The 41,878-nt window shown below is 64.5% G+C and carries 46 protein-coding genes; 25 read left to right on the top strand and 21 right to left on the bottom strand.

All coding sequences use genetic code 11. The features are described from left to right. Window positions 1–202: 202 nt before the first annotated feature. Entirely contained in the window at window positions 203–1,339 is a 1,137-nt protein-coding gene (locus AC56LR_RS19715) for a PilT/PilU family type 4a pilus ATPase (protein ID WP_497132889.1), read from the bottom strand. A gap of 9 nt (window positions 1,340–1,348) precedes the next feature. After that, window positions 1,349–2,392: a type IV pilus twitching motility protein PilT gene (locus AC56LR_RS19710; RefSeq protein WP_497132887.1), complete on the bottom strand. Its 1,044-nt coding sequence runs from the start codon at window positions 2,390–2,392 to the stop codon at window positions 1,349–1,351. A gap of 78 nt (window positions 2,393–2,470) precedes the next feature. On the opposite strand from AC56LR_RS19710, the gene AC56LR_RS19705 reads away from it, so the two are divergent. Together AC56LR_RS19705 and proC are read left to right on the top strand one after the other, a co-directional pair. After that, window positions 2,471–3,172, top strand: a complete 702-nt coding sequence (locus AC56LR_RS19705; protein ID WP_497132885.1) for a YggS family pyridoxal phosphate-dependent enzyme — start codon at window positions 2,471–2,473, stop codon at window positions 3,170–3,172. Between the two features lie 18 nt (window positions 3,173–3,190). Continuing rightward, window positions 3,191–4,006: a pyrroline-5-carboxylate reductase gene (proC, locus tag AC56LR_RS19700; protein ID WP_497132883.1), complete on the top strand. Its 816-nt coding sequence runs from the start codon at window positions 3,191–3,193 to the stop codon at window positions 4,004–4,006. 48 nt (window positions 4,007–4,054) lie between these two features. Here proC and AC56LR_RS19695 read toward each other — a convergent pair whose 3' ends face one another. From AC56LR_RS19695 to ubiA, 5 genes are all read right to left on the bottom strand, one after another. Continuing rightward, a complete protein-coding gene (locus tag AC56LR_RS19695; RefSeq protein ID WP_497132882.1) occupies window positions 4,055–6,262 on the bottom strand; it encodes a S8 family serine peptidase in 2,208 nt (735 codons plus the stop codon). Window positions 6,263–6,518: 256 nt separating this feature from the next. Beyond that, window positions 6,519–6,821 carry a hypothetical protein gene (locus AC56LR_RS19690; RefSeq protein ID WP_497132880.1) on the bottom strand — a complete coding sequence of 101 codons (303 nt, stop codon included), beginning with the start codon at window positions 6,819–6,821 and terminating at the stop codon, window positions 6,519–6,521. After that, window positions 6,811–7,188, bottom strand: coding sequence for a phage holin family protein (locus AC56LR_RS19685; RefSeq protein ID WP_497132878.1), 378 nt, complete (start codon window positions 7,186–7,188; stop codon window positions 6,811–6,813). The genes AC56LR_RS19690 and AC56LR_RS19685 overlap by 11 nt, the downstream gene beginning before the upstream one ends. 16 nt (window positions 7,189–7,204) lie before the next feature. Continuing rightward, entirely contained in the window at window positions 7,205–7,525 is a 321-nt protein-coding gene (locus tag AC56LR_RS19680) for an ElaB/YgaM/YqjD family protein (RefSeq protein WP_171088408.1), read from the bottom strand. Between the two features lie 57 nt (window positions 7,526–7,582). Beyond that, window positions 7,583–8,437, bottom strand: coding sequence for a 4-hydroxybenzoate octaprenyltransferase (ubiA, locus tag AC56LR_RS19675; RefSeq protein WP_497132893.1), 855 nt, complete (start codon window positions 8,435–8,437; stop codon window positions 7,583–7,585). Window positions 8,438–8,575: 138 nt separating this feature from the next. On the opposite strand from ubiA, the gene AC56LR_RS19670 reads away from it, so the two are divergent. Beyond that, the gene (locus AC56LR_RS19670) at window positions 8,576–9,034 is read left to right on the top strand and encodes a YaiI/YqxD family protein (protein ID WP_497132876.1); all 459 of its coding nucleotides are present in this window, start codon (window positions 8,576–8,578) and stop codon (window positions 9,032–9,034) included. A 126-nt stretch (window positions 9,035–9,160) separates the two neighbouring features. Here the strand turns inward: AC56LR_RS19670 and AC56LR_RS19665 are convergent, their stop codons facing one another. After that, on the bottom strand, window positions 9,161–10,132 hold the full coding sequence (locus tag AC56LR_RS19665) for a PEP-CTERM sorting domain-containing protein (RefSeq protein ID WP_497132874.1): 972 nt from the start codon (window positions 10,130–10,132) through the stop codon (window positions 9,161–9,163). A 225-nt stretch (window positions 10,133–10,357) separates the two neighbouring features. Then, window positions 10,358–11,299 (bottom strand): hydrogen peroxide-inducible genes activator, encoded by a 942-nt coding sequence (locus AC56LR_RS19660; RefSeq protein WP_497132872.1) that lies wholly within the window; start codon window positions 11,297–11,299, stop codon window positions 10,358–10,360. 156 nt (window positions 11,300–11,455) lie between these two features. Here AC56LR_RS19660 and AC56LR_RS19655 point away from each other — a divergent pair, with 156 nt between their 5' ends. Together AC56LR_RS19655 and AC56LR_RS19650 are read left to right on the top strand one after the other, a co-directional pair. Further along, complete coding sequence (locus tag AC56LR_RS19655; RefSeq protein ID WP_497132870.1) at window positions 11,456–12,640, top strand: PilT/PilU family type 4a pilus ATPase; 1,185 nt, start codon at window positions 11,456–11,458, stop codon at window positions 12,638–12,640. 6 nt (window positions 12,641–12,646) lie between these two features. Next, on the top strand, window positions 12,647–13,120 hold the full coding sequence (locus tag AC56LR_RS19650; protein WP_497132868.1) for an adenylyltransferase/cytidyltransferase family protein: 474 nt from the start codon (window positions 12,647–12,649) through the stop codon (window positions 13,118–13,120). Between the two features lie 36 nt (window positions 13,121–13,156). Here AC56LR_RS19650 and AC56LR_RS19645 read toward each other — a convergent pair whose 3' ends face one another. From AC56LR_RS19645 to AC56LR_RS19625, 5 genes are all read right to left on the bottom strand, one after another. Beyond that, window positions 13,157–13,357: a hypothetical protein gene (locus AC56LR_RS19645; protein ID WP_497132866.1), complete on the bottom strand. Its 201-nt coding sequence runs from the start codon at window positions 13,355–13,357 to the stop codon at window positions 13,157–13,159. 34 nt (window positions 13,358–13,391) lie between these two features. Next, on the bottom strand, window positions 13,392–14,027 hold the full coding sequence (locus tag AC56LR_RS19640) for a class I SAM-dependent rRNA methyltransferase (RefSeq protein ID WP_497132864.1): 636 nt from the start codon (window positions 14,025–14,027) through the stop codon (window positions 13,392–13,394). Between the two features lie 238 nt (window positions 14,028–14,265). Next, entirely contained in the window at window positions 14,266–14,823 is a 558-nt protein-coding gene (locus tag AC56LR_RS19635; protein WP_497132863.1) for a PEP-CTERM sorting domain-containing protein, read from the bottom strand. 167 nt (window positions 14,824–14,990) lie between these two features. Next, the gene (gene trmL / locus AC56LR_RS19630) at window positions 14,991–15,461 is read right to left on the bottom strand and encodes a tRNA (uridine(34)/cytosine(34)/5-carboxymethylaminomethyluridine(34)-2'-O)-methyltransferase TrmL (RefSeq protein ID WP_497132861.1); all 471 of its coding nucleotides are present in this window, start codon (window positions 15,459–15,461) and stop codon (window positions 14,991–14,993) included. Between the two features lie 22 nt (window positions 15,462–15,483). Next, the gene (locus tag AC56LR_RS19625) at window positions 15,484–16,239 is read right to left on the bottom strand and encodes a double zinc ribbon domain-containing protein (RefSeq protein WP_497132859.1); all 756 of its coding nucleotides are present in this window, start codon (window positions 16,237–16,239) and stop codon (window positions 15,484–15,486) included. A 62-nt stretch (window positions 16,240–16,301) separates the two neighbouring features. Between AC56LR_RS19625 and AC56LR_RS19620 the strand changes: the two genes are divergently transcribed. The 8 genes from AC56LR_RS19620 to AC56LR_RS19585 all read left to right on the top strand — a co-directional run bounded on the left by AC56LR_RS19620 (window position 16,302) and on the right by AC56LR_RS19585 (window position 22,262). Continuing rightward, window positions 16,302–17,231, top strand: a complete 930-nt coding sequence (locus AC56LR_RS19620) for a methyltransferase domain-containing protein (protein ID WP_497132857.1) — start codon at window positions 16,302–16,304, stop codon at window positions 17,229–17,231. Window positions 17,232–17,292: 61 nt separating this feature from the next. After that, window positions 17,293–17,529: a hypothetical protein gene (locus AC56LR_RS19615; protein ID WP_497132855.1), complete on the top strand. Its 237-nt coding sequence runs from the start codon at window positions 17,293–17,295 to the stop codon at window positions 17,527–17,529. 31 nt (window positions 17,530–17,560) lie between these two features. Beyond that, complete coding sequence (coxB, locus tag AC56LR_RS19610) at window positions 17,561–18,748, top strand: cytochrome c oxidase subunit II (protein WP_497132853.1); 1,188 nt, start codon at window positions 17,561–17,563, stop codon at window positions 18,746–18,748. A gap of 29 nt (window positions 18,749–18,777) precedes the next feature. Then, window positions 18,778–20,379 (top strand): cytochrome c oxidase subunit I, encoded by a 1,602-nt coding sequence (gene ctaD / locus AC56LR_RS19605; RefSeq protein WP_497132852.1) that lies wholly within the window; start codon window positions 18,778–18,780, stop codon window positions 20,377–20,379. Between the two features lie 2 nt (window positions 20,380–20,381). Next, entirely contained in the window at window positions 20,382–20,492 is a 111-nt protein-coding gene (locus AC56LR_RS19600) for a cytochrome oxidase small assembly protein (protein ID WP_497132850.1), read from the top strand. Window position 20,493: 1 nt separating this feature from the next. After that, window positions 20,494–21,075 (top strand): cytochrome c oxidase assembly protein, encoded by a 582-nt coding sequence (locus AC56LR_RS19595; RefSeq protein ID WP_497132848.1) that lies wholly within the window; start codon window positions 20,494–20,496, stop codon window positions 21,073–21,075. Then, entirely contained in the window at window positions 21,075–21,284 is a 210-nt protein-coding gene (locus AC56LR_RS19590) for a DUF2970 domain-containing protein (RefSeq protein WP_497132846.1), read from the top strand. Before AC56LR_RS19595 ends, AC56LR_RS19590 begins: the two co-directional genes overlap by 1 nt. Before the next feature lie 120 nt (window positions 21,285–21,404). Further along, window positions 21,405–22,262, top strand: a complete 858-nt coding sequence (locus tag AC56LR_RS19585; RefSeq protein ID WP_497132844.1) for a cytochrome c oxidase subunit 3 — start codon at window positions 21,405–21,407, stop codon at window positions 22,260–22,262. A 163-nt stretch (window positions 22,263–22,425) separates the two neighbouring features. Here the strand turns inward: AC56LR_RS19585 and AC56LR_RS19580 are convergent, their stop codons facing one another. Continuing rightward, window positions 22,426–22,626 (bottom strand): twin transmembrane helix small protein, encoded by a 201-nt coding sequence (locus AC56LR_RS19580; protein WP_027867006.1) that lies wholly within the window; start codon window positions 22,624–22,626, stop codon window positions 22,426–22,428. Between the two features lie 33 nt (window positions 22,627–22,659). Here AC56LR_RS19580 and AC56LR_RS19575 point away from each other — a divergent pair, with 33 nt between their 5' ends. The 6 genes from AC56LR_RS19575 to AC56LR_RS19550 all read left to right on the top strand — a co-directional run bounded on the left by AC56LR_RS19575 (window position 22,660) and on the right by AC56LR_RS19550 (window position 27,854). Continuing rightward, window positions 22,660–23,412, top strand: coding sequence for an SURF1 family protein (locus AC56LR_RS19575; RefSeq protein WP_497132842.1), 753 nt, complete (start codon window positions 22,660–22,662; stop codon window positions 23,410–23,412). Then, entirely contained in the window at window positions 23,375–24,004 is a 630-nt protein-coding gene (locus tag AC56LR_RS19570) for an SCO family protein (protein WP_497132840.1), read from the top strand. The genes AC56LR_RS19575 and AC56LR_RS19570 overlap by 38 nt, the downstream gene beginning before the upstream one ends. Window positions 24,005–24,022: 18 nt before the next feature. Beyond that, entirely contained in the window at window positions 24,023–25,147 is a 1,125-nt protein-coding gene (locus AC56LR_RS19565; RefSeq protein ID WP_497132838.1) for a COX15/CtaA family protein, read from the top strand. A 56-nt stretch (window positions 25,148–25,203) separates the two neighbouring features. Further along, window positions 25,204–26,097 carry a heme o synthase gene (gene cyoE / locus AC56LR_RS19560; RefSeq protein ID WP_497132836.1) on the top strand — a complete coding sequence of 298 codons (894 nt, stop codon included), beginning with the start codon at window positions 25,204–25,206 and terminating at the stop codon, window positions 26,095–26,097. Between the two features lie 44 nt (window positions 26,098–26,141). After that, window positions 26,142–26,729, top strand: coding sequence for an SCO family protein (locus AC56LR_RS19555; protein WP_497132834.1), 588 nt, complete (start codon window positions 26,142–26,144; stop codon window positions 26,727–26,729). Window positions 26,730–26,795: 66 nt separating this feature from the next. Beyond that, on the top strand, window positions 26,796–27,854 hold the full coding sequence (locus tag AC56LR_RS19550) for an AI-2E family transporter (RefSeq protein WP_497132832.1): 1,059 nt from the start codon (window positions 26,796–26,798) through the stop codon (window positions 27,852–27,854). Window positions 27,855–27,906: 52 nt separating this feature from the next. Here AC56LR_RS19550 and AC56LR_RS19545 read toward each other — a convergent pair whose 3' ends face one another. Next, window positions 27,907–29,415, bottom strand: a complete 1,509-nt coding sequence (locus tag AC56LR_RS19545) for a CYTH and CHAD domain-containing protein (RefSeq protein ID WP_497132830.1) — start codon at window positions 29,413–29,415, stop codon at window positions 27,907–27,909. Window positions 29,416–29,564: 149 nt separating this feature from the next. On the opposite strand from AC56LR_RS19545, the gene AC56LR_RS19540 reads away from it, so the two are divergent. Beyond that, window positions 29,565–31,019: a Ppx/GppA phosphatase family protein gene (locus AC56LR_RS19540; protein WP_497132828.1), complete on the top strand. Its 1,455-nt coding sequence runs from the start codon at window positions 29,565–29,567 to the stop codon at window positions 31,017–31,019. A gap of 68 nt (window positions 31,020–31,087) precedes the next feature. Here AC56LR_RS19540 and AC56LR_RS19535 read toward each other — a convergent pair whose 3' ends face one another. Then, a complete protein-coding gene (locus tag AC56LR_RS19535) occupies window positions 31,088–31,549 on the bottom strand; it encodes a SixA phosphatase family protein (protein ID WP_497132826.1) in 462 nt (153 codons plus the stop codon). Next, entirely contained in the window at window positions 31,500–33,680 is a 2,181-nt protein-coding gene (gene ppk1, locus AC56LR_RS19530) for a polyphosphate kinase 1 (protein WP_497132891.1), read from the bottom strand. The genes AC56LR_RS19535 and ppk1 overlap by 50 nt, the downstream gene beginning before the upstream one ends. Before the next feature lie 245 nt (window positions 33,681–33,925). Here ppk1 and AC56LR_RS19525 point away from each other — a divergent pair, with 245 nt between their 5' ends. Beyond that, window positions 33,926–35,080, top strand: coding sequence for a DUF3616 domain-containing protein (locus AC56LR_RS19525; RefSeq protein WP_497132825.1), 1,155 nt, complete (start codon window positions 33,926–33,928; stop codon window positions 35,078–35,080). A 71-nt stretch (window positions 35,081–35,151) separates the two neighbouring features. Here AC56LR_RS19525 and AC56LR_RS19520 read toward each other — a convergent pair whose 3' ends face one another. From AC56LR_RS19520 to nhaR, 3 genes are all read right to left on the bottom strand, one after another. Further along, a complete protein-coding gene (locus AC56LR_RS19520) occupies window positions 35,152–36,036 on the bottom strand; it encodes an RMD1 family protein (RefSeq protein WP_497132823.1) in 885 nt (294 codons plus the stop codon). Between the two features lie 106 nt (window positions 36,037–36,142). Further along, window positions 36,143–37,483 (bottom strand): hemolysin family protein, encoded by a 1,341-nt coding sequence (locus AC56LR_RS19515; protein ID WP_497132821.1) that lies wholly within the window; start codon window positions 37,481–37,483, stop codon window positions 36,143–36,145. A 50-nt stretch (window positions 37,484–37,533) separates the two neighbouring features. Continuing rightward, window positions 37,534–38,442: a transcriptional activator NhaR gene (gene nhaR, locus AC56LR_RS19510; RefSeq protein ID WP_497132819.1), complete on the bottom strand. Its 909-nt coding sequence runs from the start codon at window positions 38,440–38,442 to the stop codon at window positions 37,534–37,536. Window positions 38,443–38,579: 137 nt separating this feature from the next. Here nhaR and AC56LR_RS19505 point away from each other — a divergent pair, with 137 nt between their 5' ends. The 4 genes from AC56LR_RS19505 (at window position 38,580) to AC56LR_RS19490 (ending at window position 41,678) form a co-directional block, all read left to right on the top strand. Next, a complete protein-coding gene (locus AC56LR_RS19505; RefSeq protein ID WP_497132817.1) occupies window positions 38,580–39,635 on the top strand; it encodes a DUF475 domain-containing protein in 1,056 nt (351 codons plus the stop codon). Between the two features lie 119 nt (window positions 39,636–39,754). Then, on the top strand, window positions 39,755–40,330 hold the full coding sequence (locus AC56LR_RS19500; RefSeq protein ID WP_497132815.1) for a TerD family protein: 576 nt from the start codon (window positions 39,755–39,757) through the stop codon (window positions 40,328–40,330). A gap of 54 nt (window positions 40,331–40,384) precedes the next feature. Further along, window positions 40,385–41,080, top strand: coding sequence for a TIGR00266 family protein (locus tag AC56LR_RS19495; RefSeq protein ID WP_497132814.1), 696 nt, complete (start codon window positions 40,385–40,387; stop codon window positions 41,078–41,080). A gap of 13 nt (window positions 41,081–41,093) precedes the next feature. Further along, window positions 41,094–41,678: a TerD family protein gene (locus AC56LR_RS19490; protein WP_497132812.1), complete on the top strand. Its 585-nt coding sequence runs from the start codon at window positions 41,094–41,096 to the stop codon at window positions 41,676–41,678. Window positions 41,679–41,878 lie beyond the last annotated feature (200 nt).

Here is a 41,878-nt window from a genome sequence, read left to right as displayed (position 1 = left end):
AATGATCTCCCGCTTGGATGGGAGCTGCTTCTTTTTCGGGTTCATGTTTATCCTTCCGGGGCATATTGTCCCCTATTTGGATGTCCATGAATCACGGACTGCCTCAACCTGACCCCGGGTTTGATGTGACCCCGGGTTTGATGGAGCTGGAAAAGGAAATGGGCGCCGCAGCGCCCATTCGAACAGGTATCGGGCAAGCGCCTCAGACGATCCCGAGGTGCTCCATCCCCGCCGAGAAATCGCGGTTCTTCGCGTGCTTGCTATTGAGCTTGATGTTCAGGCGCAAGTCGTTGACCGAGTCGGCATTGCGCAGCGCATCCTCGTACGAGATCTTGTCCGCCTCGTACAGGTCGAACAGGGCCTGGTCGAAGGTCTGCATGCCCAGCTCGCGCGACTTCTTCATGATCTCCTTGATCTCGTGGACGTCGCCCTTGAAGATCAGGTCGGAAATGAGCGGGGAGTTCAGCAGGATCTCCATCGCCACCACGCGGCCCTTGGCTTCCTTCTTCGGGATCAGGCGCTGCGAGATCAGGCCCTTCATGTTCAGCGACAGGTCCATCAGGAGTTGCTGGCGGCGCTCTTCGGGGAAGAAGTTGATGATGCGGTCCAGCGCCTGGTTCGAGCTGTTGGCGTGCAGGGTGGCCAGGCACAGATGGCCGGTCTCGGCGAACGCGATCGCATGCTCCATGGTCTCGCGGTCGCGGATCTCGCCGATCTGGATCACGTCCGGGGCCTGGCGCAGGGAGTTCTTCAGGGCCGCCTCGAAGCTGTCGGTGTCCACGCCCACTTCGCGCTGGGTGATCACGCAGTTGCGGTGCGGGTGCACGAATTCGACCGGGTCTTCGATCGTGATGATGTGGCCGTAGCTGTTCTCGTTGCGGTAGCCGACCATCGCGGCCAGGGTCGTCGACTTGCCGGAACCGGTGGCGCCGACCATGATCACCAGGCCGCGCTTGGTCATGATCACGTCCTTCAGGGTTTCCGGCAGCTCGAGATCCTCGAACCGCGGGATGGTGGTGGTGATCACGCGCAGCACCATGCCCACGCAGCCCATCTGCATGAAGGCCGAGACGCGGAAGCGTCCCAGGTCGCCCGGGCTGATCGCGAAATTCGATTCCTTCGAGAGCTCGAAGCCGGCCGCCTGCTTGTCGTTCATGATGGCGCGCGCCAGGTCGTTCGTGTGCGTGGCGTTGAGCGGCTGGTTCGAGACCGGCGTCATCTTGCCGTCGATCTTGATCGCCGGCGGGAAGCCGGCCGTGATGAACAGGTCCGAGCCGCCTTTGCTGGTCATCAGGCGCAGCAGGTCGAACATGAATTTGGATGCCTGGTCGCGTTCCATCGCTGCTCCTTAACCGGGGAAGTTTTCGGGGATCTTGGCGGCGGTGCGGGCCGCGGCGCTGGAGATAACGTTGCGGCGCACCAGGTCGGTCAGGTTCTGGTCGAGCGTCTGCATGCCGACGTTGCTGCCGGTCTGGATGGCCGAATACATCTGGGCGATCTTGGCTTCGCGGATCAGGTTGCGGATCGCCGGGGTGCCGATCATGATCTCGTGCGCCGCCACGCGGCCCGAGCCATCCTTGGTCTTGAGCAGGGTCTGCGAAATCACGGCCTGCAGCGACTCCGACAGCATCGCACGCACCATCTCTTTTTCCTCGCCCGGGAAGACGTCGACGATACGGTCGATGGTCTTGGCGGCCGACGAGGTGTGCAGGGTGCCGAACACCAGGTGGCCGGTTTCGGCCGCCGACAGCGCCAGGCGGATGGTTTCCAGGTCGCGCAGTTCGCCCACCAGGATCGCGTCCGGGTCTTCGCGCAGCGCCGAACGCAGCGCGTTGCTGAACGAGAGCGTGTGCGGGCCGACTTCGCGCTGGTTGATCAGGCATTTCTTCGAATCGTGGACGAATTCGATCGGGTCCTCGATGGTGAGGATGTGGCCGTACTCGTTTTCGTTCAGGTGGTTGACCATCGCCGCCAGCGTGGTCGACTTGCCCGAGCCGGTCGGTCCGGTGACCAGCACCAGGCCGCGCGGGCGCATGGCCAGGTCGCCGAAGATCTTCGGCGCGTTCAGTTCTTCCAGCGACAGGATCTTGGAAGGAATCGTGCGCAGCACGGCCGAGGCGCCGCGTTCCTGGTTGAAGGCGTTGACGCGGAAGCGCGCCAGACCGGGAATCGCGAACGAGAAGTCGCACTCCAGGATCTCTTCGTACTGCTTGCGCTGGCCGTCGTTCATGATGTCATAGATCATGCCGTGCACGTCCTTGTGCTCGAGCGGCGGCAGGTTAATGCGGCGCACGTCGCCATGCACGCGGATCATCGGCGGCAGGCCGGCCGACAGGTGCAGGTCCGAGGCCTTGTTCTTCACGGAGAACGCCAATAGTTCCGAAATGTCCATTTATAATCCTTGTGCTATGAGTGGCGCTCGGGCGACCTGCCTTGCTGCGGTTCAAAATATTTCCTATAGAAAATCATTATGTCCATAATCGCCGCGAACTTGCAAGCTGTCGAAGCGACAATCAAGGCGGCCTGCGCCCTGGCCGGCAGGGGGCAAAACGAGGTGCAATTGCTGGCCGTGTCGAAGACCTTTCCCCCTGAGGCGGTGGTAGAAGCCATGGCTGCAGGGCAGCGCGCCTTCGGCGAAAATTACCTGCAGGAGGCGCTCGACAAGATGCAGGCAGTGGCGCGCCTGCAACCATCCGTTCCGGTGACATGGCATTTCATCGGCCCGATCCAGAGCAACAAGACGCGGCCGATCGCCACCAGCTTCCAGTGGGTGCATACGGTGGAGCGCCTGAAGATCGCGCAGCGCCTGTCCGAGCAGCGCCCTTTGGCGCTGGGCCCCCTCGACATCTGCCTGCAGGTGAACATCAGCGGCGAGACCACCAAGAGCGGCGTGCGCGAGGCCGAGCTGCCCGAGCTGGCACGCGAGGTAATGAAGCTGCCCAACCTGCGCCTGCGCGGGCTGATGGCGATCCCCGAAGCGAGCACCGAGCCTGTCCAGCAGCGCGCCGCGTTCGCGCGCCTGCGCAAGCTGTTCGAATCGCTGCGCGCGGGCGGCCTTCCGCTCGACACGCTGTCGATGGGGATGTCGGGCGACCTGGACGCAGCGGTGCTCGAGGGCGCGACCATCGTACGGGTCGGCAGCGCCATCTTCGGCGCACGCCACTATGAATAAGTCCAGTCAAGGAATCGAATGAAAATTGCGTTTATCGGCGGCGGCAACATGGCCACGGCCCTGGTCGCGGGCCTGGCCGGCCAGCTCACCGGCGCCGGCAGCCTGCACGTGGTGGACCCGAATGCCGAGGCGCTCGAGCGCCTGGCCAGCCAGTATGGCGTGAGTACGGCCGACACCATCGACGTGCAGGTGGCCGGCTGCGACATCGTCGTGCTGGCGGTCAAGCCGCAGCAGATGCGCGAAGTCGCCGCGGCGCTCAAGCCGCAGCTGGGCGGCCAGCCGCTGGTGCTGTCGATCGCGGCCGGCATCCGGATCGCCGATTTGTCGCGCTGGCTGGGCGGCTACACGCGCATCGTGCGCTCGATGCCGAATACGCCGGCGCTGATCGGCATGGGCATCACCGGCATGGTGGCCCAAGTCGGGGTGGATGCGGCGCAGCGCCAGGACGCCGACAAGGTGATGGCCGCGGTTGGCCAGACCGTCTGGCTCGACGACGAGAGCCTGATCGATCCGGTGACGGCGGTGTCGGGCAGCGGCCCGGCCTATGTCTTCTACTTCCTCGAAGCGATGCAGCAGGCCGCCGTCGAGATGGGGCTGGATGCGGAGCAGGGGAGAAAGCTGGCGCTGGCCACCTTCACCGGAGCGGCGCAGCTGGCGGCGCAGTCGAGCGATCCGGTGGAGATCCTGCGCCAGCGCGTCACCTCGAAAGGCGGCACCACGCATGCGGCGGTGAGCAGTATGGAAGCGGCAGGGGTGAAGGAAGCGATCATCAAGGCCATGAAGGCGGCCAGTGCGCGCGGGCGCGAACTGGGCGAGGAACTCGGGAAGGATTGACCAACCGGGCGATGCGGCCGGAACCGCATCGCCCGGTCGCACACCGGCTTACTTGCGGCCGATGGTCGCCTGCTTCACGGCCGCCTGGGCGCCGTCGTCCACGGCGCGCACTTCCACTGTCCACGGCGCCTTGCCCGACAGGGTCACGGCTTTCGAGAACACCAGCGCGTCGCCCTGCTGCACGAAGGCGTCCTTGCCGAAGGACTGCAGGACCTTGCCGTCGCTGGTGACGACCCGCAGCTGCGCCTCGGCCACGCTGGCCACGCCATTGGCATCCATGACCTTCGCGCCGATCGTGACCGGCTGGCCGCTGGCGACCCTGGTGCTGCCCAGCGTGAGCTCGGCGGTGGGCGGCACGTTGTCCGGCACCGTTACTTCGTATTTGCCGGTGTAGTCGGTCGACACCAGGTTCACGCGGCCATCCACGCGTACATGCCACTCGCCGGCCTGCGGGAACTTGACCTCGACCGAGCGGTATTTCTGCACCGTTGTCAGCCCGGCTGCCTGGGCGGCGAAACCGGTGCCGGTGGCAGGATCGACGCCCGGCGCGTACAGGGTCACGTACAGGTTGTTCGCCTCGAGCGCCCACGTTGCGTCGGCAAACAGCTTCACGGCGCCGGGTTCGACCGTAATCTTGTGCAGGCCATATCCCGTATTGGTCTGGAACGAGTTGAGCATGGCGGCGCCTGCATACGTCCCTCCCGTGACGCGCATCGGGCCCGGATTGAATTTCACCAGGTCGTTCGCCGTGACGGCAGCCGGAATGTTGCCGGCATTGACGGCATCGACTGCCTTGCGGGTATCGACGAAGCCTGCGCCCGCATCATGGGTGTCGTAGCCAGCCATGACTTCCTTGTTGGCCGTGACTTCGAGCAGGCGGATGATGTCCAGCGGCGCCAGGCGCGGCCCGCCCTTCACGTCCCGGGCCTGGTGCACCAGCGCCGCGATGCCGCTCACGTGCGGGGTCGCCATCGAGGTGCCGGACGCGGCGCCGTAGTTGGTGCCGGAGGCCGTCATCGGGTGCACCGGGTTCTGGCTGGAGACGATGTTCTCGCCCGGCGCCACGATAGATGGACGGTCGATGCCGAGCGGGCGCGCGGCATGGTCCCATGCGGCCTGCTCCTCGGCGCTGGCTGCCAGGAAGACGTTCAGGTTGGCGAGCGCCAGTTCGCGGTCGTGATTGCCCTCGGGCCGCCCGCGCGACGAGAAGCCGGCCATGCCATAGGCCTTGTTGGTGGCGCCGATGCCCAGGCCGTAAGGTGCATTCGAATAGGGGTTCATCGTGTTCGGACCCGCGCCATCGTTACCGGCGGCGAAGATCGACAGGATGCCCTGCTCGAAGGCCAGGCGCGAGGCGACATTGGTGGAGCGGTTGGGGTTGAAGGGCTCGTAGGTCGAGCTGCCCCAGGAATTGCTCAGCACCCGGATGTCGGCTACGCCGTCGCGCTTGCTGGCAATGACGTGATCGTAGGCTTCCAGCGTGAACGGCAGGTTGATGCCGGCGCTGGCGCCGTAGCTGATGATGTTCGCCTTGGGCGCCATGCCGCGCAGGTTGCCGTCCGAATCGACGCCGGTGCCGGCAATGGTGCCGATGCAGTGGGTGCCGTGGCCATACTCGTCGGTGTTCCAGTGGGTGCCGAGGCCGTCGATGTGGCGCTCGACGATCGCGGTCTCGACGTCGATGCCGTTCGGTGTCAGCGACACGTAGACCTGGGTTGGATCGTTGCCGAGCGCGCCGGCCACCTCGTAGTTCTTGCTGACGTTGCCGAGGTCCGGGTGCAGGCCGTCGGCGCCGGTGTCGATGATGGCCACCGTCACGCCGCTACCGTCCAGGCCCAGGACGCGCTGCACTTCCTCGGCACGGGTCATGACCCGGCCTTCGGCATTGAACAGGCGCTGTGTGCGGCTCGGTTCGATGAAGCGGGTTTCGCCCCAGCCTGCCACCTTGCTGATCTCGTCCTTCGTCAGCAGCATCCGCGCCATCGGCAGCACCTTGTAGGTCTTGAACTTGCGCCCGAGGACGGACAGGCGCTGGGCGCTCTCCTTCTTGTCGAAGACGACGATGACGTCATAGTAGACATTCGTGAGCTGCTTGTTCAGCTCCTTGGTGAAGAGACTATCGATCTTGGCTGCGGCCAGGGTGCCGCTCACTACCGGCACGAGGCCGGTGACGGCTGCATTGGCAGCAGGGCCTTGGGCGCCCAGGGCCAGGACGAGTGCTGCAACGAGGGAAAAACGACGACGGGTTGGTCTCACTATGATGCTCCTCTTGGTGTGTTGTTGTCTCCGGGATGCTTCAGGTGGAACACGGCATTTCCGTGGTGCCGCCTGCTGAGTATTCCTTTTGGGAGATCAAGAGGTCAAACGTGCATACATACATCTCGAATTTATTTTTACGAATGGTAAAAATTGTCGTATTTGCACCAATGCTCAATCGTGCGAGCGAGCTGGTGTGTTAAATGGGGGGCAATGCGAGGAGAGGAGACGCCCTGTGAAGGACAGGGCGGGTGCGTCAGTGGATCTCGAAGCCCTTCCAGCGCAGCACCGGCAGCAGGCGCCGCGCGAGCTGGTAGGCCGACACGGCGCCGGTGGCGATCCCGACCGCCCATTTCGGCCTCACGATGAACAGGCTAGCAGCCACGCCGGCGGCGACCAGCGCCGTCTTGCGGTGCCGACTCAAGAGGGCAGGGACCACGCCCAGCGTCGCCGGCGAGGCGAGCGAGGCGTATTCGTACGCCACCTGCGCGCGCTGGTCCGCGCAGCGTTCCACCAGCGCCGCGCGGCGCGCGGCGAGCGTATCGGTCTTAGCCTTCATGGACGGCTTCTCCCTTGAGGGAACCGGCATCCTTGCGCAGCTCGGCCAGGGTCGCCGCCATCAGGGGAGGGCGCGCCTTGAGGCCGGCGCGCAGCCGGGAGACGGCAAACATGCTGCCGAGCGCGAACAGGATGAACATGCCGCCAACCGCCAGCAGGCGGTGGCTGTCCCAGAACAGCACCAGCACGAACAGCACGGCGAGCAGCAGGCCAACAAAAGCCAGCAGCGCCGCCGCCAGGGCCCAGGCCAGGTAGCCGAACAGGCGCCCGGTCTCTTCCTGCAGCTCGATGGCCGCCAGTTCGAGCCGCGTGCGCAGCAAATCCAGCGTGCTGGCGCCGAGCGCCTTGACGTTCGCGATGATGCTCATGCGCGCCGTCCCGGGATCAGCGGCGTGCGATCAGCAGGCCGATGACGACGCCGACTGCGGCGCCCAAGCCCACCGATTTCCATGGGTTTTCGTGCACGTATTCGTCGGTGACCTTGGCTGCTTCCTTGGTCTTTTCGACGACGGTCTGCTGGTACTCGCCCAGGCTTTCCTTGGCGCCGGCCAGGGTCTGCTCGAACTTGGCCTTGGCCGCCTTGAGTTCATCGCCGGTCAGGTGGCCGCCATTGCGCAGCCAGGCTTCGGCGTCCTGGATCACGGTCTTCAGGTCCGACAGCAGCTGGTCACGGGTGCCGGTTTGGGTAGGGATCTTTTCCATCATGATGAAGAGCCTCGCTAAGGTAAGTAGATGCGTTGAATGAATGCCTTTTGTGCAATATTACCTGAATGTATAGTCGAGTGCGACACCTGCGAACAGTGCGGCCCCCAGCCAGTTGTTGTGGCGGAAGGCCTTGAAGCAATCCATGCGCTCGCGCCGGCGGATCAGGGTGTAGTGATAGAGCGCCAGGGCGGCCGCCACCACGACCCCGGCCACGAACCACCAGCGCAGCCCGAGGTACCAGCCGCAGGCCAGGTCGATGGCCAGCGCGGCGCCGTAGCACAGCATGACGGCGGCCACGTCGAAGCGCCCGAAGGTGATGGCCGAGGTGCGGATGCCGATCTTCAGATCGTCGTCGCGGTCCACCATCGCGTATTCGGTGTCGTAGGCCACCGCCCAGAACACGTTCGCGCCCAGGAGCCACCAGGCCACGGCCGGCACGGTATTCTGCACGGCGGCGAAGGCCATCGGGATGCCGAAGCCGAAGGCGATGCCCAGGTAAGCCTGCGGGATCGCAAAGAAGCGCTTGAACCAGGGATAGGTGCCGGCCACGACCAGCGCCGCCACCGACAGCTGCCTGGTCAGCGCGTTCAGCGGCAGGATCAGGAGGAAGGACAGCAGCGACAGCACCGCCGCCACCATCACCGCTTCCCAGCCGCGGATCTTGCCGCTGGTGAGCGGGCGGTCGACCGTGCGCTTGACGTGCCTGTCGAACTCGCGGTCGGCGTAGTCGTTGATGGCGCAGCCGGCGGAGCGCATCAGGGCGGTGCCGAGCACGAAGATGAGCAGCACTTGCAGGTCGGGCACGCCGCTCGACGCCATCCACAACGCCCACAGGGTGGGCCAGAGCAGCAGCAGGATGCCGATCGGCTTGTCGGCCCGCACCAGGCGGAAATAGAGCGCCAGCTTGTTCATCGAATGGGTTGTCTTGTCGGGCAAGAACTGTTGAGCAGAAGACAGCGATTCTAAAGCTTTTGCCCCCGGCGCGGGTTTCAGCCTCGCGGAGGAGCTTGCCGGTACAATCGACCCCCGCCAACCTTTTCCACTTTCATCATGCACATCTGGGTCGATGCCGACGCCTGTCCCGGCGTCATCAAGGACATCCTGTTCCGCGTTGCCGAGCGCACGCACATCAGCGTGACGCTGGTGGCCAACCAGCTGATCCGGGTGCCGGGCTCGCGCTTCATCCGCGCGCTGCAGGTACCAAGCGGCGCCGACGTGGCCGATGCCGAAATCGTCGAGCGCCTGAGCAGCGGCGACATCGTCGTGACCGGCGACATCCCGCTGGCGGCGCTGGTGCTGGACAAGGGCGGGCTGCCGCTCAACCCGCGCGGCGAGTGGTACACCAAGGACACCATCGCCCAGCAGCTCACCATGCGCGCTTTCATGGAAGAGCTGCGTGGCAGCGGCGTCGATACCGGTGGGCCGGCGGCCTTCAGCCAGGCGGACAGCCGGAATTTCGCGAATGCGCTGGACCGCCAGCTGGCGCGGGTGCGCGCCGGCGGTGGCTGAGCCGGCGCGGCTGGCGTATTGTCGAGGTCGGAGAACTTTACAGTGGCTGCCAGGGCTGGTTTGCCCGGGCCTTGAAACAACAAAGGAGCCGCGAGGCTCCTTTGTTTCGAGTACGCGCTGGACGAATCAGCTGCGCGTCTTGCGGGCGAACAGGCCGGCTGCGACGAAGCCCATCAGCATGAGCGGCAGGGTCGCCGGCTCGGGAATCTGATTTGGGCCGGATACGTCGCAATCGCTGCAGATCCAGAGCTGCTCGGCGCCTGCATTATTGCCGGTGTAGCGAACATCGAGCGACAGGAAGTAGTTCCCGTTGACGAGGTTATAGACGGCATCGTTCAGCGTCTGGTTGAATGCAGCAAATTCCGCGACGTTCGTGCCCAGGTTGTTTTCTACATAATAGCCAGCAGTGCCGCAGGAGTTGGCGTTTGTCGCCGTACCGATGTTGTACGAGGCGCCAGTGACCTTGTTCACGCAGAAATTCGCAGCCACGGGCAAGAAATCAGTGATTACCGGTGCATTGCAGCCACTACCCGTGCTGAGCTCGAAACACAGGTTGTTGACGGTGTTGCCGAAGGCGTCGACGATGCGTGCCTGGCCCCAGATATTGATCCACTGGCTTGCACCCGAACCGCTCTGGTTGTTATCGAACAGGAAGACGAGTTCGTTCCCATCCAGGTAATTGCGCAGCGCATTGAGGGAAATGTCCCAGCGGTTAGCCAAGTCGCCAGTAAAGGCGCCGCCAGCATCGACCATGGTATAGCTTGAGCCCTGATTCCCGGAAGGTGTCAGGAAAGGGTTGTTGACCGGAGTGTTGGCTGCGAATGGCGGAAAGTTCGTGGCGCCGTTGGACCCGGCGAGGACGATCGCCTGATCGGCAATCTGTCCAGGCGACGATTGCGCGGGCAAGCCGGAAGTTGGCAGGCAGCGCGAATCGCCTGCGGCGGCACACTGCCGAAGCAGATCCAGGGAATACACATTAAAACCGTTGTACGTCCCGACGGACATTTCATTCGCGGCAGGCAAGGTCAATTGCGTGGCCTGTGCCGAACCAGCCAGCAGGCACACACCGATCAACAGACGACGGACAAACTGTTTCATGGAATTCCCCTTAATTATTGGATGACCTTCACAGATGCACATAAGCACAAAGCGGGCCACCTTGAAAATAAGAAGTCGATTCAATCAGTTAGTAAATACTCGCGATGTTTACCAAGAGTATGTGTAAAGCATACCGACAGTAGGTGTTTGCTATGTATTTTGTAATTGCGATTAGTAAACGCAAAGAGATCGACCATCATGCGCCGGCCTCAGTCCGATAACGCGTCAGGCAGCCGCGTCAAGCTTCACCATGTCCACGCCCGGCAGTCTGCATTCGCCGACGGCGCGCGCCACCGCATCGATGGCGGCGCGCCGCGTGAAGCTCTTACGCCAGACCAGCACGACCCGGCGCGATGGCGTGGGGTGGGCGAAGGGGATATAGGTCAGCAGGCCGTGGGGATCGTGCATGTCGGCCACCGAGGCGCGCGGCAGCACGGTCAGGCCGATACCGCTGGCCACCATGTGGCGGATGGTCTCGAGCGAGGAGCCTTCGAAGGTACGCTGCATGCCGTTGCCCGGCGATGAATAGCGCGCCATTTCCGGGCACACTTCCAGCACCTGGTCGCGGAAGCAATGGCCCGCGCCCAGCAGCAGCATGGTTTCCAGCTTCAGGTCGTCGGCCGGGATGTCCTTGCGGCCGGCCCAGGGATGGGTGCGGGGCATGGCCACCACGAAGGGTTCGTCGTACAGGGTTTGCATCGACATGCCGTGTTCCGGCAGCGGCAGCGCCACGATGGCGGCGTCGAGCTCGCCCTGGCGCAGCAGTTCCAGCAGCTTGTGGGTGAAGTTTTCTTGCAGCACCAGCGGCATCTGCGGCACGGTGTCGATCAGCTTGCGCACCAGCGGCGGCAGCAGGTAGGGGCCGATCGTGTAGATCACGCCCAGGCGCAGCGGGCCGGCGAGCGGGTCCTTGTTTTGCTTGGCCAGTTCCTTGATGGCGGCGGTCTGCTCCAGCACGCGTTCGGCCTGGGCCACGATCTGGGCGCCGAGCGGCGTCACCGAGACTTCGGAGCCGCCGCGCTCGAACAGCGTCACGCCCAGCTCGTCTTCGAGCTTCTTGATGGCGACGGACAGGGTAGGCTGGGCCACGAAGCAGGCTTCGGCCGCATGGCCGAAGTGGCGGGCGCGCGCAACGGCGACGATGTATTTCAGCTCGGTCAATGTCATAGGTATCGGTCCCAGGATTTGCGGCTGTATCGACATGCATCCTGACACAATGTTGGCTTTTAGTCAGCCGAGATTTCTTGTTCATTCGGTCTATTTGAAATCATAGTCGATATAATTGCCCCGCAGGATCTTCGCCTGCGTTCTTGAGAGGCACCCATGTCTTCGACCTTCGGCCCGGCGGAAGCCCAGGCCTATATTCACAAGCTGCTCACCGTCATGCACCAGCAGGGCGGTTCCGACCTGTTCATCTCCAGCGATTTCCCGCCCAGCATGAAGCACCAGGGCGCCATGAAGCCGCTGAGCCAGCAGCGCCTGTCCGGAGAGGTCACGCGCGCGCTCGCCCTGTCGCTGATGAACGAACGCCAGCGCGCGGAATTCGAAGCCGAGATGGAATGCAATTTCGCGATCTCGCTGCCCGGCGTCTGCCGCTTCCGCGTCAACGTCTTCGTGCAGCAGCAAAGCTTGGGCATGGTGGTGCGCACCATCGCCTCCGAGATCCCAAATTTCGAGAAGCTCGACCTGCCCGAGGTGCTCAAGGACGTCGTGATGACCAAACGCGGCCTGGTGCTGGTCGTCGGCGGCACGGGATCCGGCAAGTCGACCACGCTGGCGGCCATGATCGACTACCGCAACAGCAATTCGGCAGGCCACATCATCACCGTGGAAGACCCGGTGGAGTACGTCCACAAGAACAAGAACTGCCTGGTGACGCACCGCGAAGTCGGGGTCGACACGCATTCCTGGCACAACGCCCTGAAGAACACGCTGCGCCAGGCGCCGGACGTGATCCTGATCGGCGAGATCCGCGACACCGAAACCATGGAGCACGCAATCGCCTTCGCCGAGACGGGCCACCTGTGCCTGGGCACCCTGCACGCGAACAATGCGAACCAGACCCTGGACCGGATCATCAACTTCTTCCCGGAAGAGCGCCGCAACCAGCTGCTGATGGACCTGTCGTCGAACCTGCGCGCCGTGGTCTCGCAGCGCCTGGTGCGCACCGAGGACGGAAAAGGCCGCAAGGCCGCCATCGAGATCCTGCTCAACACCCCGACGATCGGCGAGATGATCCTGAAAGGGAACTTCCAGAACATCAAGGAGATCATGCACAAATCGCGCGAGCTGGGCATGGTCACCTTCGACGGCGCGCTCTACGAGCTGTATAACAAGGGGCTGATCGGCTACGACGAGGCGATCCGCAATGCCGATTCGGCCAACGGCCTGCGCCTGCAGATCAAGCTCTCGGGCGAGCGCAAGGGGCCGGATGGTGGCGGCGGCAAGGCCACCGAGCTGTCGATGGCCGTCGAAGAAGAACCTGATCCAGATGCACCACCCACCTAAATGCCTATGCCTTCATTTGAAAACAAGATCTGCACGCGCGCCGAACTGGCCCAGCGTATCGCCCAACTGCCCAAGCCCGTCGTGCTGACCAACGGGGTATTCGACATCCTGCACCGCGGGCACGTGACCTACCTGGCGCAGGCGCGCGAGCTGGGCGCCTCGCTGGTGGTGGCCGCCAATACCGATGCCTCGGTCAAGCGCCTGGGCAAGGGCGACGACCGCCCGCACAATACCCTGGCCGACCGCATGGCGGTGCTGGCCGCGCTGGAGTCGGTGAGCCTGGTGGTGGAGTTCGACGAGGACACCGCGCTGGAGGTGGTCTTGGCGGCGCGGCCCGAGATCTATGCCAAGGGCGGCGACTACGACATGGCGGCGATTCCGGAAGGGCAGGCGGTGCTGGCCTATGGGGGGCGGGCCGTGGCGATCGATTTTGAGCACGACCGCTCGACCACCAGGCTGGTGGCGAAGATCCGCGGGTAAAACGAGTCGGCCCGCCAGGGCGGGCCGATCGGCGCTTCAGGCCAGTGCTTCCTTGGCCGCTTCTTCCGGGCTCAAGCCGTCGTAGAACTGGTCGGTAAACCATTCGACCTGCTCTTCGATGTGGTCTTGCGCCTGCTTGACGGTGGCGCCGCCGGCGACGAGGAATCCCTCCACCTCGATACACCAGTGGATGAACGCCAGCGTTTCTTCGTCGAGTGCTTCTTCTTTCTTGGCCATGTCGTTTCCTTTTCTGTTCTGGTGAACCGGCGCGTCAGCGCGGGTAGGTGAAGCCGGTGCGGATATCCATCGGCGCCAGGCGATTTCCGTCGCGGACCATCAGCTTGTTGGGCGGCTCGTCGCCTGCCAGCGCGCCCGGCGTGACCGGCAGGCCTTCGCTTTTCCGCACCAGCGGATCGCAGCGTTCGTACACATTGGCGCAGCCCGTGGCTTTCAGCAGGGCCTGCACCACCGGCACCTTCCACTGGTCGACGCCGCCGGCATTGAACTGGCATACCAGGTAGCCTGCAGCGCCGCCATAGCTGTGCACCAGCAGGCCTGGCAAGCCGTCCTTTTCGCCATCGACCAGTTGCACCAGCGCCTGCGGATCGGCGATGTCGCGCGCCACCGCGCGGCGCTCGACGGCGGCCTGCACGCGGCGCTTGATCATCGCGTGGTCGACCGGCTCGTCCTCGCGCAGGGTCCAGACGCGCGCGGCGATCTGCGATTTCGCGTTGTAGGCGGCCCGGGCCAGGAACTGGCGCGAGGACGACTGCACGATCGCCGTGGCGCCCGGCTTGTTGCGCTCGGAGGGCTTGCCGTCGACCTTGTCGATGGCGGAGATATAGATCCAGGGGTCGCCAGCCAGCAGGCCTTTTTCCTTACCCTGTTTGATGGTGATGATGAGCATGCGCGGCTTTCGTTTTCAAGGTCGGGATGATACAGCAAGCCGCCGCCATCCCAGGCACTCGCTGGCCGGCACGCCCGCCCAAACCACGAAGCAACCGCAACACCGGGGTCAGGTCTGACATTGAGACACGGGCTCGACTGGAATAAGGCTGGGCTCGTGTCCGAATGTCAGACCTGACCCTGAAGTTGCTGCAACTAACTGCCAATGAGGCCGAACGGGTGTGCTACCGCAATCAGCCTCAGACCGTAGCGCGCCTTGCCCGCCAAGCCAGCCCCAGCAGCCCCAGCCCGAACATGGTCCAGGTCTGCGGCTCCGGCACCGCCGCCGCCATCGAGCTCATCGACAGCTGGGTGTCGCTGGTCCAGTACAGGTGGCGCTCGACCGTCATGGATGGGTTGAAGTCGTAGGCATAGTGCTGGTCGCCGGTGGTGATCAGGCGGCCGCCGCCGACCCAGCCTTCGGGGTCGCTGCCGTAGCTGCCCACGCTGAAGTTCAGGCCCTGGGCCTGCGAGAACGAAAAGCTGGTGGCGCCGCACTGGTACCAGGCGTTGCTGGAGGAGGCGCAGGCGATGTAGTCGAGTTCGCCGACCACCAGCGACACCAGTTCGTCCCGGGCCAGCAGGCCGTCGCCGTTGCGGTCGTCGCCCTTGAACGAGCCCTGGATGACTTCTTCGTGCAGGAAGCTGTTGGTGACGCTGTCGTAGAAACCGTTGAAGGAAAAACCCCAGGAGATGGGACCGGCGTGGGCCGCGGTGCAGCACAGCGCCAGGACGGCGCTGGGGAGAAACTTCTTCATGTGTTACCTCGAACAATTACAGGGTGCGCCGATCAAAACCATGCACCCAGCGTACTCCTGCGCGCCGCATACTGTCGCGTTGCCTTGCAAATAATTGCAGAATGTGTCGCCCATCAGCCACAGCAATGTAACATTGCTGAAAGGCAGGTTCGAGGTATGAAACGCGCTCAGGCGCCGCCGAGGTAGCCGTTCTGGCGCCAGGCTTCGTAGACGACCACGGCCACCGTGTTCGAGAGGTTCAGGCTGCGGTTCTCGGGCATCATCGGCAGGCGGATGCGCTGGCTTGGTGCGAAGCTGTTGCGAAGTAGCGGGTCCAGGCCGCGCGACTCGGGGCCGAACACGAACACGTCGCCCGGCCTGAATTGCGCGTCGGCGAAGGGGGAGGAGCCGTGGGTGGTCAGCGCGAACATGCGCGCGGGGTCCGGCTGCGCGTCGGCCAGGTAGGCCTCCCAGTCCTTGTGCACCTTCATGGTGGCGTAGTCGTGGTAATCGAGCCCGGCGCGGCGCATCTTGGCGTCGTCCAGCGGAAAGCCGAGCGGCTCGATCAGGTGCAGCTGCACGCCGGTATTGGCGCACAGGCGGATGACATTGCCGGTATTCGGCGGAATCTCTGGTTCGACCAGTACGACGTGGAACAACGCGTTCTCCTTGGTTTTAATATCAGTGCGGTGGCGTGCGCGCGAACACGAGATTCGTCACGCGCGCCGCGCCGGCCGCTTTCAGCACGCCGGCCAGTTCATCGAGCGTATGGCCGCTGGTCATGACGTCGTCGACCACGCCGACGTGCAATCCGCCCAGGCTGGCTTGCCCGGCGCGCAGGGCAAAGGCGCCGCGCACGTTGCGGCGCCGCTCCCCCGGCGCCACGCCCGACTGCGCAGGCGTGTCGACCACCCGGTCCACCAGCCGCGGCGCCAGGGCAATGCCCAGAGCGTCGCTCAGGGGGCGCGCCACTTCGAGCGCCTGGTTGTAGCCACGCTCGATGAGCCGGCGCGGCCCCAGTGGCACCGGGCACAGCAGCTCGGGCAGGGCCAGGCCTTCGCTGGCCTGGACCGCATCCCTCAGCCGCCGCGCCATCCACGGCGCCAGCGCCAGCCGGGCGCCGAATTTCAGTTGCAGCACCAGGCGGTCGCTCGGGGCCGTGTAGTCGCAGGCGGCCACCGTGGCGTCGAAGGCCGGCGGGTCGGCCAGGCAGGCGCCGCAATGGCGGCCGGCATCCTGCGCGCCGACCGGGTTGGCGCAGCAGGCGCAGCGCGCGGCGCCGTGCCTGACGTGCGCCAGCGAGCAGGGCGGGCAGACCGCCTCGTCCCCCGGCATGCCGCACAGCACGCAGCTGGACGGCAACAGGGTGCGCAGCAGCGCGCCGTGCAGGGCATGCGGCCAGCGCGGCAGGGAAGTCAGGAGGCGGGGCAGGGGCATCGGCTGAGGTTGACGCAACCATGTACACTCCCGCCATTATCTCATTTGTCCGCTCGACTACCATGGCATCACCGCAACCCCCTTCCAAGATGAGCGCGCCGATCGACGGCGCGCGCGTGCGCAGCCTGTTCGCCGCGCCCGGCCGCATCGCGCCCTCCGACTTCCTGCGCCGCGAGATCGCCGCGCGCATGCACGAGCGCCTGCAACTGGTCAAGCTCGTCCCGAAACAGGTGCTCGACGCCGGTTGCGGCGCCGGGGCCGACCTGGCGCTGCTGCAGAAAACCTATCCGGCGGCCCAGATCCTTGGCGTCGACGCCGCGCCTGTCATGGCCGCGCTGGCCAATGCCGTGCCGGGATCGGCGCCGGGCATGCGCTCGCTGAACCAGATGCTCAGCCGCTTGTTGCCGGCCAAGGCCGGCGTCGATATCCTGTGCGGCGACTTCGCCAACCTGCCGTTCGGTGCGAACTCGGTCGATTTGCTGTGGTCGAACCTCGCGCTGCACTGGCATCCCCAGCCGGACCGGGTCTTTGCCGAATGGCGCCGCATCCTGCGCGTGGACGGCCTGCTGATGTTCTCGAGTTTCGGTCCGGACACGTTCGCCGAATTGCGCACCGCCTTCGCCGCCATGGACGACACCCCGCACACGCTGCCTTTCGTGGACATGCACGATTTCGGCGACCAATTGGTGGAAGCCGGGTTTTCCACGCCGGTGATGGACGTCGAGCGCATTACCGTCACCTACGACACGGCGCAAGCGCTGCTGGCCGACGTGCGCGCGCTGGGCGGCAACCCGCTGGACACGCGCCGCCGCGGCCTGGTCGGGAGGGCGGCCTGGGCGCGCATGCTCGCCGCGCTCGACGCGGGGCGCCGTCCGGACGGCAAGCTGGGCTTGAGTTTCGAGGTCATCTTCGGCCACGCTTTCCGCCCGGCACCGAAGACCACGGCCGCCGGCGAAGCGATCGTGCGTTTCCAGCCGCGCAAGCCTCAATAACGGGTGGCAACAACACTGCCCGATTTTCCTTGAATAAAAATTACTGGTTTGATTATAATCAGTGGCTATTTTTATCGTCCAGACGCGAAAAGCGCTGAAAAAAGCAGCAGAACAGACGAAAAATAGAAATAAATTGCAGCATCCGCAGAGCCGCCGGCCTCTGGTGACGACAACGTCACCCGGGCCGGCGTATGGTTTTCCCACCGTTCCGCAGCGCAATTACGCGGAGGGCGGTGGCCCCCTCTGCGGCATTGATTCGGAGCGGCGGCAGTTCGTTCATGGAATTGTCGACCGTTAAAAATATTTTATTTTGGGTGGTTGGGGACAACATGACATACGCAACGCGACTTGGGGCCTGGATGTTCGGGCTCGCAGCAACGGCCGGCATCCCAGCATGGGCGGCTCCGGAAATTACCGGCCGGCCGGTGGAACACCAGTTGAACATGCAGACCCCGGTGACCGCCGTTGGCGCCGACATCTACGACCTGCACAACTGGATGATGATCGTCTGCATGGTCATCTTCGTCGCCGTGTTCGGTGTCATGTTCTATTCGGTGTTCAAGCACCGCAAATCGCTCGGCCACAAGCCGGCCACCTTCCATGAATCCACTGCCGTCGAGATCGCCTGGACCATCGTCCCGTTCCTGATCGTCATCGGTATGGCGCTGCCGGCCACCAAGACCGTGGTCGCCCTGAAAGACACCTCGAACGCCGACATCACCATCAAGGCCACCGGCATGCAGTGGAAATGGGGCTACGACTACCTGAAAGGCGAGGGCGAGGGCATTTCCTTCCTGTCGAACCTGTCGACCCCGCGCGCCCAGATCGGCCTGCCGGGCGAGCCATCGACCGAACAGCGCGGCGAAAACTACCTGCTGGAAGTGGACAACGAGATGGTCGTTCCGGTCGGCAAGAAGATCCGCATGGTCTTTACCGCCAACGACGTGATCCACGCCTGGACCATCCCGGCCTTCGGCATCAAGCAGGATGCGATTCCGGGCTTCGTGCGCGACGGCTGGTTCAAGGCCGACAAGATCGGCACCTACCGCGGCAACTGCGTCGAGCTGTGCGGCAAGGACCACGCCTTCATGCCGATCGTCGTGCGTGTCGTCTCGAACGAAGACTACGCCGCCTGGGTTGGCACCAAGAAGAAGGAAATGGCCGCGCTGGCCGACGATCCGACCAAGGTCTGGACCATCGACGAACTGAAAACCAAGGGCGAGCAGGTGTACGCCGCCAACTGCGTGGCCTGCCACCAGGCCAACGGCAAGGGCGTGCCGAATGCCTTCGCGCCGCTGGACGGCTCGCCGGTCGTCAACGGCGCCAAGGCCCATCAGGTCGAGGTGCTGCTCAACGGCCAGGACACCCCGGCCTACGCTTCGGCCATGCCGGGCTGGAAGCAGCTGTCGGACACCGAGATCGCCGCAGTGATCACCTATACCCGCAACACCTGGTCGAACAAGGCTGCGGAAAATATCGTACAACCGGCCGAAGTGCTGGCTGCGCGCAGCAAGTAAGTTAGCTCTTTAGCTTCAGGGATATCGACATGACTACCAGTACCATCGATCACGCACACGACGATCACCACGGCCACGACCACGCGCACGACGCGCCAACCGGCTACCGCCGCTGGCTGTTCGCCACCAACCACAAGGACATCGGTACCCTGTACCTGTGGTTCTCGTTCATCATGCTGCTCTCGGGCGGCGTGCTGGCGCTGATGATCCGCAGCGAGCTGTACCAGCCGGGCCTGCAGTTCTTCCGTCCGGAGTTCTTCAACCAGCTCACCACCATGCACGGCCTGGTGATGGTGTTCGGCGCGATCATGCCGGCCTTCGTCGGCTTCGCCAACTGGATGATCCCGCTGCAGGTGGGCGCCTCCGACATGGCCTTCGCGCGCATGAACAACTTCTCGTTCTGGCTGCTGCCGCCGGCGGCGATCCTGCTGGCGGGCTCGTTCTTCTCGCCGGGCGGCGCCACCGCCGCCGGCTGGACGCTGTACGCGCCGCTGTCGACCCAGATGGGCCCCGGCATGGACATGGCGATTTTCGCGATGCACATCATGGGCGCCTCGTCGATCATGGGCTCGATTAACATCATCGTCACCATCCTGAACATGCGCGCTCCCGGCATGACCCTGATGAAGATGCCGATGTTCTGCTGGACCTGGCTGATCACCGCCTTCCTGCTGATCGCCGTGATGCCTGTCCTGGCCGGCGCGATCACCATGACCCTGACCGACCGCCACTTCGGCACCTCGTTCTTCAACGCGGCCGGCGGCGGCGATCCGGTGATGTACCAGCACATCTTCTGGTTCTTCGGCCACCCGGAGGTCTACATCATGATCCTGCCGGCCTTCGGCATCGTCTCGCAGATCATCCCGGCCTTCGCCCGCAAGCCGCTGTTCGGCTACGCCTCGATGGTGTATGCAACCGCCTCGATCGCGATCCTGTCCTTCATCGTCTGGGCCCACCACATGTTCACCACCGGCATGCCGGTGACCTCGCAGCTGTTCTTCATGTACGCCACCATGCTCATCTCCGTGCCGACCGGCGTGAAGGTGTTCAACTGGGTCGCCACCATGTGGAAGGGCTCGATGACCTTCGAGACCCCGATGCTGTTCGCGGTCGGCTTCATCTTCGTGTTCACGATGGGCGGCTTCACCGGCCTGATCCTGGCAGTGACCCCGATCGACATCGTGGTGCACGACACCTACTACGTGGTGGCGCACTTCCACTACGTGCTGGTGGCCGGTTCGCTGTTCGCGCTGTTCGCCGGCTACTACTACTGGGCGCCGAAGTGGACCGGTCACATGTATCCGGAAGGCCGCGGCAAGATGCACTTCTGGCTGTCGCTGATCACGTTCAACGTGACCTTCTTCCCGATGCACTTCCTGGGCCTGGCCGGCATGCCGCGCCGTTACGCGGACTACGCGACCCAGTTCACCGACTTCAACATGATCGTCTCGATCGGCGCCTTCGGCTTCGGCCTGTCGCAGGTCTACTTCCTGTTCGCGGTGGTGCTGCCAACCATCCGTGGCGGCAAGAAGGCGGAAGCCAAGCCATGGGAAGGCGCGGAAGGCCTGGAGTGGACCGTGCCGAGCCCGGCGCCGTTCCACACCTTCGAAACCCCGCCGCTGGTGAAGTGAACATGACCCGCGACGAACGCAAAAAGAGCAACCTGAAGACCGCCCTGGTACTGGGCGGGATCGCGCTGTTCTTTTTCGCCAGCGTGATCGTCAAGTTCATGCTGCGGGGCTGAGATGACCGCAGTCAGCCGCCGGATCCGCCGCCTGAACCGCTCCACCCTGGGAAAACTGGTGGTGGTGGCGGTCATGATGTTCGGCTTCGGTTACGCGCTGGTGCCGGTGTACCGCCAGATCTGCGAGGTGCTCGGCATTAACGTGCTCACGCAGAAGGGCGAGTTCGTCGCGGCGCCGACCAATACCCAGATCGACAAGACGCGCACCATCGTCGTCGAACTGGACGGCAATGCGCAGGGGCCATGGCGCTTCCGCCCGACCACCCGCAGCATCGAGGTGCATCCGGGCGAGCTGGCCACCGTGACCTACGAGGTGGTCAACACCCAGGCCAGGGCGGTCAAGGCGCAGGCCATTCCGAGTTACGCGCCGCAGGTGGTCACGCCGCACTTCAAGAAAGTGGAATGCTTCTGCTTCCAGGAGCAGACCCTGCAGGCCAACGAGGCGCGCCAGATGCCGGTCGTGTTCTTCATCGACCCGGCCCTGCCGCGCGAGGTGAAGAACATCACGCTGTCGTACACCTTCTTCGAGATCGGCGGCGCGGTGAAAGCAGCCGCGGCGCCATCCAAAGGGGCGGTACAGTAATGAACGAGAAGCCGCATCGACGCAGGGCGAGTTTCCTTGCCACGATGAAGGCAGTGTTCTGGTCGTTCTTCGGCGTGCGCAAGCGCAGCGATTACGAGCAGGACGCGGCCAACCTGAACCCGGTGCACGTGATCATCGCCGGGCTGATCGGGGCAGTGATTTTCATTGGCCTGATCATGCTGGCGGTGCGGTTTGCAGTGTCGCAGTAAGGACGAAGTCGCACGATCGGCTTCGCCAACAACATATAACAACGTCATCCCGGCGCATGCCGGGATCCAAGTTTGCGATTTCAGAGTTACCGATAATTCAGAAGCGTTGAGGAGATGAAGATGAGTTCGCCACATACCGTGCCACATTATTTCGTGCCAGGCCCTTCCAAGTGGCCGATGGCCGCCGGCATTTCGATGCTGGTGACCATGCTGGGCGCGTCCGCCTGGGTCAACAGCGTGTCCTGGGGGCCGATCGTCTGCGTGGCCGGCATCCTCGCGATGCTGACCGTGCTGTACTTCTGGTTCGGCGACGCCATCGGCGAATCCGAATCCGGCATGTACGGCCGCAACATCGACCTGTCCTACCGCTGGTCGATGAGCTGGTTCATCTTCTCGGAAGTGATGTTCTTCGGCGCCTTCTTCGGCGCGCTGTTCTACGCCCGCGTCATTTCCATGCCATGGCTGGCCGACCTGGACCACAAGTTCATCTGGCCCGACTACGCACCGACCTGGGGCAATACCGGCCCGGCCGGCGTGGTCGACAGCTTCAACACCATGGGCCCGTTCCCGATCCCGACCATCAACACCGCGCTGCTGCTGTTGTCGGGCGTGACGCTGACCATCTCGCACCACGCGCTGCGCGAAGGCCACCGCGCCAAGACCGCGATCTGGCTCGCCGCCACCATCCTGCTGGGCGCGGTCTTCATGGGCTTCCAGGTCTATGAATACATGCACGCCTACTCGGAACTGAACCTGAAGCTGACCTCGGGCATCTACGGCTCGACCTTCTTCATGCTGACCGGCTTCCACGGCTTCCACGTGACGATGGGCGCGATCATGCTGTCGGTGATCCTGTACCGCGTACTGAAGGGACACTTCACGGCGGACAACCACTTCGGCTTCGAAGGCGCGGCCTGGTATTGGCACTTCGTCGACGTCGTGTGGCTGGGGCTGTACGTGGTGGTGTACTGGCTGTAAGCTTGGATGGCCGGGGCAGCCCGGCCATTGAAACGAGATGTTGAATTGCGTAGGGTGGGCGGCTTTGCCGCCCGCGCGTTCAACCGGCGGGCGAATTGCCGCACCGTGGCCATCAAACGTTCGTTGAACGCGCGGGCGGGAGACCCGCCCACCCTACGGGAGATCAGCGAATCCCCGTCGGCGCAATCCACCCCATCTTGTAGGCCCCGAGCAGGCACAGGAACAAGGTAATCGACAGCCCGACCCGCAGCGCCAGCGCATGCACGGTGCGGTTGCTCTGCCCCTTGTCGCGCATCAGGAAGAACAGGGCCGACGCCAGGCTGGCGAGGATCAGGATGAAAGCGATGGCAACGAGCAGTTTCATAGTGGGCAAGGGAAAGGTTGAGGCTTCATTGTAATGCGGTTCGCGTTCCGTTTTCGACCCATTCCCTTCATTGCCGCCCTGGTCCTCGCCATCCTCGGCATTGCGCTCGGTAACTGGCAGGCGGGCAGGGCAGCCCAGAAGCAGGCAGTGCAGGAACAGCTCGACGCCCGCGCCGCCGAAGCCCCCGTCGCGCTCGGTCCCGCCATCACGCCCGCCGCGGCGCTCGCTTACCGCCGCGTCACCGTCACCGGCGAATTCGTCGGCAAGTGGCCGCTGTTCCTGGCCAACCGTCCGATGGCCGGCCGTCCCGGCTACTACCTCGTGATGCCGTTTAAAATAGCCGATGCGTCCGCGAGCGCGGCCACCCACGTGCTGGTGCTGCGCGGCTGGCTGCCGCGCGCCGCCGAATACGGCAAGCTTCCGGCCTTCGACACGCCGCAGGGCACCGTGACGATCGAAGGCACGGTGGTCGCCACCGCCGGCCAGGTGATGGACCTGGGCGAGGCCGCGCCGCTGGCGCCGAACGCCATCGTCCAGAACATCGACCCGGCCGCGGCGGCCCGCGCCACCGGCCTGGCGCTGCAGCCATTCTTCGTGCAGCAGACCGGGCCGGCCCAGCCGGGCGAGGCCCTGCAGCGCGTCTGGCCTTCGCCCTCCGGCGGCATCGACAAGCACCGCGGCTACGCCTTCCAGTGGTATGCACTGGCGGCGATGGCCATCCTCTTTTTTGTGATAACAGGATTTCGTAGTGGAACAAGAAAACGTGAAGCAGGCAGCAGCACTTGACCCCGCGCAGGCGCTCAAGCGCAATCGCGGGCGCTGGAAACTGTTCGCGGTGCTGATGGTATGCGCAGCGCCCCTGATCCTGTCCTACCTGACCTATTACGTCATCAAGCCGTCCGGCCGCACCAACTACGGCACGCTGATCGACCCGCGCCTGCATCCGATTCCTGCGATGGACAGCACGACCCTCGACGGCCGTCCGGAAAAGCTCGAGCAATACGCCGGCAAGTGGATCATGCTGAAAGTCGGCGGCGGCGAATGCCTGGACGCCTGCCAGAAGCAGCTGTTCGCGATGCGCCAGTGGCGCCTGATGCAGGGCAAGAACATGGACCGCGTCGAGCGCGTCTGGCTCGTCACGGACGACCAGCCGCTCGACACCCTGACCATCCGCCAATACGACGGCATGCACCTGCTGCGCGCGCCAAGCGGCACCGTGAGCAAATGGCTGCCGGCCGACAGCGGCACTCTGCCTTCCGACCACATCTACCTGATCGACCCGCTGGGCAACCTGATGATGCGCTTCCCCCTGAACCCGGACCCGCGCAAGGTGTACAAGGACATTGCCAAGCTGCTCAAGGCTTCGGCCATCGGCTGACCGGTCGGAATACGAACAATGCAAACCTCTTCGCTGCTGCAACTGGCCCTGATGGGCGTGCTGGTCGCGACCCTGCCGCTGGCCATGGTCTGGATGTCGTCCGACGCCAACAAGTTCCGCAAGCTGGTCTGGATCGCGGTCTTCCTGACCTTCGACCTGATCGTGTTCGGCGGCTTTACCCGCCTGACCGATTCGGGCCTGGGCTGCCCGGACTGGCCGGGATGCTACGGCATGGCCAACCCGTTTTTGGCGCACGAGCAGATCTCGGCGGCCGAAGCGGCCATGCCGACCGGCCCGGTCACGGTGGTCAAGGCCTGGATCGAGATGATCCACCGCTACCTGGCCATGGGCATCGGCGTGCTGATCATGGCGCTGCTGTTCACCGCCACCCTGCAATGGCGCAAGACGAAGGCAGCGGCCTTCAAGCCCGGCATTCCGCTGGCGCTGTTCGTGTTCGTCTGCATCCAGGGCGCCTTCGGCGCCTGGACCGTCACGCTCAAGCTGCAACCCATCATCGTGACCATCCACCTGTTGCTGGGCATGGGCCTGCTGGCAATGCTCGCTTGGCTGGGCGGGCGTGAAGATTACCTGATGCATCCGCCGCTGCGTTCCAGCGAAGGGCAGGGCGACGCCGGCACGCTGCGCGGTATCCGCACGCTGGCCATCCTCGCCGCCGTGGTCGTCACCGTCCAGATCGCGCTCGGCGGGTGGGTGAGCACTAACTATGCAACCATGGCCTGCGACGAATTCCCGCTCTGCGACGGCCGCCTGGTGCCGCCGATGGACTTCGAGCACGGCTTCCACCTGTGGCGTGAACTGGGCAAGACGGCGGCCGGACATTACCTGCCGTTCTCGGCCCTGGTCGCCATCCACTGGGTGCACCGCAACTTCGCCATCGTCGTCGTCGGCGTGCTCGGCCTGCTGGCATGGCGCGCGTGGCGCCAGCCTTACCTGGCGAAGCACGCGCGCTGGCTGGCCATCCTGCTGGTAGTGCAACTGCTAACCGGCATCGCCACCGTCTATCTGGACTTCCCGCTCGCCATTGCAGTAATGCATAACGCCGGGGCAGCCCTGCTGGTACTGCTGGTGACCATGTTAAACTACCGGGTGAAGTACCAGATTGAAGTGAACGGCGCGACCTGAACCGCGCGACGTGAACCGCGGCGATGCCGCGCCCACGCCAGCCAGCACCCTCATTGATGACGACCCAGACCGCCCTCCACAAACCTCCGAGCCGCGTTGCCCAATACTGGGCCCTGACCAAACCGCGCGTCACGCAACTGGCCGTGTTCTGCGCCGTCATCGGGATGTTCCTCGCCACCGACGGCTTCCCGGGCTGGCAGGTGCTGATTGCCGGCACCGCCGGCATCTGGCTGCTGGCCGGCGCCGCCTTTGCGGTGAACTGCCTGGTCGAGGCCAAGATCGACGCCAGGATGGCGCGCACGGCCCGCCGCGCCACCGCCATGGGCGAGCTTACCAACACCCAGACGATCATCTTCTCGACCCTGGTCGGCGGCCTGGGCATGGTCATCCTGTACGCTTTCGTCAATCCGCTCACCATGTGGCTGACCTTTGTCACGTTTGTTGGTTACGCCTTCATCTACACCATGCTGCTCAAGCCGGCCACGCCGCAGAACATCGTCATCGGCGGGCTCTCCGGCGCCATGCCGCCGGCCCTGGGCTGGGCCGCGGTGGCCGACGCCGTGCCGATGCAGGCCTGGCTGCTGGTGCTGATCATCTTCGTGTGGACCCCGCCGCATTTCTGGGTGCTGGCCATGTACCGCCGCGACGACTACGCCCGCAGCGGCCTGCCGATGCTGCCGATCACGCACGGCATGCAATACACCGGCCTGCAGGTCTGGCTCTACACCATCGCCCTGGCCGCCACCACCTTGCTGCCCTTCGCCGTCGGCATGAGCGGCCTGATCTACCTGGCCGCGGCCGTCGTGCTCAACATCTTGTTTTTGCGCCATTCGTGGCGCGTGCACAAGCACTACAGCGACATGGCCGCGCGCAACGCCTTTACCTGGTCGATCGTCTACCTGTCGCTGCTGTTTGCGGCGCTGCTGATCGACCATTACTTCAAGTTCTGACTGCCCAGCGTGTTGCTGCGCAGCGTTTCGATCACGGTTCCGACATGAAAAAACTCCTGAGCGTGCTGGTGATGACCCTGGCGGTCCTGGGCGCCGGCTGCGACAAGCTGGCGAACAAGACGCCGACCTTCAACAACACCGACGTCACCGGCCTCGATTACGCCAAGGGCTTTTCGTTGACGGACCATACCGGCAAACCGCGCACGCTGCAGGACTTCAAGGGCAAGCTGGTGGTGCTGTTCTTCGGCTACACCCAATGCCCCGACGTGTGCCCCACCACGATGGCCGAGATGGCCGCCGTGATGAAGGAACTGGGACCATCGAGCAAGGACGTGCAAGTGCTGTTCGTCACGCTCGACCCGGAGCGCGACACCCGGGAACTGCTGGCTGCCTACGTGCCGGCCTTCCATCCGAGCTTTATCGGCCTGTACGGCGACAAGGAAGCCACCGCGCGCACGGCCAAGGAATTCAAGGTGTTCTACTCCAAGGTGCCGGGAACGGAACCAGACAGCTACACGGTGGACCACATGGCGGGCAGCTATGTGTTCGACCGCGACGGCAAGCTGCGCCTGTTCGTGCGTCACGGCCAGGGCCCCGGCCCGCTCACGGCGGACCTGCGCCAGCTGCTTTAATCGTGCCGTCATCCATGCCCTGACTGAACTGCTATGATGGTGTAAACACCACTTCACAGGGACGGCATGGAACAAGGCGCAGGCAGGAACTACCCCCGCATCGCGATTGTCGTCCTGCTGACGCTGGGCTGCCTCTACGTCCTCAGGCCTTTCCTGGCCGCCATCGTGTTCGCGGCCTGCGTCGTGATTTCTTCCTGGCCGCTGTACCTGCGCCTGCTGCGCGCCATGCGCGGGCGTAGCAACCTGGCCGCCCTGACCATGACGCTGACGCTCACGCTGCTCGTCATTATCCCCCTGGCCATGGTCGCCTATAACCTGGCCGACGACGTCGCCAAGGGCTTCACCGAGGTACGCCACGCCATCGAGCACCGCGAGCTGCTCCCGCCCCCCTGGGTGCGCGCCATCCCGCTGGTGGGCGAGTCGATCGATACCTATTTGCGCCAGCTGGTGGCCAGCCGCGACCAGATGATCGCACTGGCCCAGCGCATGCTGGAACCGGCGCGGCGCTACCTGGTAGCCGGCGGCCTGATGCTGGGTACCGGCGTCGTCCAGCTCAGCCTGGCTGCCTTCGTCAGCTTTTTCTTCTATCGCGACGGCAAATCCCTGCTGGCCGTGATCGATGTGGCGATGCAGCGGATGATGGGCGAGGGCGCCGGATCGGTGGCCACTACCGTCACCCAGACCGTGCGCGGCGTCATGTACGGCATGCTCGGCACCGCGCTGGCCCAGGCCGTGGTGGCCGCAATCGGCTTCACGATCGCCGGCGTGCCCGCGGTGCCGCTGCTGTCGGTGCTGATCTTCGTGTCTTCCCTGATCCCGGTCGGCCCGCCCATCATCTGGGGCGGCGCCGCGTTCTGGCTGTTCCTGCACGGCGAGACCGGATGGGGCATTTTCATGGTCATCTGGGGCACCTTCCTGATCAGCGGTGTCGATAACGTCGTGCGTCCGATGCTGATCAGCATGGGCAGCAGCCTGCCCTTCCTGCTTACTTTGCTGGGCGTGCTGGGCGGAGTGATCGCCTTCGGCTTCGTCGGCATGTTCATCGGGCCGACCCTGCTGGCAGTCGGCTACAGCCTGATGAGCGAGTGGACCGGCACGCCGGACCGGGTGATCCGCCAGAACTGAGCACCCCGGCAAGCAGGCCCAGCCCGCAAGTGGCGGACCAGGCTGGGACGCCTCAGCGCGGCAGGCGCAGTTTGGCCGCCGCCTTCAGGGAATCGGCCAGCACCGTGGTTTCGGCCTCGGATGCGGCAAGCAGGTAGCCGCGCGCATAGGCGGCCTGGCGGCCCAGTTCACCATTGCCTTTCTGAAGTTCCGGCAGCAGCTCGCCGGCGACAGCGAAATCGTTCAGCAGGCCCAGGTGATCCTGCAGCTCGGACAGCCGCGCGACGTAACGCTTGACCTGCCTGGCAGGCAACAGGTCGCGGAAGAATTCCGCGCCGTACCGGGCTTTCTTGGCAGCGATGCGGATCCGGTGGCGCTGGTGCGCTTCCTGGCCGTCGAAATCGGCAATACGGCGGCTCAGGCGCTTCTCGGCCTTGCGCAGGAGGGGAATGCAGGCCTTGGCTGCGCGCTTGGCCAGCGGTGAATTGCCCGGTAATTTCTTGCCCTCTCTCCATTGCCGCGTGTGCAGCCAGCCGTTCACGCCGAGCAGCACCTCGGTAAAGCGGGCCGACAGCAGGGTCTGGAGCAAGCCCTGGTGGAGCTTGTCCGCCCGGGCGCGCGCCGCCAGGCGCAGTGCGGCTGGATCGATGCCGTGCACCCGCGAGAGCGTCGAGTCCGCCAGGACATCCCAGTCGCGCGTAGCGCCCAGCGCCCCGGCCAGCCAGTCGAGTCCTTCGGCAACCTGCCGTGGCGCCGGAGCCAGCTCGCCGAACATGTCGTTCAGGGCCCGCAGGCGGCGCAAGCCAACGCGCATCTGGTGCAGGCTTTCAACGTCTTTCTGCAACACGCCCGGCACGTTCGCTTCCATCTGGCGCAGGCAGTTCAGGCCGATCTGCTGGAACGTGTCCTCCAGGGTGGCATGAGCTCCGAGCTTGACCGGCTGCGCCTTGACCGGGTGCGCCGCCTCATCGCTGAGCATGGCAAAGCCGCGCGCCGCCTTGCTGTCATTGGACATGCGCAAGGGAATATCGGCGTGCAGCGCCAGCGCCAGCTCGAACAGGTGGGTAGAGGAGCCACGCTTGATTTCCAGCTCCAGTTCGGCAATCTCGGCATGGCGGCCGCCCGATTCGATCCGCCCCGAGTCGAGCACGCATTCCACTTCGTCGCCGTCCGGCCATTTCAGGATCCAGCTGGTGCGGTGGGTGACGTTGCGGAAGATCGGCAGGAGCTGGCCGGCCTCGACGCTGGAGAGCAGCGTGGACAGCGCCGCCGGCTTGATCTGGCGCGCCAGCAAGGCCGGTTGTGGCGTAGCATTGGGCAGCGCGCATTCCCATTCGCCGCGTTCGTGCAACCCGGGCGAGCTGGCGGCGGCGGTTTTCACGGTCTGGGTCCAGGCGCCGGCCGATTCGCGCACGCGCAGGGTCAGGCCCCGCTTCCACAAGTCGTGTGCGGCGGTGTCATAGTAGATGTCGACCAGCTGGTGTTCGTGCGCACCGTCGAGGGCCTTGGCCGCGAGCATGGGGTGCTTGCGCATTTGGTCGAGCTGGGCGGGAGGAACCTGCAATTTCAGTTCGGTTTCCATATCGATCCTTTCGGGGAATGCCTGAGCGCGGCAATGTGCGCTCGATCGAGGCGGGTTCTTTCATGTCGTTCCATGCTATCCCATCCGAGTATCCGCCGGCGCGCCGGCGGCTGTACACTCTGCCTGTCAACTTTTTGAAAGCTATCCACATGTTTGCAGCAGTCGATCTCGGGTCGAACAGTTTCCGCCTGCACATCGGCGAACCGGCCGATGGCGACATGCGCATCGTGCGCAGTGCGCGCGACCCGGTGCGCCTGGCCGCCGGCCTCGACGCCAACAACAACCTGACTGCCGCGGCGATCGAAGCGGCGCTGCGCAGCCTGTCCGGATTTGCCGCGATCCTCGGCGAATACAAACTCGACGGCGTGCGCGTGGTGGCCACCAACACCTTGCGCGTGGCGCGCAATGCTCCCGAGGTCTTGCCGCTGGCCGAAAAGGCGATCGGCTATCCGATCGAAGTCATCTCCGGCGAAGAAGAGGGCCGGCTGGTCTACATGGGCGCGGCGCGCGCCCTGGCCGATCCGGGCGAGCAGCGCCTGGTCATCGACATCGGCGGCGGCTCGACCGAGGTCATTGCCGGCAGCGGCGACGAGATCGTGCTGGTCGAGTCCTTCAGCATCGGCACCCAGCCGCAGGCATCGAATTTCTTCGCCGGCGGGCGCATCGATGATGTCAGGTTCGACGCCGCCACCACGATGGCGCGCGCGATGTTCGAAGACATCGCGCCGGCCTTCCGCGCCCACGGCTGGCGCGCGGTCTACGGGTCGTCAGGCACGATGCGCGCCATGGCCGAGGCCATCGCACGCAACGGGCTGGGCGACGGCACCATGTCGCTGGCCGGCTTGCGCGCGCTGCGCGCTGCCCTGGTCGGTTTCGGCCAGGTCGACCTGGTGGAAATGGCGGGCCTGAGGCGCGACCGGGTGGTGGCGGTGCTGGGGGGAGTGAGCATCCTGGCCGGAGCCATGGAAGAATTCGGGATCGAGCGGGTAATGACCGTCAACGCCGGGCTGCGCCTGGGCGCCTTGTCCGACCTGGAAATGCGCTCCCAGCAGCACGACCGGCGCGACCTGGCGATCGTGGCCTGCATGGAGCGGTTCGGCGTCGATGCCGCGCGCGCCCGTCGCACCGCCACCATTGCCGCGCATCTGTATGGCCAGCTTGGCGCCGCCAATCCAAACTGCCTGCACTACCTGGGCTGGGCCTGCATGCTGCACGAGGTCGGCCTGGCGGTATCGCACTCGGGGGCGCACAAGCACAGCGCCTATCTCGTCGAGCATGTCGATCTGCCGGGGTTCACGACCCGCGAACAGCGCCTGATGGCCACGCTCGTTCTGGGCCAGAAAGGCAATCTGCGCAAAATCCGCGAAGCCCTGGCCGAGCCGGCCCTGGTGCGCATGGTGCTGGCGCTGCGCCTGGCGGTGGCCTGCATGCATGCCCGCGTCGACGATGAACTCGGCGGCTTCCGGCTGCGCATGAAGAACCGCATCGAGGTCGAGCTGGCGCCCGACTGGCTGCGGGCGCACCCGACCATGCGCTTCTGGCTGGAGCGCGAAGGCAAGGCGTGGGAAGAGGCCGGCATGGCTTTCCAGTTCAGGGAAGCCTGAAGGCACATGCAGAACTTATAACGATGCTGGTTCACCGAGCGGCAGTATGGACGCGGTGGGCATCGGCTTCAACGCAGCTTGCCGATCAGCTCCGGACCGACCGCCAGCCGGATGAAGGGCAGGTTGTCCTCGGCGTCCGAGCCCTTGATCCAGAGCACCCCGGCCTTGCGAATCTTCCAGGGCTGTTTTTCGCCCGCCAGGATCAGGGCCGCCAGCTCACCCAATTGCGGCTGGTGGCCGATCAGCAGGGCGGGAAAGCGGTGGTCCGGCCAGCCGCAGGTTTCCAGCATGCGTTCAGGCGTGGAGTCGGTGTCCAGGGCTTCGTGGACCGTGTAGCGGCGGCCCAGGCCATCTGCGGTCTGCAGGCAGCGCTTGGCCGGGCTCACCAGCACGCGGCATTGCTCCGGCAATTGATGGGCCAGCCAGGCGCCCACCCGCGCCGCGTGGCGGCCGCCCTTTGAGGTCAATGCCCGCCGGGCGTCAGGCTCCCCGGCTTCGGCTTCGGCGTGGCGCCACAAGATCAGGTCCATCTCCGTTCTCCTTTGGAAGGTCGTCCGTCGCGCCGGCGCCGAGCAGGTCCATCAGCACCTTCTGTGCATCATAGGGTTTTTGTCCGGAACGCGGCTTGCGGCGCCGGTAATGGCCATTGCTGTCCAGTTCCCAGGCGCTGACGTTGTCGTTCAGATAGGGCTGCAGGCCTTCGCGCAACAGGCGTTTCTTCAGGGCGGGCGAGGTGACCGGGAAGGTGACTTCGATCCGGCGCAGCAGGTTGCGGTTCATCCAGTCGGCGCTGCTGAGATAGATGTCGTGCTTGAGGTTGTTGCGGAAATAAAAGATCCGGGTATGTTCCAGGAAGCGACCGACGATCGAGCGCACCTTGATATTGGCCGACAGTCCCGGCACCCCGGGACGCAGCGAGCAGGCCCCGCGCACGATAAGGTCGATCTTGACGCCGTCGCAGGAGGCGTCGTACAGCGCGCGGATCACGGTTTCGTCGGTCAGCGCATTCATCTTGGCAATGATGCGCCCCGGCTTGCCGCCGCGCGCGATGGCCCCTTCCTGCAGGATCGCGCGCACGATTTCCTTCTGCAGCGTGAACGGCGCCAGCCATATGCAGCCGAGCTGCTTGGGCTTGGTCATGCTGGTCAGGTGGATGAAGACTTCATTGACGTCGGCCGTCAGCGACGCGTCCGAGGTCAGCAGCCCGAGGTCGGAATAATGGCGGGCCGTGGCCGGATTGTAATTGCCGGTGCCCAGATGGGCGTAGCGGCGCAGGCCGGTTGCTTCGCGGCGCAGCACCAGGGCCATTTTCGCGTGGGTCTTCAGGCCCACCACGCCATAGACCACCTGCGCGCCGGCCTCTTCCAGGCGCTCGGCCCAGTTGATGTTCGCCTCTTCGTCGAAACGCGCCATCAGTTCAACGATGACGGTGACTTCCTTGCCGCGCTGGGCCGCGCTGATCAGGGCCTCCATCAGCTCGGAATTCATGCCGGCCCGGTAGATGGTCTGCTTGATCGCGACCACGCTGGGGTCGCTCGCGGCAGCGTGGATGAAATCGATCACCGGCTGGAAAGACTGGAAGGGATGGTGCAGGAGCACGTCCTGGCGCGCCAGGGTGCCGAAGATATCGTTCGGGTCCAGCTTGGTTGGAAACCCGGGCGTGAAGGGGACGAACTTGAGCCCCGGCTGGGTACTGGCGTTGACGATTTCGAGCAGCCGGCCCATGTTGACCGGGCCGTCCACCGCGAACACGCGGCTGCCGTCGATGCCGAACTGCTGGCTGAGGAAATCCGACAGGTGGGGCGGGCAATCGAGGCCGACCTCGAGCCGCACGGCAAAGCCGTATTGCCGGCTGTGCAGCTCGCTTTGCAGGGCCTGGCGCAGGTTCTTGACTTCTTCTTCGTCGACCCACAGGTCGCTGTTGCGCGTGACCCGGAACTGCGAGGAGGCGACCACCTCGCGTCCGGTAAACAGCTCGGGCAGGTGGGCCTGGATGACCGAAGACAGCAGGCAGTAGGACGCGCCTTTCTGGTCCGACAAGTCGTCGGGCAGCCGGATAACGCGCGGCAGCACCCGCGGCACCTTCATGATGGCAATCGCGGTGCCGCGCCCGAACGCATCCTTGCCCGACAGCTCGACGATGAAGTTCAGGCTCTTGTTGATCACGCGCGGGAAAGGGTGGGCCGGATCCAGCCCGACCGGTGTGAGCAGCGGCCTGACTTCCTTGTCGAAATACTGTTTCACCCAGGCCCGCTGGGCCGGGTTGCGGTCGCTCCGGCGCAGCATGTGGATGCCGTTTTCCGACAGGCGCGGCAGGATCTCACTGTTGAGCAGCTGGTATTGGCGGGCAATCAGGCGGCGGCATTCCTCGCTGGCGCGCACCAGGGTGGCGGCCAGGGTTTCCGGCATGCGTTCCAGGCTGCGTTCAATCGTGTGCTGGGCCAGCAGGCTGGCAACGCGCACCTCGAAGAACTCGTCGAGATTGCTGCTGACGATGCACAGGAAGCGCAGGCGTTCGAGCAGCGGCACCCGATCGTCCTCGGCCTGGGCCAGCACGCGGCGGTTGAATTCCAGGAGGGACAGTTCACGGTTCAGGAACTGGCCGCCCCGGTCCAGCACCGCCATTGCTTCCGCTTCTTGTTGTTTGACCTTCTTGTCCATCTTGCGCCGCGATTTCATATGAGAATGCCAGTGTCGTTGGCAAATATGACAGGTTCGTTACATCTTGCCCGGCCAGTCTTGTTTCCTGCCGCTGGTGTTCGTTCCGGAACAGCATAGCGCAAGTTGACTGGCCAGCCTGCATTCCGCGGCATGGCCTGCGCCCATCAGTAAGGGCCCGGACCCGCGCGCCATGGTATCGTTGCCTGTCGCTCCCACTGCCGCCCCCGCACCCGTAAAGGAAGCCCATGCATCCCTCGAATATCGTCCTGCTCGAATTCCACCCCGAACGCGATGACCTCCGCCCCGGCAAGGAATTGCGCGACGGCCTGTCGGTGGCGCTGCGCATGGGGCAAACGCTCTGGACGGCCAACGACGAATCCATCAGCATCGAACGCCTGACCCTGTGCAAGGAGGATAGCACCGGCCAGAGCAGCTTCGCGCAGGGACACCGGCAGTATGCGCTGCACGACTATTTTTCGTTGCCGCTGCCGCCGCACGGCGACACGCCGGAGGATATCAACGAAATCGATATCGAGGGCCTGGCGAGCGACGGAAAATACCTGTGGGTGACCGGTTCGCACAGCCTGCGCCGCAAGCAGCCGAAGGAGGGCGACGGCGTGAAGAAAGCCCACAAGCGCCTGGCCTCGGTCAGCACCGACGGCAACCGCTACCTGCTGGGGCGCATCCCGATCGTCGAGGAAGACGGGGCCCCCACCCTGGTGCGCGCGAGCACGTACAAGGACAAGCGCCGCAGCGCAGCGCTCTTGCGCTGCGACGCCCACGGCAACGAGCTGACCGCGCTGCTCGCGGACGACGAGCATCTCGGCCCTTTCCTGGCCATTCCCGGCAAGGACAACGGCTTCGACATCGAGGGCCTGGCCATCTCCGGCAAGCACCTGCTGCTCGGCCTGCGCGGCCCGGTGCTGCGCGGCTGGGCGGTGATCATCGAAGTGGCGCTGGTGGACGACGCAGAAGAAGGCTGGCTGCGCCTGGCGCCGGTCGATGACGAGGGAAAGCTCTACCGCAAGCATTTCCTCGACCTGAAGGGACTCGGTATCCGCGACATGTGCATCCGCGGCAAGGACCTGCTGGTGCTGGCCGGGCCGACCATGGACCTGGACGGGCCGGTATCGGTGCAGTGCTGGCGCGGCGGGGCGGCGCCCGCCAGGGAATGCGTGGTGCCGGCGGACGAACTGGAGCACGTGCTGGACCTGCCTTTCGGCCAGGGCGTCGATCATCCGGAAGGCATGGCCCTGTTCACCTCCGACGGCGGCAGCACGGAAGCGCTGCTGGTGGTGCACGATGCGGCATCGCCCAGCCGGCAGATCGGCGAGAGCACCCTGGTGGCAGACGTCTATGCCTTGCCTCCGCGCAGCAGGCCGCGCAGCAAGGGCAAGTGAAGCGCACAGCGCGCGGCTGGCGATGCCAGCATCGACTCGGCGGTAGCAGGCGCATGGCCTGCTGAACCGGCTTAACGGCCGAAGTGCCCGTACAGGCCGAGGCAGAGCTCGACGAAGATGAGCAGCAGGATCGCCTGCTCGAGCCGGTGCGAGCTGTGGTAGCGCATGGTTTCGACCAGCGTCTCGGAGGTATGCGACAGCGTGGTGAGCTTGCGGTCCAGCGCCGCTGCGCGGTCGTGCAGTTCGTAGTCGCCCTCGAGCATCGCGTACAGGCCGGACAGGCTGGGGTTATCCCACAGCAGGTCGGGGCGGTCGAGCACGCCGGCGCGGCCGTTCAGGCGGTTCTCCGCCAGCAGCATGTTCCCGACCGTCTTGAGCAGCTCGGACGGCTTCGCGGAAAAGCGTCCGTCCTCGGCCAGGTCGCGCGCCAGCGGTTCGCTCAGGTCGAAGTCGCGTGCGGCGCGGCGCTCCTGGAAGGACAGCATGGCCGCCTTGGCCATGACCTCGGCGATCAGCTGCAGGCGCAGCCGGTCGGCGTTCTTGATCTTGATGTCCGGCCCGGATGGCCCTTCTTCTTCGTCGGGACTCACGCACACCCGCGCGCTTTCTTCCGCCTTGACGTCGGCCGCGCCCGTGGCATGCGGAGCGACGGCGCGCAGCAGGTGCGCCTTCTCGTCGTCGGTGGCATTGAAGAACACGATGGCGCCGTAGCGGAAGATCGCCGCGAGGCCGCCTTCTGCGAGCCGGATCGTGAACGGAGACTTGCCGACGATCTCGAAACCGGAAATGGCCCGGATGTCGATGCGCTCGGCAGCCATGATGGCGCTGGCCGTGAACTGGAGCTGGGTGATGACCGGCCGGTGATACGGCAGCTTCTCCGTGTTCAGGTGCAGCCCGGGACGGGTGCGGGGGCGCGGATTCCAGTGAATCTGCTTTCGGTTGATGTGGCTATCCATGATGTTTCCGCTTGCTTGCGCCACACGTGGCGCCGGCGTCTATCTTGTCAGGGCTGCATCTGCCCCTGCCCGATTTCCTGCGCAATCGTCAGGTTTTTTACATGCTCTAGTCGTGCTCGTCATCGTCGAGCGCGCGCTCGCGCCGCGGCAGCACCTTCACCAGCAGGATGCGCGGCCCGTTCATCTTCTTGACCACGACGTCGAACTGCGGGAACTCGATGCGCTGGCCCTGTTTCGGGATGTCGCCCAGCTTTTCCATGAGCAGGCCGCCGACCGATTCGACGTCGTCCAGGCCCATCTCTTCGTTGTCGATGTCGATCCCGAGCAGGCGCTCGAGCGAGAAGATCGGCAGGCTGGCCTTGCCGATATACGTGCCGTCCGGCTGCGCCATCCAGTCGTTCTCGTTCATGCGGAATTCGTCGCGGATCTCGCCCACCATGGCGCCAAGCAGGTTGTCGAGCGTGATGAAGCCGACCGGGCGCTTGCCCTTTTCGCCGATCAGCGCGAAATGCGGGGCGCCGCCGCGGAAGCGCCGGAAGATGTCCTGCGCCGGGGTGCGCGCCGAAATCGTCTCCACGGGGCGCAGGTGCTGCCTCAGGTCGGTGACCGGGCGGCCGGCCTGCTGGGCGAAGAACAGGTCCTTCAGGTGGATCACGCCCAGCACTTCCTCGCCTTCCTCGTCGAAATACGGGTAGCGCGAGAAGCGGTTGCGGCGCACCGTCTCCATGTTTTGCTCGTGGCTGCGGCCGGCGTACAGCGCGCTCACCTCGTTGATCGGGCGCATCAGGTCGGACACCGCGAGCTGGCTGAAGTCGAGCGACTGGGCCAGGATGTTGCGCTCGTCGGTGGTGAATTTTTCGCCCGGGGTGCTGGTGCGCAGGATGAGTTTCAGCTCGTCGGTCGAGTAATGGGTGTCGTGGCTGCCGGTGCCGGCCAGGCCGGCGATGCGCAGCACCAGGTTGGCGCTGGCATTGAGCAGCGCGATGGCCGGGTACATCGACCAGTAGAAGGCGTACAGCGGGATCGCGGTCCAGAGGGCCACCACTTCGGGCAGGCGGATCGCCAGCGTCTTGGGGGCCAGTTCGCCGACCACGATGTGCAGGAAGGAGATCACCGAGAAGGCGACCACGAAGGAGACGCCGTGGATCAGCTCGGGAGAGGTCACGCCCAGCATGGCGAACAGGGGTTCGAGCAGGCTTGCAAAGGCCGGCTCGCCGACCCAGCCCAGGCCGAGCGAGGCCAGGGTGATGCCGAGCTGGCAGGCGGAGAGGTAGGCGTCGAGCTGGTTGTGGACCTTGCCCAGGATGCGCCCGCGCAGGCCGGAGGTCTTGGCAATCGCGCGCACGCGCGTCTTGCGCAACGTGACGATGGAGAATTCCGCCGCCACGTAGAAGCCGTTCAGCGCCACCAGGAACAGGGCGAGAACGACGAATAAAAGGTTTTCCATTGAAGAGAGTTAAGTTAAAAAAAAGGCAAAGCCGGTGTCCATTGTACAGCTCAACTACTCGCCAGTACGCCCTGGTGGACTGCCGAGAGGATCGCTTCGACGGCCGGATGCTTGATCTTGCGCTCGTTCGAGACGGCGTAGAAATGCTCGCGCACCTGCGGCACGCGCCCGACCTGGAGGGCGCCGAACTGCTCTTCGACGTCATGGGCCAGGGCCGCCGGGGCGAAGAACAGGCCCAGGCCGCGTCGCCCGAAGGTGGTGAGCAGGGCGTTGTCCTCGAATTCGCCGACCACGTCCGGACGCACGCCCTGCAGCTCGAACCATTCGTCGATCTTGCCGCGCAGGGCATTATTGCGTGTCGGCAGCAGGAACGGCGCGCCGTTCAGCGAACGCGGAAAGTCTCCTCCCCAGCTTTCCGCCAGCGCAGGGGTGCCGACCACGATGGTTTCGCTGTCCGACAGCAAATGGCTGAACACGCGCAAGGTGGTGCCCGAGCGCACCGCGCGGTCGGTCAGCACCACGTCGAGCTTGTGCAGGGCCAGGTCGGCCAGCAATTCGTCGAACTCGCCCTCGTAGCAGACCAGGCGCACCGGACGTGGCAGCCGGGTGGCGATCTCGAGCAGGCGGTAGGCGGTCAGCTTGGGCAGCGAGTCGGAAATGCCGACCGTCAGGCGGATGCGCGCGCTGTCGGACTCGGCCAGGGCTTCCTGCATCTGCTCGCCGAGCAGGAAGATCTGGTCGGCGTAGGATAGCGCCAGACGCCCGGCCTCGGTCAGGTTCAGGCGCCGGCCCTGCTGGGTGAACAGGGCCTTGCCCATAGCCTGCTCGAGCTGCGATAGTTGCGTACTGACGGTCTGGATCGCCAGGCCGAGGCGCTCGGCGGCGCGGGTGATGCTGCCTTCTTTCGCGACCACCCAAAAGTAATAAAGGTGGCGGAAGTTGGGAGGGGTATGATTCATCTCTTCTGTTTTTGCGAAGTAATTCTTCGATTATCTTCGCTTTTTCAATATCTTGCCGAGCTATACACTGCGTTCTGTCAATTCAACAACAAGAGGAAGCCACACATGAAGCACTTCAACATAAGGGGAAATTCAGCATGAAACACTTTACCTGGTCATTCGTCGTGACCGCGATCTGTATGGCACTGGCGGGCTGGTGGGGTTACGACCATGCCGGCATCTCCGGCATGTTGACCGCACTGGGCGTGACCGCGATCCTGTCGGTCATGGAAGTCTCGCTGTCCTTCGACAACGCCGTGGTCAACGCGTCGGTCCTGAAGGGCTGGAACGAATTCTGGCTCAAGCTGTTCCTGGGCCTGGGCATGATCATCGCCGTGTTCGGCATGCGCCTGGTGTTCCCGCTGGTGATCGTCGCGGTCGCGGCCGACCTGGGCATGACCGAAGTGTGGAACCTGGCGCTGACCGATCCGAAAGGCTTCTCGACCCACCTGACCAACCACCACGCGGAAGTGGCGGCCTTCGGTGGCATGTTCCTGCTGCTGGTCTTCCTGAATTTCCTGCTCGACGAGGAAAAAGAGACGCACTGGCTCGGCAATGTCGAGCGTAAGCTCGGTTCGCTTGGCAAGGTATCGTCGATTGCGGTGATGATTGCCCTGGGTTCGTTGATGCTCGCCATGGGCTGGGTGGAAGAAGCGCAGAAGATGGTCGTGCTGATGGCCGGCCTGTGGGGCATCGTGGTGTATATCGGTGTCGATATGCTCAGCAGCCTGCTGGAAAAGAGCGAATCCGATGAAAACAGCAACGTCGGCGACATGGTCAAGCGTGGCGGTATCGGCGGCTTCCTGTACCTCGAAGTGCTGGACGCATCGTTCTCCTTCGACGGCGTGATCGGCGCCTTCGCGATCACCCAGGACGTCGTGATCATCATGCTGGGCCTGGCAATCGGCGCGATGTTCGTGCGTTCGATGACGGTCTACCTGGTCCGCCAGGGCACGCTGGACGAATACGTCTACCTGGAGCACGGCGCACACTATGCGATCGGTATCCTGGCCGTGATCATGCTGGTGAGTATGAAGTACCACGTGCCCGAGCTGTTCACGGGCCTGATCGGTGTGGCCTTCATCGCGGCTTCGCTGTGGAGCTCGCTGCAGCACAAGAAGCTGAACGGCTCGGTCGAAGAAAAACTGGCATAAGCACGAAGGCGGCCCACACGGGCCGCCCGCAAGAACCGCGCGGCGAGTGGCAGAACACCAGCTCGCTGCGCCTACTACCCGGTGTTCACAAGCAGTTCTATTTTAGGAGACTCACAATCATGGCAATCAGTCTGCAAAAAGGCGGCAACGTCAACCTGTCGAAAGAAGCTCCTGGCCTGACCCAGCTGAAGGTCGGCCTCGGCTGGGACACCCGCGCCACCGATGGCGCAGCATTCGACCTCGACGGCGCGGTGTTCCTGCTCAATGCGTCGGGCAAAGTGCGTTCGGATAGCGACTTCATCTTCTACAACAACCTGAAGTCGGCCGACGGCTCGGTGGTCCACTCGGGCGACAACACCACCGGCCAGGGCGACGGCGACGACGAAAGCGTATCGATCGACCTGTCCAAGGTGCCGGCCGATGTCGACAAGGTGGTGCTGGCCGTGACCATCCACGACGCCGAGACCCGCCGCCAGAACTTCGGCATGGTCGGCAAGGCCTTCATCCGCTGCGTCAACGCCGGCAACAACAGCGAAATCGCCCGCTACGACCTGTCGGAAGACAGCTCGACCGAAGCTGCGATGATCTTCGGCGAGGTGTATCGTAACGGCGCCGACTGGAAGTTCCGCGCCATCGGCCAGGGCTTCGCCGGCGGCCTGGGCCCACTGGCCAAGAACTACGGCGTGAACGTCTAATTCAACAGCTGCGGCCCGCTCCACAGGGCGGGCCGCTTGGAAAGGAAGCCAGCAATGCCAGTATTTACCGTGACCGGGGATGTCGATCCCTTCCTGCATGTCTCGATGCGACGCGGCGAAACCATCTATTGCGAGTCGGATGCGATGGTGATGATGGAATCGACGCTCGACCTGAAGGGCAAGATGAAGGGAGGCCTCGGCAGCGCGCTGATGCGCACCTTCGCCAACGGCGAGTCGTTCTTCCAGCAGCACATCGAAGCGACCCGCGGCGACGGCGACTGCCTGCTCTCGCCCACGCTGCCGGGCGCGATGCAGGTGGTCGACGTCGGTCCGAACAACTACATCATCAGCGATGGCGCCTTTGTGGCGGCCACCAACGGCGTCGAGTTGAAGGTGCGCACCCAGAACATCGGCAACGCCCTGTTCGCGCAGAGCGGCGGCTTCTTCGTCACCGAGACGGGCGGCAGCGGCCAGGTGGTGGTGTCGGGCTTCGGGTCGATGTCGATGCTGGACGTCGAGCCCGGCAAGGACGCGATCATCGACAACGCCCACGTGGTGTGCTGGGACAGCACGCTGCGCTACGAGATCTCGATCACGACCGGCACCAGCGGCGGCTTCCTGGGCAACCTGATCAACAGCCAGACCAGCGGCGAGGGCATGGTGTTGCGCTTCTCGGGCAAAGGGAAGGTTTACGTATGTTCACGCAACCGGAATGCATTCAAAGCCTGGATGCAGCAGCCGGCGCGCTAATAGGAGAATTGATATGTCAGTTAATCTGCAAAAAGGCCAGAAGATCTCGCTCGACAAGGAAGCCGGCGGCGCGCTCTCGCGCGTCACCATGGGCCTGGGCTGGGACGTGGCCAAGTCCAAGGGCTTCTTCGGCTTCGGCGGCGGCAAGGGCGACGCGGTCGACCTCGACGCATCGGTCGTGATGTTCGACGAATCGAACCGCCCGGTCGACACCGTCTGGTTCCGCCAGCTCAAGAGCAAGGACGGCAGCATCACCCACACCGGCGACAACCGCACCGGCGCCGGCGACGGCGACGACGAACAGATCTCGGTCGAGCTGGCGCGCGTGCCCGCCAACATCAAGTCGCTGGTGTTCACCGTGAACAGCTTCACCGGCCAGAACTTCTCGACGGTGGAAAACGCCTACTGCCGCCTGATCAACGCAGGCAACAACCAGGAAGTGGCGCGCTTCAACCTGTCGGTGCAGGGTTCGCACACCGCGCAGATCATGGCCAAGCTGTACCGCCATGGCGGCGAGTGGAAGATGCATGCAATCGGTGAGAACGGGTCGGGGCGCACCTTCGACGACCTGATGCCGCTGATTACGCCGCACCTGTAATCTACTGTATCGATGTGAGAAGAGCCGGGCTTGCCCGGCTCTTTTTTTGTCCGCATTGATCGCATGGCTCGCATCTCGCCGGTCCGTAGGGTGTGTAAGAGCAAAGTAGTAATGTCCGGTTCTAGCAAAGTAGAAATGTCCGATTTTGCTAGATAGCTCATGCTGTCGACTCTGAATAATCTGGAGTCGACGGTGAGCAA

The organism is Telluria sp. ZT3P39 (assembly GCF_059685935.1).
This window is presented reverse-complemented; position numbering and strand designations above follow the sequence as displayed.

Bases quoted from the DNA above. Each gene is read 5' to 3' on its own strand.
- AC56LR_RS19680 (WP_171088408.1), bottom strand. From the start codon at position 7,525: ATGATGGAAAAGATCCCTACCCAAACCGGCACCCGTGACCAGCTGCTG.
- AC56LR_RS19690 (WP_497132880.1), bottom strand. From the start codon at position 6,821: ATGAAGGCTAAGACCGATACGCTCGCCGCGCGCCGCGCGGCGCTGGTG.
- AC56LR_RS19555 (WP_497132834.1), top strand. From the start codon at position 26,142: ATGAAAAAACTCCTGAGCGTGCTGGTGATGACCCTGGCGGTCCTGGGC.
- AC56LR_RS19620 (WP_497132857.1), top strand. From the start codon at position 16,302: ATGGCATCACCGCAACCCCCTTCCAAGATGAGCGCGCCGATCGACGGC.
- nhaR (WP_497132819.1), bottom strand. From the start codon at position 38,442: ATGAATCATACCCCTCCCAACTTCCGCCACCTTTATTACTTTTGGGTG.
- AC56LR_RS19535 (WP_497132826.1), bottom strand. From the start codon at position 31,549: ATGGACCTGATCTTGTGGCGCCACGCCGAAGCCGAAGCCGGGGAGCCT.
- AC56LR_RS19500 (WP_497132815.1), top strand. From the start codon at position 39,755: ATGGCAATCAGTCTGCAAAAAGGCGGCAACGTCAACCTGTCGAAAGAA.
- AC56LR_RS19625 (WP_497132859.1), bottom strand. From the start codon at position 16,239: ATGCCCCTGCCCCGCCTCCTGACTTCCCTGCCGCGCTGGCCGCATGCC.
- AC56LR_RS19495 (WP_497132814.1), top strand. From the start codon at position 40,385: ATGCCAGTATTTACCGTGACCGGGGATGTCGATCCCTTCCTGCATGTC.
- AC56LR_RS19525 (WP_497132825.1), top strand. From the start codon at position 33,926: ATGCATCCCTCGAATATCGTCCTGCTCGAATTCCACCCCGAACGCGAT.
- AC56LR_RS19585 (WP_497132844.1), top strand. From the start codon at position 21,405: ATGAGTTCGCCACATACCGTGCCACATTATTTCGTGCCAGGCCCTTCC.
- AC56LR_RS19660 (WP_497132872.1), bottom strand. From the start codon at position 11,299: ATGACATTGACCGAGCTGAAATACATCGTCGCCGTTGCGCGCGCCCGC.
- AC56LR_RS19600 (WP_497132850.1), top strand. From the start codon at position 20,382: ATGACCCGCGACGAACGCAAAAAGAGCAACCTGAAGACCGCCCTGGTA.
- AC56LR_RS19635 (WP_497132863.1), bottom strand. From the start codon at position 14,823: ATGAAGAAGTTTCTCCCCAGCGCCGTCCTGGCGCTGTGCTGCACCGCG.
- AC56LR_RS19715 (WP_497132889.1), bottom strand. From the start codon at position 1,339: ATGGAACGCGACCAGGCATCCAAATTCATGTTCGACCTGCTGCGCCTG.
- coxB (WP_497132853.1), top strand. From the start codon at position 17,561: ATGACATACGCAACGCGACTTGGGGCCTGGATGTTCGGGCTCGCAGCA.
- AC56LR_RS19685 (WP_497132878.1), bottom strand. From the start codon at position 7,188: ATGAGCATCATCGCGAACGTCAAGGCGCTCGGCGCCAGCACGCTGGAT.
- AC56LR_RS19490 (WP_497132812.1), top strand. From the start codon at position 41,094: ATGTCAGTTAATCTGCAAAAAGGCCAGAAGATCTCGCTCGACAAGGAA.
- AC56LR_RS19515 (WP_497132821.1), bottom strand. From the start codon at position 37,483: ATGGAAAACCTTTTATTCGTCGTTCTCGCCCTGTTCCTGGTGGCGCTG.
- AC56LR_RS19710 (WP_497132887.1), bottom strand. From the start codon at position 2,392: ATGGACATTTCGGAACTATTGGCGTTCTCCGTGAAGAACAAGGCCTCG.
- ubiA (WP_497132893.1), bottom strand. From the start codon at position 8,437: ATGAACAAGCTGGCGCTCTATTTCCGCCTGGTGCGGGCCGACAAGCCG.
- cyoE (WP_497132836.1), top strand. From the start codon at position 25,204: ATGACGACCCAGACCGCCCTCCACAAACCTCCGAGCCGCGTTGCCCAA.
- AC56LR_RS19705 (WP_497132885.1), top strand. From the start codon at position 2,471: ATGTCCATAATCGCCGCGAACTTGCAAGCTGTCGAAGCGACAATCAAG.
- AC56LR_RS19505 (WP_497132817.1), top strand. From the start codon at position 38,580: ATGAAACACTTTACCTGGTCATTCGTCGTGACCGCGATCTGTATGGCA.
- AC56LR_RS19590 (WP_497132846.1), top strand. From the start codon at position 21,075: ATGAACGAGAAGCCGCATCGACGCAGGGCGAGTTTCCTTGCCACGATG.
- AC56LR_RS19575 (WP_497132842.1), top strand. From the start codon at position 22,660: ATGCGGTTCGCGTTCCGTTTTCGACCCATTCCCTTCATTGCCGCCCTG.
- AC56LR_RS19520 (WP_497132823.1), bottom strand. From the start codon at position 36,036: ATGGATAGCCACATCAACCGAAAGCAGATTCACTGGAATCCGCGCCCC.
- AC56LR_RS19645 (WP_497132866.1), bottom strand. From the start codon at position 13,357: ATGGCCAAGAAAGAAGAAGCACTCGACGAAGAAACGCTGGCGTTCATC.
- AC56LR_RS19640 (WP_497132864.1), bottom strand. From the start codon at position 14,027: ATGCTCATCATCACCATCAAACAGGGTAAGGAAAAAGGCCTGCTGGCT.
- AC56LR_RS19595 (WP_497132848.1), top strand. From the start codon at position 20,494: ATGACCGCAGTCAGCCGCCGGATCCGCCGCCTGAACCGCTCCACCCTG.
- AC56LR_RS19665 (WP_497132874.1), bottom strand. From the start codon at position 10,132: ATGAAACAGTTTGTCCGTCGTCTGTTGATCGGTGTGTGCCTGCTGGCT.
- AC56LR_RS19580 (WP_027867006.1), bottom strand. From the start codon at position 22,626: ATGAAACTGCTCGTTGCCATCGCTTTCATCCTGATCCTCGCCAGCCTG.
- AC56LR_RS19545 (WP_497132830.1), bottom strand. From the start codon at position 29,415: ATGGAAACCGAACTGAAATTGCAGGTTCCTCCCGCCCAGCTCGACCAA.
- AC56LR_RS19565 (WP_497132838.1), top strand. From the start codon at position 24,023: ATGCAAACCTCTTCGCTGCTGCAACTGGCCCTGATGGGCGTGCTGGTC.
- ppk1 (WP_497132891.1), bottom strand. From the start codon at position 33,680: ATGGACAAGAAGGTCAAACAACAAGAAGCGGAAGCAATGGCGGTGCTG.
- AC56LR_RS19550 (WP_497132832.1), top strand. From the start codon at position 26,796: ATGGAACAAGGCGCAGGCAGGAACTACCCCCGCATCGCGATTGTCGTC.
- AC56LR_RS19650 (WP_497132868.1), top strand. From the start codon at position 12,647: ATGCCTTCATTTGAAAACAAGATCTGCACGCGCGCCGAACTGGCCCAG.
- ctaD (WP_497132852.1), top strand. From the start codon at position 18,778: ATGACTACCAGTACCATCGATCACGCACACGACGATCACCACGGCCAC.
- AC56LR_RS19540 (WP_497132828.1), top strand. From the start codon at position 29,565: ATGTTTGCAGCAGTCGATCTCGGGTCGAACAGTTTCCGCCTGCACATC.
- AC56LR_RS19655 (WP_497132870.1), top strand. From the start codon at position 11,456: ATGTCTTCGACCTTCGGCCCGGCGGAAGCCCAGGCCTATATTCACAAG.
- AC56LR_RS19670 (WP_497132876.1), top strand. From the start codon at position 8,576: ATGCACATCTGGGTCGATGCCGACGCCTGTCCCGGCGTCATCAAGGAC.
- proC (WP_497132883.1), top strand. From the start codon at position 3,191: ATGAAAATTGCGTTTATCGGCGGCGGCAACATGGCCACGGCCCTGGTC.